This is a genomic window from Rhizorhabdus sp. P4_G6, assembly GCF_056401045.1.
Window position 1 is genome coordinate 227,158 of sequence record NZ_JBFUKC010000001.1, and the last position, 57,671, is coordinate 284,828.

Below are 57,671 nucleotides of genomic sequence, written 5' to 3' on the forward strand. Positions count from 1 at the left end.
TCGCCGCCATGTTGATCGCCACGAACGGTGCCGAACTGCGCGGCCCGAAATCGTGGACCGCGCGGGCCACCAGTTCCTTGCCGGTGCCGGACTCGCCGAGCACGAGGACGGTCAGATCATTGGCGACGACGCGGGCGATCGTCCGATAGACTTCCTGCATCGGCGGCGAACGGCCGATCAGCGGCAGGTCCTCGGCGGCCTCGGTAACGCGCAGCGCGCTGCCGCTGCTCATCCGCGCGGCCAGTGCATCGGCCACCGCACGGGTCAGTTCGCCGAGATCGAACGGCTTCGGCAGATAGTCGAACGCGCCCTGCTCGGTCGCGCGCAACGCGGTGGTAAAGGTGTTCTGCGCAGACAGGACGATGATCGGAAGGCCGGGATTTTTTTCCAGCACCTCCGGAATCACGTCGAGGCCATTGCCGTCGGGAAGGACGACGTCGGTGACGAGCACCTGGGGATTGAAGCTGGCGAACAGGCGGCGCTGTTCGGCGACCGAGGCCGCCGTCTCCACGACATAGCCGGCTCGGCGCAGGGCCTCCCGGACGACGGTGCGGATCGCGGCATCGTCGTCGACGACGAGCACCCTGCCCCCGAGCGTGGTCATGCCGTCACCCGGGCGCGCGGCAGCAACAGACGGAACACCGTCTTGGGCGGCGTGCCTTCGCGCGCATATTCGATGATGCCCCCCTGATCGGACACCAGCTTCTCGACCAGCGCCAGCCCCAGCCCGCTGCCGGTGCGCTTGGTCGTGACGAACGGATCGAACAGGTGGCCCTCGATCTCCTCGGACGCGCCGGGGCCATCGTCGATCACGCAGAGTTCGATGGGCAGCGGCTGGCGCGCGTCGCCATCCGCGCGGCGCATCGACACGCCATGGCGATAGGCGGTGGTCAGGGTGATCGTCCCTTCGCTGTCGGTCATCGCCTCCGCCGCGTTCTTGAGCAGGTTGATGAGGATCTGGACCAGCGAATCGCGGTGGCCGAGCACCGCGGGCAAGGACGGGTCATAGACTTCGCGGATCGTCCGGCCACGCGCAAAGCCCTTGAGCGCGACCTCGCGAGCATGACCGAGGATCGCATGGATGTTCTGCGGAGCCATCTCGATGGGCCGTGTATCGGTGAAACCCTGCATGCGGTCGATGAGCGCGGCGACCCGGTCCACCTCCTCGCGGATCAGCCGGGTGAGCCCGCGCGACTCCTCGTCGCAGGTTGTTTCGAGCAGCTGTGCGGCACCGCGAACGGCGGACAGCGGGTTCTTGACCTCATGCGCGAGCATCGCCGCGGCCGCCACGGCAGTGCGGGTGCCGCCCTCACGATCGATCGATCGGGCGCCGAGTGCGCTGCGGGCATGTCCATGGATCGAGACAGCACGCCAACCAAGCCGGTCTGGCAGCGGCGCAACCATCAGGTCGACCCGCATCCGCCGCCGATCCGGCAGGGTGATGTCGACGTCATAAGCTGCGAATGGGGCATCGCTGGGCATCGTCRTCAGCGGATGGCCGATCGCATCGAAGATCGCGCGGCCGACGATCTGGGTGCGGCTGAGGTTCAGAAGCGACTCGCAGGCGGCGTTGATCTCGATCACCCGGCCCTCGGGATCGATGACCATCACCGCAGTCGCCATCACCGCCATGATCTCTGCGGGAGACGGAGAGTCGGTCGGCCTGTCGGCCGCGGGTCCCCGCCAGGCGAAGCGGATCAGGCTGCCGCCCGGGAGAGCCATGGCGCATAATATTCGCGGAGCATCGCAAGAACCGTCTCGGCCTGCGGCTCTTGGTTCACCTTGTTGCGGAAATCGGCCGATCCGGGCAGGCCTTTCGTGTACCAACCGATATGCTTCCGCGCCATGTTGACGCCAACGTCCTTACCGTACAATTCGAGCATTTCATGATAATGCGCTGTGATTACGTGATATTGCTCTTCAAGCGAAGGATCTGGCCGGACTTCGCCGCTTTGCAGATATTGCATCACCTGCGCCAGCAGCCACGGGCGGCCATAGGCGCCGCGGCCGATCATCAGGCCATCGGCACCCGACTGGTCCAGCGCCGTCACGGCATCGTCGATCGAACAGATGTCGCCGTTCACGATCACCGGGATCGACACTGCATCCTTGACCCGCCGGATGAACGCCCAGTCGGCCGAGCCCTTATACATCTGGCAGCGGGTGCGGCCATGGACGGTGATCATCCGCACGCCGACATCCTCCGCGATGCGGGCCAGTTCAGGCGCGTTGAGGCTGTCATGATCCCAGCCCATCCGCATCTTCAGCGTCACCGGCACGTCGACTGCCTTCACGGTCGCCTTGACGATCTCGACCGCGAGTTCGGGGGTCCGCATCAGCGCCGATCCGGCATCGCCGTTGACGACCTTGCGCACCGGGCAGCCCATGTTGATGTCGATGATCGCGGCGCCGCGATCCTGGCTGAGCCGCGCGGCCTCTCCCATTTCCCTCGGCGTACAGCCGACGAGTTGCATCGACACCGGTTCCTCGGCCGGATCCCACAGCGCCTTCTGCACCGACTGGCGCGTCTCGCGGATCGCGGCCTGGCTGGCGATCATCTCGGTGACGTTCAGGCCTGACCCATAGCGCCGCACGACCTTCCGGAACGGCAGGTCGCTCACCCCGGTCATCGGCGCGAGAATGACGGGCGTATCGATCCGCACGGAACCGATATCGATGGGGCGAAGCCTAGGAGTCATCAGAGCCATATTGCCTAAAAAAGCGGCACCGCCTCTAGCCGCAAAGCGGCTGGCGGGCAAGCACGGCGTCGGCTAAGCCCCGCGGCCATGTCGGGGAGAAATCGCATCGCCGGGCTGATCGTCGCCGCCGGCCAGGGCATGCGCGTCGGCGGAGCCGTGCCGAAGCAATATATCGCCGTCGCGGGCCAGTCAGTGCTGGCACATGCGATCGACGCGCTGGCCGGCCATCCCGCGATCGACAGCGTCCAGGTGGTGATCGGCGAGGATCAGCGCTTCCTTTATGACGAGGCGATCGGCAGCCGCGTTCTTCCGGAGCCCGTCATCGGCGGCGCGCTGCGCCGCGACTCCGTCATCGCCGGGCTCGAGTCGATCGATTCGGATATCGTGCTCATCCATGACGCCGCCCGCCCCTTCCTGCGTGCAATAGTCATCGATCGCCTGCTCGACGCGCTGGACCGTGCCGACGGCGCGGTGCCGGCGCTGCCGGTCGTCGACACCTTGGCTCGGGGGGATGCGATGCTCGGCGACGCCGTCGCGCGCGCCGGGCTCAACCGTATCCAGACCCCCCAGGCCTTCCGCCGGCATGCGATTCTCGCCGCGCACCATGCGTGGGATGCCAGCCGGGAGGCGACCGATGACGCCCAGGTCGCGCGCGCCCACGGTCTCGATGTCGCCCTCGTCGAAGGTGATCCAATGCTCGAAAAACTGACCCTGCCTGCCGACTTCGTGCGCGCCGAACGCGCACGGATGATCAGCCGCACCGGGCTCGGCTTCGACGTTCACGGCTTTGCACCCGGCGACGCGGTGCAACTCGGCGGCATCACGATAGCGCACGACCAGGCCCTTGCAGGCCACAGCGACGCCGATGTGGCGATCCACGCCTTGGTCGACGCGTTGCTCGGAACCATCGCAGCGGGCGACATCGGCAGCCATTTTCCGCCATCCGACCCGCAATGGCGCGGTGCGGCGTCCGAGATTTTCCTGACCCATGCGCGCGACCTGATCGCGGATCGCCACGGAATCATCGATCATGTCGACGTGACGATCATCTGCGAGGCTCCGAAAATCGGGCCGCATCGCGATGCTATGCGCGGTCGAATCGCGGAAATGCTCGGGCTGACGGTCGGCCAGGTCAGCATCAAGGCGACGACCACGGAGCAACTGGGCTTCACCGGCCGGCGCGAGGGCATCGCGGCACAGGCGATTGTCACCGTGCGCGTGCCGCAAATCTAGAGTATCAGGGACATATCGTGCCACAGCATCAAGACACCATCCTGCCCTCCGAGCTCCTCGAGGCTGCCCGTCGCGTGATCGACGCCAATCGCGCCGAGGGCCGAAAGATCGCGCTTGCGGAAAGCTGCACCGGCGGGCTGGTCGCGGCGGCGCTGACCGAGATTCCGGGCTCATCGGACGTGTTGGGCGCGTCGCTGGTCACCTATTCGAACGAGGCCAAGATCTCGATGCTGGGCGTGTCGGTCGAACTGATCGAGACTTTCGGCGCGGTATCGATCGCCGTCGCCTGGGCGATGGCACGGGGAGCGCTCGAGCAGAGCGGCGCCGACATCGCCGTGGCGATCACCGGCGTGGCTGGCCCCGGCGGGGGCAGCGACAAGAAGCCGGTCGGCACGGTCGTATTCGGTCAGGCGCGCAAGGGCGGCGACGCGGAGGATATCGTCGCCGACAAGCGCCACTTCGGCGATCTCGGCCGTGGCGGCGTGCGGCTTCAGGCCGCGCTGTGCGCGCTCGAACTGCTGATGCCGGGGGCGACCCTCGCCGAGGACGCATAGAGCTTGGCGGCGCGATCCTCGAACGCGCCGATCATCATCCTGAGCGTGCGATCGAACACCTGGCCCGCAACCATCTCGAACAGGCGCGACTTGAACTCAAACTCGATCGTGAAATCAACGATCGTGCCGCCATGCCCGTCGCTGGTGAACTTCCAGTCGTTCCGGAGATATTTGAGCGGCCCTTCGACATAATCGACATGGATCGCCGATGGCCTGTGCTTGGTCACCTTCGAGGTGAACTTTTCGCGGAGCGCCTTGAAGCCCACCATCAGATCCGCGACCATCTCGCTCTCGCTGTTCGAGCGAATTCGTACCGCCGAAATCCACGGCAGGAACTCGTCATAGGACGACACGTCGGCAACCAGATCGTACATTTGATCCGGCGTGTAGGGCAGCGTGCGGGTCTCGCTATGACGCGGCATGTCAGGCGACCGGAACAGGTGCCTTGCGCGCCAGTTCGGCGTTGCGTGCATCGCGCAGCTTCGCGAAATCATCGCCGGCGTGATAGCTCGACCGAGTCAGCGGCGTCGCGGCGACCAGCAGGAAGCCCTTCGCTCGCGCAATCGCGGCATAGGCCTCGAACGTCTTGGGCGGGACGAAGTCGATCACCTTGGCGTGCTTGGGGGTCGGCTGGAGATATTGACCCATCGTCAGGAAGTCGATGCCGGCCGAACGCATATCGTCCATCACCTGATGAACTTCGAGCCGCTCCTCGCCGAGACCCACCATGATCCCGGATTTGGTGAAGATCGTCGGATCGAGCCGCTTGACCGTCTCCAGGAGGCGCAGCGACGCATAATAGCGAGCACCGGGGCGAATCGTCGGATACAACCTCGGCACCGTCTCCAGATTGTGGTTGTAGACGTCGGGGCGTGCTGCAACGATGGCTTCGATCGCCGCATCCGCCTTGTTGCGAAAGTCGGGGGTCAGGATCTCGATCGTGGTGGTCGGCGTGGTGCGGCGCAGTGCCTCGATCACCTTGACGAACTGCGATGCCCCGCCATCGGCGAGGTCGTCGCGATCCACCGACGTGACGACGATGTGCTCGAGACCGAGTTCGGCTGCCGCATCTGCGACATGCTGCGGCTCGGACAGGTCGACCGCGCGCGGCATGCCGGTCTTGACGTTGCAGAATGCGCAGGCCCRGGTGCATGTGTCCCCCAGGATCATCACCGTCGCATGCTTCTTGGTCCAGCACTCACCGATATTCGGGCACGCGGCCTCCTCGCATACGGTCGCGAGGTTCAGGCGGCGCATCAGCGCTCTCGTATCGTTGAACGCCTTCCCCATCGGCGCCTTCACGCGAATCCAGTCGGGCTTGCGGGGCCGCAGCGCGGCGGGGTTCTGGAGGGGGTCGCTCATCGCAAGCCAGATAAGCCATGTGCCGACCACTTGCCAGCCCCCGCGACCATGATTAGGGCGCTGCCCATGACCGACTTCGCAGCACTCCTCGATGGTTACCACCGCTTCAAGGAAAATGGCTGGCAGCAGCAGCGCGCGCGCTGGAGCGAGCTTGCCGAGGCGCAGAACCCCAAGCTGATGGTGATCGCCTGCTCGGACAGCCGGGTTGATCCCACGATCATTTTCGACACATCGCCCGGCGAGCTGTTCATGGTTCGCAACGTCGCCAACATGGTGCCGCCCTTCGAAACCACGCCCGGCCGCCACGGCGTGTCCGCGGCGCTTGAGTTCGCAGTGACGCAGCTCGAGATTCCGGAGATCGTCGTGCTGGGCCACCAGAGCTGCGGCGGCTGCGCGGCGGCGCTCACCCAGCGGTTCGAGCATAGCGCACCCGGCGAAGGCGGCTTCATCGCCGAATGGATGTCGATGCTCGACGAGGCTCGCGAGCGCGTCGTGGCGAAGCATGGACAGGGCGAGGAAGCGATCCGCGCGATGGAGTTCGAAGCGGTGAAGGTATCGATCGCGAATCTTCGTACCTTCCCTTGCATCCCTGTCCGGGAACAGGCCGGCAGGCTGCGCATCCACGGCGCCTATTTTGCCGTCGCCACCGGCCAGTTGCACCTGCTCGACGAGGCAAGCGGCAGGTTCTCGCCCGCATAGAGCGGCCACCAATCGGGAACGCGCCCGGACATCGATCGTTATGGCTCCGTGTTTTCAAAGGAGCTTAGCATGTTTGCCCGTTCCATCCTGGCCATCACCGCGCTGATCGCGGTCGCTCCGCTTGCCGCGCAGATGAGCAACAAGAACGACGCGGCCCATCAGGCAGCCGATGCCCGCGAAGTTCCCCAGACCAAGGCGCTGAACAATCAGGTCGGCACCGCGGTGACCCAGGCGCAATCTGCCGTCGCGGCGCAGAATGATGCTAACCAGGCGCAATATGAGGCCGACAAGGCTGCTTATGAGCAGGCGCTGCGCGACCATCATCGCGAGGTTCTCTCGACCGACGCCACCTTCATCCGCCAGCAGGAAGCTTATGCAATGGCGATGCGCGACTGGCGGGCGCAGGTGGCCGAATGCAAGAAGGGCTATAAGAGCGCCTGCGATCTGCCCACGCCCGATCCGATGAAATATATGTAAGCCGGACCGTCATCCCGCCTTGCGGAATGACGGTCCCGACGGAGCTTAGCGGGTCAGCTTCTTGTACGTGCCCGCACTCGCCCGGTCGGCGGCGTCGCCGAGCCGTCGGCGCTTGTCTTCCTCATAGCTCTCGAAATTGCCTTCGAACCATTCGACGTGGCCGTTGCCCTCGAACGCCAGGATGTGCGTCGCGAGCCGATCGAGGAAGAAGCGATCATGGCTGATCACCACCGCACAACCCGCGAAATTTTCGAGGGCGTCTTCAAGCGCGCGCAGGGTCTCGACGTCGAGGTCATTGGTCGGCTCGTCGAGCAGCAGCACATTGCCGCCCTTGCGAAGCATCTTCGCCATATGGACGCGATTGCGTTCGCCACCCGAAAGCTGGCCCACCTTCTTCTGCTGGTCAGGACCCTTGAAATTGAATGCACCCACATAGGCGCGGGTCGACATCTCGAACTTGCCGACGGTCATGATGTCATGTCCCTCGGAGACTTCCTCCCAGACATTCTTCTTGGGATCGAGCGCGTCCCGGCTCTGGTCCACGAAACCGAGCTTCACCGTCGGCCCGATGTCGATCGAGCCCGAATCTGGGGTTTCCTGACCCGTGATCATGCGGAACAGCGTGGTCTTGCCGGCACCGTTAGGACCGATCACGCCGACGATACCGCCGGGCGGGAGGGTGAAATCGAGCCCCTTGATGAGTTCCTTGTCGCCGTAGCTCTTGGTCAGACCCTGGGCCTCGATGACCTTGCCGCCAAGGCGCTCTGGGGTCTGGATGACAATCTGCGACTTGCCGGGCGCGCGGTTGTTCTGCTTTTCGACCAGCTCGTCGAACGCCCGGATACGCGCCTTGGACTTGGTCTGGCGCGCTTTGGGGCTCTGCCGGATCCATTCGAGCTCTTCCTTGATCGCCTTCTGGCGGCCGGCGTCCTCGCGCTCTTCCTGCTCCATCCGCTTCGACTTCGAGTCGAGCCAGGAGGAATAATTGCCTTCATACGGGATGCCGCGGCCGCGATCGAGTTCGAGCACCCAGCCCACGACATTGTCGAGGAAGTAGCGATCGTGGGTGACGAGGATGACGTTGCCGGCATAATCGATCAGATGCTGTTCCAACCACGCCACGCTCTCGGCGTCGAGATGGTTGGTCGGCTCGTCGAGCAGCAGGATATCGGGCTTTTCGAGCAGCAGGCGGCATAGTGCGACGCGGCGCTTCTCGCCGCCCGACAGGTCGGTCACCGGCAGGTCGCCGGGTGGGCAGCGCAGCGCTTCCATCGCGATCTCGAGCTGGTTGTCGAGCGTCCAGCCGTCGGCTGCGTCGATCTTTTCCTGAAGGACGCCCATTTCCTCCATCAGCGCGTCGAAATCGGTATCGTCCTTCGGATCGCCCATCTCGGCGGAGATCGCGTTGAAGCGATCGATCATGTCGGCGACCGGACGGACGCCGTCCATGACGTTCTGCTTGACCGTCTTGGATGCGTCGAGTTGCGGCTCCTGCGCCAGATAGCCCACCGTCAGGCCCTCGGCAGCCCAGGCCTCGCCGACATATTCGGTGTCCATGCCGGCCATGACCTTCATCAAGGTCGACTTGCCGGCGCCGTTGACGCCGATGATCGCAATCTTGGTGCCCGGCAGGAACTGCAGGTGGATATTGTTGAACAGCGGTTTGTTCGCACCGGGGAAGGTCTTGGTGAGACCCTTCATCACGAAACTATATTGCACGGCCATCGGGCGCGGACCTCATGGGATGATCAAGGCTGGAAATGTGCCGCCGCCACTAACCGACGGCTGGACGATTGGCAAATGGCGAGCCGCTGGCAAGCTTCAAGATCATGACGAAATTATCGAAGATCGCGCGTCTCGCTCCGGGCGCCGCCTCCCCACGCTGCTTGCCTCGCCTCTTTCCGCCCAGATTGCGCCTGCGCCCGCAACTGGGCGGTGGAGAGGCTCCAAGGCGCTGGGCTTCTCCAATGTCCGAATCGAAGGATTCGAAGTTCCCTATTGGGAGCGCGGCGAGTCGCGCTTGGGGATTTCCAGGCCACGCTGCACCGCCGGACGAGCCAGGCCGCGTTCAAGCCAGCCCGGCACATATTTCAACCTATCGAACTCAACCAGATCGCGCGCCTCGTAGAAGGTGATGAGGTTGCGAACCCATCCAAGCGTCGAGATGTCGGCAATGCCGTAATCGTCGCCCATGATCCAGCCGCGGCCATCGAGGCGCTTGTCGAGCACGCCGAGCAGGCGCTTCGCCTCGTTGACATAGCGCTCCAGGGGACGCTTGTCCTCGAAGGCCTTACCGGCAAATTTGTGAAAGAATCCGACCTGTCCGAACATCGGCCCGATGCCGGCATTCTGAAAGAACACCCATTGGATCGTCTCATAGCGCAGCACCGGATCGGCCGGAATGAAGCGGCCGGTCTTGTCCGAGAGATAGATCAGGATCGCGCCCGACTCGGACAGCGCCATCGGCTTGCCGCCGGGACCGTCGGGATCGATGATCGCCGGGATCTTGCCATTCGGATTGAGCGAGAGAAATTCGGGAGTGTGGCTCTGGTTGTCGAGAATATCCACCAGATGCGCCTCATAGGGCAGCCCGGTTTCCTCGAGCATGATCGCGACCTTCACCCCATTTGGCGTATTGAGCGAATAGAGCTGTATACGGTCGGGGTGCGCGGCCGGCCAACGCTGCATGATCGGAAATTGGGAAAGGTCGGCCATGTCATGCTCCGCGCGGTTGCTGTCGCGCCCAATTGGGGATCAATGTCCTATCTGGCAATAGCAGCTGCCAAGAGGTCAGCCGCTCCACGCAATTCGGGTCGCTCGGCTGCGTTCGACCGCGGCGAGGCCCTGCGCCTTCAGACCTCGATCAGCAGCAGGCCCCGCCAGGTGGCGGCCAATCGCGGCTCCGCGGATGGGATTCAGTTGAGCTTTGCCATCTGCTCAGGCCCCGCCAACAGGTCGGCCACCGGTTCGCTCGCGCGCGTCTCGATCGCCGGCATCTCCTCGATCTCCTTGCCACCGGTCTCGATGTTGAGGTCGCGGAATTTGCGACCCGTCACCAGCACGCGGCCCTCGAAGCTCGCCACGAATTTGTTGTAGTTCTCGACAGCGCTGTTGAGGCCGCCGCCGACGCGCTTGAGGTGCGTCGCCGCGACCGATAGCCGCTCGAACATTTCCTTGCCGAGTTGGCCGATCTGCCGCGCTTCGTCGGCCATCTTTTCCTGTCGCCAGACGCTCGCCACGGTGCGGGCCAGCGCGACCAGGTTGATCGGCGTCGCGATCAGCACCCGGCGTTCATGCGCCCAGTCCCACAGCCCGGCGTCCTGTTCCATCGCTGCCGACAGGAAATGTTCGCCGGGAATATACATGACGACATAATCGGCCGCATCGCCGAAGCGATCCCAATAGCTTTTCTGGCCCAGCTGGCTGGCGTGCGTCCGCAGGGCCGCCGCATGCGCCTTCAGGAAGGTCAGGCGCAACGCCTCGTCGACCTGCTCGCTGGCATCCATATAGGCGTTGAACGAGCATTTGGCGTCGATGATAAGCTTGCGGCCGCCGGGCAGGCGCACCACCACGTCCGGCCGCAACCGTCCGTCCTCGGTATCGACCGAAACCTCGGTCGCGAAATCGGCATAAGGCGATAGCCCGGCCTGTTCGAGCACGTTGCGCAGCGACTGCTCGCCCCAGCGCCCACGCGCCTTGGGGCTGGCGCGCAGCGCATTGACCAGCTTGGCGGCCTCGTCGCGGACCTGTCCCTGGCCGACCCGGACCTGGTCGACGGCCTCACGCAAGCCTGCATAGCTATCGACCCGCTCCTTCTCGACCCGCTGCAGCCCCTCCTCATAGCGTTTGAGCGTCGATTCGACCGGCGTCAGCAAGGCCTTGAGCTGCGCTTCGCTCTTCTCGCCCGCCTGATGGAATCGCTGGTCGGCGCGTTCGAGAAACTGGCGCTGGGCCACGTCGAGCAGTTTTCCGCCCACTTCGGCGAACTGGGCGGACAATTGCTCCTTCGCCTCCTGGAGACCTCGCAGTTGCGCCTCGAACGCCTCGGCCCGCGCCTGTCGTTCGGCCACAAGCCCGGATCGCTCGATCTCGGAGCGGTTGAGCGCATCGCGCGCCGTTTCGAGCATCCTGCGCAGATCTGCCGCTTCGGCGGTGCCGCCCGCCTGCATTCGCCCGCGCGCGAACCATCCGAGCGCGAGTCCCAGGAGCAGACAGAGCGGAAGTGCGAGCGCGGCGAGCGATGACATCGAGTAAATCCCTGGAACAGATAGCGAACCGTGCCGTGCCTCGGCCGCGAATGCAAGCGCAACTCGGCGCTTCCCATATCCGGCGCAGCCACTAATATCGAGCCGGGGTTGCGTTTAGGGGGATGGGGATGCCGGACAGCGTCGGGGGTGCGTCAATGGCGGCGCGCTGGCACAGATTCTGGCCGGCGCTGCGCAAGCTGCTCAAGCAGATCGGCACGACCCGCCTCGTCGTCACTGCCATGTTCCTGATCCTTGGCCTCGCCTTCGCCCGCTACAGCTGGAACATGATGTTGGCCAAGGACGCCGAGCGCGCACTGTTCGACGTTCGCCTGCTGCTCGCATCGCCGCGCGTCGAGACCGACCCGCGTATCGCGATGGTGACCTTCACCGAGGACACGCTCCGCCTGACCGGACGCCGTTCGCCGCTGGATCGCGCGATGCTGGCCAAGGGCCTGCTCGCGCTCGACAAGATGCAGCCCAAGGCGATTGGCATCGATATTCTCGTCGATCAGCCCACGCCCGAAGACCAGGTACTGATCGACGCCTTCAGGACGATGAAGACGCCGACCTATCTGGGCTTCGCGTCGAACGCGACCAACAAGACTTTCATGACGCTCGACCAGGAAACTTTCCTGCGCGACTTCCTGAAGCAGACGAAGCCCGGCAACGTCCATCCGACCAGCATCCGCCTGCTCGCCGATGATGACGGGGTGATGCGCAGCTGGCCGAACCAGCCCCGCGAGCTGCCGCCGCTGATGGCCAATTCGCTGACCGGCGGCTTCGAGCGGTTTCGCGACTATACCGGATCGATCCGCTACCGGCTGCCGAAGTTCGAGGATCGGCCGGTGTTCGACAAATTCCCGATCGAGGTGATCGCCAACCCCGATCTGATCGAGGCTTTCAAACCCCAGATCGAGGGCCGCTACATCATGATCGGCGGCGACATCCCCGATGTCGACCAGTTCATCACCCCGGCCTCGCGCATCCAGAAGGGCGAGACGACGATCGGCCTGGAGATCCACGCCACGCTGCTCGCGCAGATGCTCGACAATGTCACGCCGAACAAGATCCCGGCGTGGGGCATCTGGCTTATCGCGATCGGGGTCGTGATGCTGGGCGCGCTGACCGCGGTGTCCAACATGAAGATCTGGAAGCTGAGCCTGATGCTGCTGATCCAGGCGGCGGGCGTGGTGGCGGTGCCGTTCATCTGGCAGTTCAACAATGTGGACACCCAGGGGCTGCCGGTGTTTGGCTGGCTGATCGGCTGGATCTTCGCCTATTCGGCGGTCGGCACAGCGGCCCGCGGCATCGGTTCGGAGCAGCGCAACTTCGCACAATCGGCGCTCGGCAAATATCTGCCGCGCGACATCGCCGCGGACATCATGAAGAACCCTGAGCGGCTCCAGCTCCACGGCGAGAAGCGCGAGATATTCGCGCTGTTCAGCGATCTCGAGGGCTTCACAAAGCTCAGCCACCAGATCGAGCCCGAAATGGTCGCCTTCCTGCTCAACAGATATCTCGACGTTCTGTCGGAGACGGTTCTCGAATATGGCGGCACGATCGACAAGTTTGTCGGCGATGCCATCGTCGCCTTCTGGGGCGCGCCGATCAGCCGGCCCGACGATGCCGACCGCGCCGTGAAATGCGCGATCGCGATGTACGAGGCGGGTGAGCAGTTCCGGCGTGATGCGCCCGAAGGGGTACCGCCGATCGGCGTCACCCGCGTCGGTGTCCACCGGGGCGAGGCGATCGTCGGCAATTTCGGCGGTGAGGGGCGCATCCAGTACACTGCGCTAGGCGACTCCATGAATACGGCGTCGCGGCTGGAAGGCGCGAACAAATATCTCAAAACCAAGACGCTGGTGAGCGACACGGTGGTTGAGAAGTCGACAATGGCCTGTTTCAGGCCGATGGGCCGCATCGCTGTGTCGGGTCGATCGACGCCGATGATCATCTTCGAGCCGGTTCCACATTTTTCCGCCGAAGCTGTGCAACAGTTCACAGACACGCTGCGTAGATTCGACGATGGTGATGTCACGGTATTGGCCGAGTTCGAACAAATGGCTGTAACGAATCCTGATGATAAAGCGCTCGCTAATCTGGTAGAGCGACTTCGTGAGGTTGGACCAGGAGGGTATAGTGCTCTGGATAAATAAAAACCGGCCGCGCGCTGCAGTCGCGGCAATGATGGGCCTGATGCTGGCTGGAACCGCCGTCGCGGCGCCGCTGGTCGTGCGATCGGCCGGACCGTCGGCAAAGGCCTACCCCGCGGGCAAGGCGATACCCGACAACGCGAAGATCGTCCTGAAAGCGGGCGACTCTATCGTGCTGCTCGACGGCAAAGGCACGCGCACGCTGAGCGGCCCCGGCACATTCAGCGCAACCGCGACCGCAACCGCGGCTGCCACCACCGGGTCGACGCTCAATGCGCTGGTCTCCGGCGGCGGCGAGCGCCGCGCCCGGATCGGAGCCGTGCGCAGCGTCAGCGGTGCCGACAAGACCGGCGGCCGCAATCCCAACGTCTGGTATGTCGATCTCACGCGCAGTTCGAACATGTGCGTCGCCGACACCTCGACCGTGACGGTATGGCGGCACGATGCCGAGAAGCCGGTGACAGTAACCGTCTCGGGTGCGGGCGCATCGGGCACGATCGATCTCGCCGCCGGCCAGTCGGCAGCGCTGTGGCCGGCAAGCGTCCCGGTTGCCGACGGCGGCCAGTACAAGCTCAGCTGGGAAGGCGCAAAAGCACCGACATCGCTCAAGTTCGTCGTGGTGAAGCCCACCACCGCCGGGCTCGAGGACATGGCCCAGTCGCTGATCAAGGCAGGCTGCAACGCACAGCTGGACCTGCTGATCCAGACCGTCGCCTTGCCGGACGGCAATCCGAAGGGCTGATCGCTCGCCAATCGACCGAAGGGGCTGGCGGAGCGATCCGCCGGCCCCTGTCGTTTCATATCCCCGCCGGCGTGACGAGGTCGCAGCAAAATCCCTCTGGAGCCTCCGCAGTTATCGCCTATGGAAGCGCGCATGACCGACACCGCTCCCGCCGGCTCCCCGCTGATCCTTTTCGACAGCCTGACACGCGCGATGCGCGCGTTCGAGCCGGTCGATCCCGCCATGGTGCGGCTCTACAGCTGCGGCCCGACCGTCTATAACTTCGCGCATCTGGGCAATCTGCGCGCCTATGTGTTCACCGACACCCTGCGCCGCGCGCTCAACTGGAAGGGCTGGCCGGTCAATCATGTCATCAACATCACCGATGTCGGCCACCTGACCTCGGATGCCGACGAGGGTGACGACAAGATGGAGGCCGCCGCCGCGCGCGCTTCCAAGACGATCTGGGAAATTGCAGCCTTTTATACCGATGCATTCAAGGCGGATCTGAAGGCCCTCAACATCATCGCGCCGACGCTGTGGAGCGTGGCTACCGATCATATCCAGGACATGATCGCATTCGCCCGCGACATCGAAGACGCAGGCGCAAGCTACGAACTCGACAGCGGCCTGTACTTCGACACGTCAAAGGTGCCCGATTACGGCCGCCTCGCCGGCGCCCGTCCCGACGAGACGATCGGCCGCATCGTGGAGGTCGAAGGCAAGCGCAATCCGGCCGATTTCGCGCTGTGGCGGCGATCGGCGGCCGCCGAGCAGCGCCAGATGGAATGGCTGTCGCCCTGGGGTCCCGGCGCGCCCGGCTGGCATCTCGAATGCTCGGTGATGAGCATGAAATATCTCGGCACCCAGTTCGATATCCATACCGGCGGCATCGACCACCGGGAGATCCATCATTGCAACGAGATCGCCCAGAACCAGGCATTTACCGGCACCGAGCGGACGGGTGCCAATTTCTGGATGCACAACAACTTCCTGGTGGACCGCGGCGGCAAGATGTCGAAATCCAAGGGCGGCTTCGCGACCCTTGCCGGGGTTGCCGAGAAGGGCGTGCATCCCCTCGCCTATCGGCTGCTCTGCCTGTCCGCGCATTACCGGTCCGAACTGGAATTCTCGGCGGAGGCGCTGGCGGCGGCATTGACCCGGCTGACCCGGCTGATCATCGCGACCGAGCAGGTGCGCAGCCAGGCAGGCACGCCCGACTGGCTGCGCCTGATCGACGAAGCGGGCGCGAGCAAGGGCGCTTCGGCGGCCTATCAGCGCTCCGTCATAGAAGCCGGGCTGGGCGCCCGGGCGCAGGCGCTGCTGGCGCAGTTCGATACGGCGCTCTCGAACGACCTGATGGTGCCACAGGCGCTGCCGCTGCTCGAGCAGGCGCTCGCCGACAAGGCCATCGCGGCGGAAGAGAAACTGCGCCTCGTCGCGAGCATGGACATGGCGCTGGGGTTGGCGCTGCTGACGACCGGCCGAGTCGACCTCCGGCTGCGCCCGGCGGATGCGAAAATCGACGAAGCCACGATCGAAACCCGCATCGCCGCGCGGCAGCAGGCACGTGCTGCGAAGGACTATGCCGCGTCGGACAGCATCCGTGATGAACTCGCGGAATGTGGCGTCGCAGTAATGGATGGAGCAGGTGCGATGCAGTGGGACTGGATTCTCGATCTCTGAAACAATCGTGCGGAATCAATCCGCAACGGATCGTAAAAAACCCTGTTCCCCGTCGCCGAAATGACATAGCAATCGCCGATCTTGCAGAACCGCAACAGGGGCGCGGCGCAAACAGGGGGAGCACAGCATGGCGACCAAAGCATCCGATTTGTTTATCCAGTGCCTTGAGGAAGAAGGCTGCGAATATATCTTCGGCGTTCCAGGCGAAGAAAATCTCGACATGCTCGACAGCCTGTCGCGCTCCAAGAAGATCAAGCTCATCCTTACCCGCCACGAACAGGGCGCCGGCTTCATGGCCGCGACCTATGGCCGCCACACCGGCAAGACCGGTGTCTGCATGGCGACGCTAGGGCCGGGCGCCACGAATTTCGTCACCGCGGCCGCCTATGCATTCCTGGGCGGCATGCCGATCCTGATGGTGACCGGCCAGAAGCCGATCAAGAAATCCAAGCAGGGCCGCTTCCAGATCCTCGACGTCGTCGACATGATGCGCCCGATCACCAAATACACCCATCAGCTGGCCTCGTCGGACAACATCCCGAGCCGCGTGCGCGAAGCCTTCCGCCTCGCCGAGGAAGAGAAGCCGGGTGCGACCCACATCGAGTTCCCCGAGGACATCGCCGACGAGCATACCGATAGCGTCCCGCTGAAGCGCAGCCTGGTTCGCCGCCCGACCGCCGATCCGAAGTCGGTTCGCGCCGCGGTCAAGAAGATCGAAGCCGCGAAGTCGCCGGTCCTCGTGGTCGGCGCAGGCGCCAACCGCACGATGACCAGCCGCATGCTGCTCCAGTTCATCGAGAAGACCGGCATCCCCTTCGTCACCACCCAGCTGGGCAAGGGCACGATCGACGAGACCCATCCGAAGTTCCTCGGCTGCGCCGCGCTGTCGGCCGGTGACTTCGTGCACCGCTCGATCGAGCATGCCGATCTGATCATCAACGTCGGCCATGACGTGATCGAAAAGCCACCCTTCTTCATGAAACAGGGCGGCTGCGAGGTCATCCACGTCAGCACCAACACCGCGTCGGTCGATCCGGTCTATTTCCCGCACATCGAAGTGATCGGCGACATCGCCAATGCGATCTGGCAGATCAAGGAAGACATCGTGCCGTCGGGCGCGTGGAACTTCGACTTCATGATGAAGGCGCGCCAGGCCGAGGTCGACCACACCGCGTCGCTCGACAAGGATGCCCGCTTCCCGATCTTTCCGCCGTTCCTGGTGCGCGAGATCCGCGAGGCGGTGCCGCCGAGCGGAATCATCTGCCTCGACAACGGCGTCTACAAGATCTGGTTCGCGCGCAACTATCCGGCGCGGCAGGCGAACACCGTGCTGCTCGACAACGCGCTCGCGACGATGGGCGCCGGTCTGCCGTCGGCGATGGCGTCGGCCATGGTCTATCCGGACCGCAAGGTCATGGCGATCTGCGGCGATGGCGGCTTCATGATGAACAGCCAGGAGATGGAGACGGCGGTTCGCCTCAAGCTCAACATCACCGTGCTGATCCTCAACGATTCGTCCTACGGCATGATCCGCTGGAAGCAGGCGAACATGGGCTTTGCCGATTGGGGCCTGACCTACGACAACCCCGATTTCGTCAAATATGCCGAAAGCTACGGCGCGATCGGCCATCGGGTGGAAAGCTCCGAGCATCTGACGAAATTGCTCAAGCATTGCCTCGACACGCCTGGCGTTCACCTGATCGACTGCCCCGTCGATTATTCGGAAAACGACCAGATCCTGAACAAGGACATCAAGGATCTCAGCAAGAAGGTTTAGGTCTCTCCTCATCCCCGCGAAGGCGGGGATCCATAACCTCTGGCTTTCGAGCATATGGATCCCCACTTTTGCGGGGACGAACAATTGGACGACCCGACCATGAAACTCCAGGATACCTACCCGCTCTACCTCGCGAATGAGGCACAGCAGCCGAACACTGATCTCAAGGTGACAGACAAGTTCACCGGCGAGGTCGCGACGCTTGTCGCGCTGGCCGATGCCAAGACGATCGAGAAGGGCATCGAATGGGCGGTCAAGGCCGCCGAGCCGATGGCGAAGATGGCGAGCTACGAGCGCCAGGCGGTGCTGCAGCACTGCGTCGATCGCTTCACCGAGCGCAAGGACGAGCTTGCCTATGCGCTGTGCATCGAGGCCGGCAAGCCGATCAATGATTCGCGTGGCGAGGTGGGCCGCCTGATCGATACCTTCCGCATCGCCGCCGAGGAATCGGTGCGGATGACGGGCGAAGTCCAACCGCTCGATATCGCGCCCCGCGCAAAGGGTTATCAGGGGATGTGGAAGCGGGTGCCGATCGGCCCCTGTTCCTTCATCTCGCCGTTCAACTTCCCGCTCAACCTCGCCGCGCACAAGATTGCGCCGGCGATCGCGGTCGGCTGCCCATTCGTGATGAAACCGGCGAGCCGCACGCCGCTCGGCGCGATCATCATGGGCGAGGTACTGGCCGAGACCAACCTGCCGAAGGGCGCCTTCTCGATCCTGCCTGCGGCGCGTGACGGGGCCGACCTGTTCACCACCGACGATCGGCTCAAGCTGCTGTCGTTCACCGGCTCTCCGGACGTGGGCTGGGATCTCAAGGCGCGGGCGGGCAAGAAGAAGGTCGTGCTCGAACTCGGCGGCAATGCCGCGGTGGTGATTGACGCCGATGCCGATCTTGACGACGCCGTGACGCGAACCGTGTTCGGCGCCTTCTACCAGTCGGGCCAGTCGTGCATCGGCGTGCAGCGCATCCTGGTTCACGATGCGGTCTATGACGCCTTCAAGGCCAAACTGGTGGCCAAGACCAGGACGCTGATTGCCGGCAACCCGCATGACGAAAAGACTTTCGTCGGCCCGATGATCGACGTGAAGGAAGCCCAGCGCCTCGACAACTGGATCCAGGAGGCCGTCGGCAAGGGCGCGACCCTGCTGTGCGGCGGCAAGCGCGAGGGCGCGATGCTCGAGGCGACGCTGCTGGAAAATGTCGATCCCGACACCAAGCTCAATCGCGAGGAAGCCTTTGGTCCGGCCGCTTTCCTGATGAGATTCAGCGACTGGCACGAGGCGCTGAAGATCGTCAACGACTCCAAGTTCGGGCTGCAGGCCGGCATTTTCACGCGCGACATCTTCAAGATTCTGGACGCCTGGGACGATCTCGATGTCGGCGGCGTCGTCGTCAATGACGTGCCGAGCTATCGCGTCGACAACATGCCCTATGGCGGCGTGAAGGATTCAGGTCTCGGCCGCGAAGGCATCAAGTTCGCGATGGAAGACATGACCGAGATTCGCAATCTCGTGATTCGTCGTCGAAGCGCTTGATAAGCTTTTGAATGATTGCACTTGCGACGCTAAAGAGGGATATAAACTTCCGGAGCGGTGACGCCGGGGCAAGCGTCCAGTCGCGAATAGGGATCGGCATTTAGGGAGCGCCGAATTGGGGGGAAAAGTCTCGGGCGGGCTGTCCTTTGTCTGCGGCATCGTCGGTGCCGCACTCGTCGGCTGTGCCCTTCTCATCCTTGCTCTGACGAGCACGGCCGACCGCGCAGCCGCGTCGTCGGCTTCTGCTGCGTCCGCCAATGCCCATGTCGGCGTCGCCTCCTGTTCGGGTTCGACCTGCCACGGTCGCAGCGAGCCCACCGGCAAGGTCGTGCGCCAGGATGAGATCCTGCATTGGCAGGACGCCTCCAGCCAGGGCGGTTCGCATAGCCGGGCCTTCGCGGTGCTTGGATCGGCTCGCGGCCAGGCGATCGCCGCCAAGCTCGGCCTGGGTTCCGCTACCTCTGCGGGCGAATGCCTGGGCTGTCACGCCGATCCCGCTTATGCTGGCAAGGGGTCCCGCTGGCATGTCGAAGATGGCGTCGGCTGCGAGGGCTGCCATGGCGGCGCGCAGAAATGGCTGTCGAGCCATTATGCCGTGGGCCAGACGCATGCATCCAACGTCGCGAGGGGGATGTATCCGCTCGATCAGCCCCGCGCACGCGCCGAGAAATGCCTCGATTGCCATTTCGGCAGCGATCGACCCGGGCAGTTCGTCTCGCACCGCATCATGGCCGCCGGCCATCCCCGGGTTTCGTTCGAGCTCGATCTCTTCTCGGCGCTCCAGCAGCACCATGACGAGGACGCCGACTATCTCCAGCGCAAGCGCCGCACCAACAATGTCCAGCTATGGGCGATGGGCCAGGCAACGGCGGTCAGCCGCGCGACAACGCTGTTCGCCAATCCGCGGCTCGGTACCCAAGGCGTATTTCCGGAGATATACTTCTTCGATTGCCAGACCTGCCATCGCCAGATCGTCGACGGCCCCGCTGGTCGCGCCACCTGGGTCGCCAATCCGGGTCGACCCATTCCGTCGGGCATGCCGGCCTTCAACGACGAGAATATCATCATGCTCTCGGCGGCGGCGAAGATAGCCGCACCGGGCATGGCTGCACGGTTCGACGCCGACTCGCGCGCCTTCCACGCCGCACTTGCGAAGGACCGCCCGGCGGCGGTGGCAGCGGCCCGCACGCTGGGCGCGTCGGCCAATGCCCTGGCCGACGCGATCGGCAACAGCGCGTTGGGTCGAGCCGAAACCTTCGCGATCATCGACAGCATCGCCGGCAGCGCCATCTCGCCACGCTTCACCGACTATGAAGGATCGGCGCAGGCCGTGATGGCGATCGATACCCTGGTCAACGCCCTCGTCCACCAGGGCTATGTCAGCGAAGACAGCGCGCGCAACGCACGCGGCGCTATCGATCGGGCTTACAAGGCGGTCGGCAATAGCAATGCCTATCGCCCCGCAGATTTCCGGGCGGCGCTGAGTCAGGCAGCAGCGTCGATAAGGGCTCTCAAATGACTTTTGCTTCGCGTGCTGTAGCGATCCTTACCACTGTCGCCTTCGTACTCACCTCCTGTGGCGGCGGTGGCAGCGGAAGCTCGACCCCTTCCACGCCCTCTACCCCGTCCCAGACCGCCGTATTCGCAGTTCCGCCGCAGGAAGCGCTGACCGCGGCCGACGTGCAGAAGGTGATGGCACAGGCGATCGAGGAGGCAGCCGCACGCAACAAGCCCGCAGTGATCGCGGTGGTGGACCGGGTGGGCAACGTCCTCTCCGTGTTCCAGATGAATGGCGCCCCGACGACGCTTACCATCAAGACCACCCATCGCGCGGTAACGCCGACCGATGTCGAGGGTCTCGTCGTAGCCGGCTCCGCCGCAGCCAACCCGCTCGCCGCTGGCGCCATCGCCAAGGCGATCACCGGCGCCTATCTCTCCTCGTCCGGCAACGCCTTCTCGACCCGAACGGCGAGCTTCATCGTCCAGGAGCATTTCCCGCCGGGCGACAACCAGCTGGCGGGCGGTCCGCTGTTCGGCGTGCAGTTCAGCCAGCTGCCCTGCTCGGATTTCAATCAGCGCTATCTTCAGGCTGGCGGCGCGTCTGCCTTCATCGGGCCGAAGCGCTCGCCATTGGGGCTGGCCGCTGATCCGGGCGGCTTCCCGCTCTACAAGAATGGTGTCGTTGTCGGCGGTATCGGCGTCATGGCTGACGGGCTTTATGGCTATGATCCCAATATCGACGATTTCGACAGCGACGATGACGAATATATCGCGACCGCGGGCACGGTCGGCTTCGACGCGCCGGACGCGATTCGCGCGAACAACATCAATGTCGTCGTCCAACTGCGCTATAACGATGCCGATCCTTCGAAGCTGAAATCGGCGCCGGCCAACGCTCGCGCCTTCTCTGCCCTGAACGGCACGGTGGGGTCGCTCGTCTCGATCCCCGGCTATTACGCGCAGGGATCGACCCCGACCGTCTTGGCGGGCCATGCCTATGGCAGCGAAGCCTCCGGCTATCGGGCCGCCACCGCAGCGGAGCGGAGTTCAGGCAATACGATCGACAATGTCGACGCGTTCATCCTCACGGACGGCTCCGGCGCAAATCGCTATCCCTTGCGCGGCGGCACCGATGGCGCGCGCGTCGGCACGCCATTGAGCCAGGCCGAAGTGAAGGCAGTGCTCGAGGAAGCCTTCAAGATCATGAGCCGCGCGCGCGCGCAGATCCGCAAGCCGCTCGACAGCCCTGCCCAGGTCACGATCTCGCTGGTCGATACCGATGGCAGCATTCTCGGCGTTGCGCGCTCGCCCGATGCGCCGGTGTTCGGAACCGACGTGTCGGTACAGAAGGCCCGAACGGTTGCATTCTTCTCCGGGCCCAGCGCCGCGTCCGATCTGCTGGGCAACAGCAGCGCGGATGTCCAGGGCTTCGTCGGCAAGACCCGCACCTTCTTCAACGATCCCGCAGCGCTGACTGGCAAGACCGCGTTCGCGGACCGTTCGATCGGCAATATCGCCCGGCCCTTCTTCCCCGATGGTGAAACCTCGCGTGCCAATGGCCCGCTCTCGCGTCCCTTCAGCCAGTGGAGCCCCTTCTCGACCGGACTGCAGAGCGCGCTGATCCTCAACAATCTCGCCGAGCATCTCGGCTTCGTGCTCGGCGCTTCGTCGACCGACACGCGCCAGCGCTGCACCTTCAATCCCGATGTGCCCGGCAAGGCCCAGAACCGGCTGCAAAACGGCATCCAGATCTTCCCCGGCGCCTCGCCCATCTATCGCGGCAGCACGCTGGTCGGGGCGATCGGCATCTCGGGCGACGGCATTGACCAGGACGACATGATCTCGTTCCTCGGCCTCTTCAACGGCGGGCAGCGCGTCGGCGGCATCGGCCATGCGCCGACCGCGATTCGGGCCGACCAGCTGGTCGTGAACGTCGGTGCCGGCGTTCGGCTGCGCTATGTGAACTGTCCTTTCGCGCCGTTCCTCGACACCTCCGAACAAGTCGTGTGCGACGGCAAATAATGGCAGCCGCGCTCTCCTCTCTCATCCTGCACGCGGTCGCCTTGGCAGCCGCAGCACCGGATGAAGCTGCGGCACCTGCGCCGGAGCCCGCTACGATTGGCGCAGCCAGCGATCCCAGCGTTCTGACCGTGCCGGCCACCGCTCCCGCCGCAACGGTGGAGGACAGCTCCATCGATGGCCGCCGCCGCCCTGGCTATGTCGAGAAGCTTCCGCCGCCGGTGGTGCAGAATAATGTCGGCGCCGTCTCGGCACCGCCGCCGGAGGCCTTCCCGACCGACGAGTTCCCGATCCCCGATCGCTGGCGGCTGGCCAAGGCGTTGTGCCCCGACAAGAATTTCGTCGGCCTGCAAAATGTCTGCCATTCGCAGTTCGATCCCTATCACCAGAACAGCCTGAAGGCCGACCGGCCGATCCAGCTCGACAAGAAACCGTTCTTCCTGCCGATCACAGGCGACGACTGGTTCTTCGCCCTGAACGCGATCTCGGATACGATCCTGGAGCCGCGCTCCTTCCCGACACCCGTGGCAGACCAGACCAGCGACTATCCGGGAGCGATCGGCCAGTTCGGTCGTCAACGCAGCCTCGTCGCCGCCCAGACCTTCATCCTGGGCGCGGGCCTCACCAAGGGCTCGACCGCCTACAAGCCGCCGGACATCGAGTATAAGATCGCGCTGGCCTACAACATCAACTATGTGAACGTCGAGGAACGCCGCGTCCTCAACGTCCGCTCGTCCAAGCCCAGCCACCGCACCGATGCCTTCCTGGGCGTCCAGGAGTTCTTCGTCGACAAGCATATGGGCAATCGCTCGGATCGCTTTGACTTCGACTCGCTGCGCATCGGCATCCAGCCCTTCCAGGCCGATTTTCGGGGGTTCCTGTTTCAGGACAACCAGTTAGGCATCCGCTGGTTCGGCAATCGCGACAATAATCGCTACCAGTATAATATCGAGTTGATCTGGCGCCTCGACAAGGACACCAATAGCGGGCTGAACGACGTCACCCGCAAGCCGCGCGACGACTATATCTTCCACACCAACGTCTTCGTGCAGGATTTCCCGCTGCCAGGCCTGACGTCCCTCGCCTCCTTCACCGCGAACATCAACCGCGAGAAGGACCGCGATCTCGACCATAACGGCTTCCCGGTGCGCCCGGCGCTGCTCGGCGATCAGCGGCCGCGGGAATATGACGCCTTCTATCTCGGCTACAGCCTCGACGGGCGGATCAAGCGCTTCAACATCTCGTCGAGCGTCTATGGCGTGTTCGGCGAAGACCGGAACAGCTTCTTCACGTCGAAGCCCGCCAAGATCCGCGCCTTTTTCGGGGCAGCCGAACTCAGCTACGATATAGACTGGGTGCGCGTGAAGCTGTCCGGCCTCTACGCCAGTGGCGATCGCAAGGCAAAGGACAACAAGGAAACCGGCTTCGACGCAATCTTCGAAAACCCGATTTTTGCCGGCGCCGACACCAGCTATTATATCCGCCAGGGCGTCCCCTTCGCCGGCGGCGGCGTCAACGTCGCGCTCAGCCAGCGCAATGGCATATTGAACGATCTTCGCACGTCGAAGGAAGAAGGCCAGTCCAACTTCAACAATCCGGGCACGATGCTGCTCGGCGTCGGAGCGGACTTCGACATCCTGCCGCAGCTGCGCCTGTCGACCAACATCAACCATCTCTGGTTTGCAAACACCGCTGTGCTGCGCGAGCTGCGCACCGAGGGCAGCATTCCGAAATCACTGGGCTGGGATTTGTCGAGCGCGCTCATCTGGCGGCCGAGCATGGTGCAAAACGCCATCGTCCGGCTCTCGGGCGCGGTGTTCGATCCCGGCAAGGGCTTTGCCGATCTCGTTACGAATTCTCGCGGTGACGACCGATATTATTCGGTGCTGTTCAACGTGATCTTGACCTACTGAGGATGTCGATGGGGGCTTTGGGATCGATGCGGACGATGCGGTGGGCGGCCCGTGGCGCTATGGCGCTGGCGGCGGCCGTCACCTTCCTCGTCTCGGTGCCCTCGCCTGCCCCCGCGTCCGAAGGGGAGAAGCCCGTTGCGCGCACCTACGTCAAGGTGGCCGATGCGCCACGCACCCAGGAATGGAGCGACGCCGACGGCAAGAGCGTCGGCTGCATCTCCTGTCACACCGCATCCGATCGCAAGACGATGCACGGTACCGAAGCGGTCGTGCTCGGTTGCGTCGATTGCCATGGCGGCGACGCCACGGTCAGCGTCGATGCTGGCCTGAAGGCGACCGACGCCGCCTATGTCCGCACCCGCGACAAGGCGCATGTCCTGCCGAAATATCCCCACGCCTGGAACTGGCCATCGTCGGCCAACCCCAAGCGCAGCTACACCTTGTTGAACAAGGAAGCGCCCGAATATATCCGCTTCGTCAATCCGTCCGACTACCGCGTAGCGCGGCAGGCCTGCGGGGCCTGCCACCTGGAGATCATCCAGGCGTCGGAGCGATCGTTGATGGCCACCGGCGCGATGCTGTGGGGCGGCGGCGCCTATAATAACGGCATCGTTCCCTACAAGAACTATGTGTTCGGCGAAGCCTATACCGCCAAGGGCGAGCCTGCGCAGATCAAGTCGCCTGGCAGCCCTCCCGGCACTGTCACGCCCGAGCAGAAGGCGCGCGGGGCGCTGCCGGTAATGTACCCGCTGCCGACCTGGCACGTGATCCCGCCCGGCGACATCTTCCGCGTGTTCGAGCGCGGCGGACGCACCATCAACAGCGGCTTCGCCGAAATCGGCCTGCCCAACTCGACCGGCAGCATCCAGCGCCTCGAGGAGCCGGGCCGTCCCGACCTGAAACAGTCGAACCGCGGCCCCGGCACCGGCCTGCGCGTCGCGATCCCGGTCCTCAACATCCACAAGACCCGTCTGAACGACCCGTTCACCTGGTTCATGGGCACCAACGACCAGCCCGGCGACTATCGCAATTCGGGCTGCGCATCCTGCCACGTCGTCTATGCGAACGACCGCGAGCCCACCCACAGCCTGATCTACGCCCAATATGGCCGCGACGGGCAGACCGCGACGGTCGATCCGACGATCAAGGACAAGCTGGAGCCAAAGGACGACAGGCATGGCCGCGGCCACGACGACGCCAATGCCCATGCCGACAAGGCCGCACATGGCGCCGAGGGCGTGCCGCAGCATCCGATCGGCGCGATGAAGGAAAAGGGTCACCCGATCCAGCACGCCTTCACCAAGGCGATCCCGACAGCGCAGTGCATGAATTGCCACATGCACCAGCCCAACATTTTCCTGAATTCCTATCTCGGCTACACGATGTGGGACTATGAGTCCGACGCGCCGCTGATGTGGCCCGAGCATCAGAAGAACCCGACGATCGCCGAGCGACATGCCGTCCAGCAGCGCAACCCCGAGGCTGCCGCCGCTATCGGCAAATGGTCCGACCTCGATTTCCTGCGCAACGTCTATGACGACGTAAACCCGAAGGCCAAGGACACGCAGTTCGCCGATTATCACGGCCATGGCTGGAACTTCCGGGCGATCTACAAGCGCGACCGCGAGGGCAACCTGCTCGACGCGGAGGGCAAGATCGTCTCGCCCGACGATGCCGAGAAGTTCCGCAAGAACGGCATGCCTGAGTTCGCTCCCGTCGGCGAGCAGAAGGGCAAGGCGGTCCACATGATGGACATTCACGCCGAAAAGGGCCTGCAGTGCGCCGACTGCCATTTCGCGCAGGACAGCCATGGCAATGGCCTGATCTACGGCGAAGTCGCCAATGCGGTGGAGATCGGGTGCAAGGACTGCCACGGCACCCCCGACGCCTTCCCGACGCTGCGCACGTCCGGGCCGGCCGCTCGTCCCGGCGGCACCGACCTCTCGCTGCTCCGCAATTCGGATGGCCGCCGCCGCTTCGAATGGACGGTCGACGCCAATGGCGAGCGCGCGCTGATCCAGCGCTCGATCGTCGATCCCAGGCTCGAATGGAAGGTTTCGCTGGTCAAGGAATCGGTCGACCGCGACAGCGCCCATTTCAATCCGCTGGCGGCCCGCTCCAAGCTGATGGGCAAGGCCGGCGTCGAAACCGGCAAATTCGACTGGGGACCGGGCGTCGCGCCCGAGGACCGGGCGCATAATGTCGACAAGATGGCCTGCTTCACATGCCACCTGTCGTGGACCACGTCGTGCGGTGGCTGCCATCTGCCGATCGAGGCCAACTGGAAGACCAGCAGCCACAAATATGACGGCATCGAGACCCGCAACTTCGCGACCTATAATCCGCAGGTCGCGCGCGACGAAATGTTCCAGCTCGGCATCCACCAGACCACCAAGGGCAACATCATCGCGCCGGTGCGATCGACGTCGGCGCTGGTGCTGTCGTCGACCAACCTGAACCGCGAGCGCATCTACATCCAGCAGCCGCCGCTATCGTCGGCCGGCTTCTCGAGCCAGGCCTTCGCGCCGCATTTCCCGCACACGGTCCGCAAGACCGAGACCAAGAAGTGCACCGACTGCCACCTGTCGGTGGACGACGACAACAACGCGATCATGGCGCAGCTCAATCTGCTCGGCACCAACTTCGTCAACTTTGTCGGCATGAATGCCTGGACGGGGTTGGAGAAGGGCATCGAGGCGATCCGCGTCACCGAGTGGAGCGAACCGCAGGCCGTGATCGGCTCCTATCTCCACAAATATGCCTATCCGGACTGGTACAAGCAGCATCTGGACCATGGCCGCGAGCTGATCGAATGGGTGCGTGGCACGCGTTTCGGAAAGAACGGATCGGGCGAGCCCGACGCCGTCGAGGAGTTCGCCAACACCCATCATGCCACCGACGGTGCTGCACGCTGCGTGCAGCTGCGCGGCGAATATTTCTTCGTGGCCGAAGGCAAAGGCGGCTTCCGCGTCTATGACGTGGCGTCGATCGCCAACAAGGGCACCTCGCAGCGCATCCTCACCGCGCCCTTTTCGCCGCTGGGCCAGGACGATCATGTCGGCAGCACCAACGCGACCTGCATGGCTTTGCCGACCGACCAGAATATCTCGACCGAGCGCAATGATCACATCATCAAATATTATCCCGAGAACGAAGAGCAGAAGATGGGCGAAATCTATCGCTACGCCTTCGTCACGGACTCGGTCGAAGGCCTGATCGTCGTCAACGTCGAGACGCTGTCCGACGGCGAGCCCCGCAACAACTTCCTCAAGCGCACCGTCACCTGGAATGAGAACAACATCCTCGCCGGCGCGCGCCACATCACGCTGGGCGGCAACTATGCCTATATCACGGCCGATGTCGGCCTGGTGGTGGTCGATATCAGTGACCCCAAGCATCCCAGGCTGGCGGCGACGGTGCCGCTGCGCGATGCCCGCGCCTCGGCGCTGCAGTTCCGCTACCTGTGGGTAACCACCGCCGAGGGACTGCAGCTGCTCGACGTGACCCATCTCGACCGGCCGGTTCTGATTCCTTCGGCGACGGTGCCGATCGCCAATGCCCAGCGCGTCTATGTCGCGCGGACCTACGCCTATGTGGCCGCCAAGCAGGATGGCCTGGTGATCGTCAACGTGACGCGGCCACTGAAGCCGGTGGTTTACCAGAAGGTGACGTTCGACGGCAGGCTCAACGACGCCGAGGACGTGATCGTCGGCACCACCAATGCGTCGCTGTTCGCCTATGTCGCCGACGGCCGCAACGGCCTCAAGGTGATCCAACTCACCTCGCCCGCCAGCCAGCCCAATTTCTACGGCTTCGCGCCCGCGCCCAAGCCCGAGCTGATTGCCTGGGCCCGCACCCCCTCGCCCGCGCTCGCGCTGTCGAAAGGCCTCGACCGCGACCGTGCGGTGGACGAGAGCGGCAACCAGATCGCGATCTTCGGCCGTGTGGGATCACGCCCGTTCAAGCGCAGCGAAATGGAACGCCTGTTCCTCAACTCCCGCGGCGAACCTTGGAAGGTCAGCGACACGGCGACCTTCGCGGACTGGGTACCGGGACGGAAATAGCCTGATATTCTTGGATGGCAGATCACTGCACCCGGCGGAGGCCGGGCCCTGTTCATGCCATGCGAAAGCGACTCAGGCGTCGAGCGCCTTCTCCAGCACCACCATTTCGAGCGGGGGATCCATCTCGATCGGGAAGGGGCGCCGTTCGCCTGTCTTCCGATATCCACGCCGCTCATAATAGGCGATCAGCTCGGAACGCTGGGAGATCACGGTCATCTCCATCAGATGCGCCTCGAACGCCGCAACCGCGGTCGTCTCGGCCGCAGCGATCAGCATCTTGCCCAGTCCGCGCGTCTGCAGCTGCGGATCGACAGTCAGCAGTCCGAGATAGGCGGTGCCATATTCGCGGTCACTGACCTGGACGCAGCCGGCCAGGCGATCGCCATCAACTGCCACCAGCAGCCGCTCATTATCATCGTCGATGGTGGCGGCCAGGATGTCGTGGCTGGTTCGCTGACCCTCCAGGATGATGTCAGCCTCATGCGTCCAGCCAGCCTTGGCCTCATCGCCGCGATAGGCGCGTTCGACCAGCAGGTGGAGCTCCGCCAGATCGGCGTGGCTGGCACGGCGTATCGTCAAGGACAACTTCATCCCTTCAGGCTCTCGGGTGGGCATTGCGATAGACGTCCATCAGGTGCGCGGAATCGACACCGGTGTAGACCTGGGTCGACGACAGGCTGGCATGGCCGAGCAATTCCTGCAGCGATCGCAGGTCGGCGCCGCGTCCCAGCAGGTGGGTGGCGAAACTGTGCCGCAGCGCATGGGGCGTGGTCCGCTCACTCAGGCCGAGCCGCCCCCGCGCCGCCTGCACCGCGCGGCGGATAAGCTCGGGCGCCAGTGGGCCACCGCGTGCACCGCGAAACAATATCTCGCCGCGCGCCGTGCCATAGGGCGATAAGGCCACATAGCGCTCGATCGCGATCCGGACGGGTTCGAGCATCGGCACCACCCGGGTCTTGGCCCGTTTGCCGGTCACCATCAACCTGTCCCCCAGCGGCATTATGTCGCCGGTCAGCGCCATCGCCTCGCCGATCCGCAACCCCGCTCCGTAGAGTAGCAGCAGCACGGCCTCGTCGCGCGCGGCGATCCAAGGGTCGGCGGCCGAATCCGCGGCATCTTCAGTGATTGCGCTGACATCGTCGGGCGAGATCGGGCGCGGTACGCCGCGCTTGATGCGCGGCCCCTTGACCTTGACCGGTTTGGCTGCGCCCTCGCGAACGGCGACATAGTCGAGGAAGGTGCGGACCGCCGACAATTCTCGCGCGGCGGAGACATTGGCCAGTCCCTCCGCGCGCCGCTCGGCGAGATAGCCCCGAAAGTCGCCGCGCTCGAGATGCGCCAGCAGCTTGCCATCCACCGGGACACCGCGATGCCGGCCGATGAAGGCAATCAATCGATGCGCCGTCGCAAGATAGGCTCTTATGGTATGTTCGGAGCGACGCCGGTCGCGGCGCAGATGATCCGCCCAATCCACGGCAAGCGTGCGGGCGGGATGATCATCCAGTGTCAGGGCAGCAACCACCGCCCTATCATGCGCGAAAGCATCGCCCCGAGGAAGCCCAGCAATTCGGAACCCGCACGGGTATCGAAACCCTGCGGCCGGCGCTGGCCCAGCGCGACCACGCCGCCGGGAAGCGGTGGCTCGGACGGGAGGCGTACCAGCGCCTCGGCGCGAATAAGCTCGGAAGCCGGGCCGAACAGCGGATGGCCGCGCTCCACGCCGCGCATCACTACGCCCTGGATGTCCGCGATCGACCGCTCGATGATTCGCCGCTCGACGAACTGCATGCCAGACGCATCCGCTCGCAATCCCTTGTCGCCGACGAACAGCGCGACCGAAACCGCATCCAGCCCGAGCAGATCGGGCCACAGCTGGGTGACGATATGGATCAGGTGATCGAGGCCGTCGGCCTCGGTCGCGGCGAGCACGGCCGAATGGATCGAGGAAACAGCGCCGGAATGGCCGCGGGCAAAAGCGATCAGATCCTGATTCGCCTCCTCGACTTCGGCCATGCGCCGCCTCAGCGAGGCCATCGCACCGCCTTCGAAATCGATCACGCTTCCCATGGACGGCAGTTTAGCGTCCAATGGTTAACGCACAATTCGTTTGTTTGCGCTCAGAGGATGCTTTGCCCGGTCTTGGCCCAGTCGGCCATGAAGCCGGCAATGCCTTTTTCGGTCAGCGGATGATTGAACAGCGAGCGGATCACGGCCGGCGGCGCGGTCATCACATCGGCGCCTATCTTCGCGGACTCGAGGACGTGGATCGGGTGGCGCACGCTGGCGACCAGGATCTCCGTGCCGAAGTCGTAATTGTCATAGATCTGGCGGATGTCGGCAATCAGGCCCATGCCGTCGAAGCCGATATCGTCATGCCGGCCGACGAACGGCGAGATGAACGAAGCGCCCGCCTTGCCGGCGAGCAACGCCTGGTTCGCCGAAAAGCACAGCGTGACGTTGACCATCGTGCCGTCGTCCGACAGCGCCTTGCAGGTCTTGAGGCCGTCGATCGTCAATGGCACCTTGATGCAGACATTGTCCGCGATCTTCCGCAGCAGTTCGGCTTCGCGCATCATCGTAGCATGATCGAGCGCCACGACCTCAGCCGACACGGGGCCGGACACCAGGCCGCAAATCTCGGCGATCACTTCCACGAATTTGCGGCCCGACTTCGCGATCAGCGATGGGTTGGTAGTCACGCCATCGACCAGACCGGTCGCAGCCATATCGGCGATTTCGGCAGTGTCGGCGGTATCGACGAAGAATTTCATGGGGCGCCCCTTGGCTATATCGATCTTTGCGCCCGCCTATAACGGCGGCTGGCGCATCCGCCTAGGGACTGTCCGGCACTCCCGGAACAAAAGCGGCTGCAGGAGTGTTGCGCCCGGGCATATCGAACCTCACGCCGGAGTTCACCCAAGTTAGCAATGGCCTGACAATGGCACCCCAACACCCACAAGCCTCGCTTTCGGCAGAGAAGAATGTGGTGATGTTGTTCCTCGGCGGAGCGCATCAGCTGTTTCACCTGGCGCCCGTCGCCGCCATGTTGAGCCGGATCGCCCCCGGCACTGCTGTCACCTGCATCGCCGCCGACGCTCATGTCGGGCAACTGCTGGCGGACGTCCGCGACCGGTTGAATTCACCTGACATGGCGATCGAGGTGGTCGATCCGCCCCGATGGGGCCACCGCCTGGCCGCGCTGTTCAGGCGCCATAGCCTCGTGAAGCTCGCGCTGCTCTGCAGCCTCGCACGCCGGCTGTCGTCGGCAGCCGCCATCGTAACGCCGGAGCGGACCTCGGCCTGGCTGCGCATCCTGCACGTCACGCGCGCCCGCATGATCCACTTCCGCCACGGCGCTGGGGACCGCGCGCCTTCATCCGAGCGGAGGCTGAAAGCCTTCGACCTGATCGTCGTGCCGGGCGAGAAAGATATCGAACGCGCTATAGAACTGCGGCATGTCGATCCGGCGCGCCTGAAGGCCGGTGGCTATGTGAAGCTCGACTACCTGCGCCACTATGTCCGCTGCGACGCTCGGCTGTTCGACAATGATCGGCTGACCATCGTCTATAATCCCCATTTCGATCGCGCCATATCGTCGATCGACGTGGCGAGAACGGTGGTAGAGACGATCCGGAAAGATGGCCGCTACAATCTCGTCTTAGCACCGCATATCCGTATCGCCGAAAACATGACGTCGGATGATCGCGCCAGTTGGGACGCACTGGGCGAGCCCGGCCGTGTCATCGTCGATCTTGATTCGGATCGGCTGATCGACATGAGCTATATGCGCATGGCCGACATCTATCTGGGCGACATGTCGAGCCAGCTATACGAGTTTCTGGTGGAGCCGCGGCCAGTGGCGTTCGTCAACGCGCATGGCGTCGATTGGGAAGATGATCCCCGCTATGCCGGTTGGCATCTCGGCAAAGTCGCCGTGCGGGCGGAACACCTGATGCGGGCGATCGACAGTGCTGTTGCCGAACATCCCGGCATGATCGAGCGCCAGCAAGCGGCGGTGCGGCGGGCGTTCGGCGAGATCGATGGCGCCTGCGAGCGCGCCGCACATATATTGGCCGAAATGATCGCCGAGCCGGCATCGAAATCGTTCCCGGCGCAGCAGCTGGCGGGCGGAAGAGTTGCAGCCCTGAGGCCCTCCCCCTAAGCACGGTCGCATGGCTCGTGCCCATGTGCTTCTCGTCAATCCTGCCCTTGGCCCGCTCGATTATCGCGTCGATCGGGAGCATATCGTCACGCCCGGCAGCATCGTCCTCGCGCCGCTGGGGCCACGCCAGATGGTAGGCGTCGTCTGGGAGGAAGAGACGCTGCCGTCGGCCGACCAGGTCGGCGACAACCGGCTGCGGCCGCTGCTCGGCGTCTATGACGTGCCGCCGATCGCCGCGCCGCTGCGCCGGCTGATCGAATGGACCGCCGACTATTATCTGGCGCCRCCCGCGGCGGTGTTGCGGATGGCCCTGCCGTCGTCGAGCGCGCTCGACGGCGCGCGCACCATCACCGAATATCGCCTGACCGGCGAGCGGCCCGGCAGGGTGACGCCGCAGCGTGAACAGGCGCTCGACCGGATCGGCCAACGCCAGGGGCTGATCCGCGAACTGGCCACCATCGCCGACGTCTCCGACGCAGTGATCCGCGGCCTGGTCAAATCCGGGGCGATCGAGGCGGTGACGGTATCGATCGACACGCCTTGGCCGTCGCCCGATGCCGACCACGACGTGCCTATTCTGTCGGATGAGCAGCAGCTTGCCGCCGGCCTGCTGGCCGATGCGGTGCGGGCGGCCGACTTTCATCCCTTCCTGCTCGACGGCGTCACGGGATCCGGCAAGACCGAAGTCTATTTCGAGGCGATCGCCGAGGCGCTTCGCCTGGGCCGGCAGACGCTGGTCCTGTTGCCCGAAATCGCGCTGACCGAGCCCTTCCTGAAGCGGTTCGAAGCGCGTTTCGGCCATTTGCCGGTCGCCTGGCACAGCGAACTCCGCCAGTCGCAGCGGCGGCGCGCCTGGCGGGGTATCGCCAATGGCGAGGCGCAGGTGGTGGTCGGGGCGCGCTCCGCGCTATTCCTGCCGTACCGCAATCTTGGCCTGATCGTCGTCGACGAGGCGCATGAAGCCAGCTTCAAGCAGGAGGACGGGGTCCTCTATCATGCCCGCGACGTGGCGGTGATGCGCGCCAAGCTGGAAACAATCCCGATCGTGCTCGCCTCGGCCACCCCGGCGATCGAGACCCGGCAACAGGCGGCGATCGGACGCTATACCGAACTCAAGCTGGCCTCACGCCACGGCGGCGCCGAGATGCCACAGATCGACGCGGTCGATCTGCTCGCCGAGCCACCGCCGCGCGGCCGCTGGCTGGCGCCGTCGCTCGTGCGCGCGATGCAGGACCGGCTGGAAAAGGGCGAGCAGAGCCTGCTCTTCCTCAACCGCCGCGGCTACGCACCGCTGACGCTGTGCCGAACCTGCGGGCATCGCTTCCAATGCCCGAACTGCACCGCATGGATGGTCGAGCATCGCCTGCTCAGCCGGCTGCAATGCCATCATTGCGGGCACAGCATGCCGCCGCCCGCGCAATGCCCCGAATGCAAGGACGAGGATAGCCTGGTGGCGTGCGGCCCCGGCGTCGAGCGGATCGCCGACGAAGTGACGGCTCTGTTCCCCGAAGCGCGGATCGCTATGGCCACGTCCGACACCTTGTCGACGCCAGTGCGCGCCGCCGAGTTCGTCGAGCGGATGGACGCGGGTGATATCGACGTGGTCGTCGGCACCCAGCTCGTCACCAAGGGCTATCATTTTCCCGAGCTGACGCTGGTCGGGGTGATCGACGCCGACCTGGGCCTTTCCGGTGGCGATCTCCGCGCCGCCGAACGCAGCTTCCAGCAGATCTCCCAGGTGGCGGGCCGCGCAGGCCGAGGTGCGAAGCCGGGCCATGTCTATATCCAGACCCACGCCCCCAAGGCGCCGGTGATCCAGGCGTTGCTGTCCGGCGATGCGCAGAGCTTTTACGCAGCTGAGACCGAAGCGCGGAAGATGGCCGAAGCGCCGCCGTTCGGCCGCTATGCCGCGATCATAGTGTCTTCGGAAAAGCTGGATGAAGCCGCTGTCACGGCGCGACTGATCGGCCGCACCTCGCCCGCAGTGGAGGGCATGCACGTCTATGGCCCGGCCCCCGCCCCGCTGGCGATGCTGCGCGGACGGCACCGGCAGAGGCTGCTGGTTCACGCACGGCGCTCGCTCGACGTCCAGCAGGTCATAAGGGACTGGCTCGGCCCGCTGGAGTGGCCGCGCGGCGTGCGCGTGGCGGTGGATGTCGATCCCTACAGCTTCCTTTGACTTTTCATCGTCATCTCAGCGGAAGCTGGGATCTCGCTGCCTTTCTCGTCCGCACAAGGGAACTGAGATTCCAGCTTTCGCCGGAATGACGAAGAGAAGAGGACGAAGCGCTTGAAGTTAACCTGCCCAAGTGCTGAAACCCCATGATGACAGGGGGGCGCCGCATCACCATCCGATCGATTCTGGCTGTCGCAGTACTGCTGTTCACGGCTCTCCTGATCGCCGATCCCGCCATCGCCTCCACCGCAGGGCCGGCGCAGACCGGCGCGCTCGACCGGGCAATGACGACGATCTCGGGGGATGGCCGGCCGCTGTCGCTGTCGTTGCAGATCCTGGTGCTGATGAGCCTGCTGACGGTGCTGCCGTCGCTGGTGCTGATGATGACCAGCTTCACCCGGATCATCATCGTGCTGTCGCTGCTGCGCCAGGCGCTAGGCCTGCAGCAGACGCCGCCGAACCAGGTGCTGGTCGGCCTGGCGTTGTTCCTGTCGCTGTTCATCATGCGGCCGTCGATCGACCAGATCAACGCCAATGCCTTCAAACCCTATGGCGCCGGGCAGATCACGATGGAGGAGGCGATCACCCGCAGCGGCACGGTGTTGCACCGGTTCATGGTCCTCCAGACCCGTCAGACCGACCTGAAGCTGTTCGCTGATCTCGCCAAGGCACCGCGCTTCGCCCGCGCGGCCGACATTCCCTTCTCCATCCTGCTGCCGGCTTATGTCACGAGCGAGTTGAAGACGGCGTTCCAGATCGGCTTCCTGATATTCCTGCCGTTCCTGGTGATCGACCTGGTGGTCGCGTCGACCTTGATGTCGCTCGGCATGATGATGCTGTCTCCGGCGATAATCTCCATGCCATTCAAACTGTTATTGTTCGTTCTTGTCGACGGATGGGCACTAACTATGGGCTCGCTGGCGGGGAGCTTCGCGACGTGAGGGGCGCCTTCTCGCCCGTCATCCCAGCGAAAGCTGGGATCTCTTTGCCTTGTCCATCGCCAGAGAAAAGGGAGATCCCAGCTCTCGCTGGGATGACGAATGGTGGGTCGATGGCGCGCGCGCATGGATAGCGCCGGCTCCCCCGACTATTTCATCGGCATCGCCCAGCAGGCGATGTGGATCCTTGCGCTCGCATCGGCGCCGATCCTGATCCCGGCCCTCGTCGCCGGCATCATCCTGGGCATGATCCAGGCGGCGACCTCGATCAACGAGCAGACGCTGAGCTTCGTGCCCAAGCTGATCGTCGTCGGCATTGCGCTGGCCCTGTTCGGTGGCGCGATCATGATGCTGCTCGCCGATTTCACCCGCGAGATGTTCGCGCGGATTCCGGACATGCTGAGATGATACCCCAAGGCCTGGCCGGGGTGGAAACCCAGCTCTGGCTCTGGATGATCGCGATGATCCGGCCTGGTGCCGCTTTCATCGCCGCCCCGGTGTTTGGCGCGCCGCAGGTTCCGCTGCAGCTTCGTGCGGTCGTGGCGCTGGCGATCGGAGTGCCGGCGCTGGCCAATACACCCTTCGTATTGCCGGTGGGCGGGGTCGTCTCGGTTGCCGGCTTCGTGCTGGTCGCTGGCGAGGTGCTGGCCGGACTGGCGCTGGGTTTTGCCGTCCAGATCGGTTTTTCCGCCGCGATGGTCGCAGGCGAGGTGATCGGCAACGCCATGGGCCTGGGCTTTGCCGCGATAGTCGATCCCGCGAGCGGAGCCCCAAGCCCCGCGGTCAGCCAGTTCCTGTCCTTGATGGCGGTCTTCCTGTTCCTGTCGACCGGCGGCCATCTCCAGCTCGCTGCGATCATCGTCGAAAGCTATCACGCGCTGCCGCCGGGCGAGGCGTGGCTCGGGGCGAAGAGCGTGCAAGGCCTGGTGTTGTTTGGCGGCGACCTGTTCGCCGCCGGGCTCGCTATCGCGCTGCCGGTGGGCTTCGCGATCATTCTCGTCCAGTTGGTGATGGCGATGCTGGCGCGCTCGGCACCGCAGATGAATATCTTCTCGGTCGGATTGCCTGCCACGCTCATGGCCGGGCTGGTGCTGATGGCGATAGCCGCGCCGGTCATGGCCGACGGCATCACCGCCGCGATCCAGCGTGGACTGGCCGAGGCCCGGCTGCTGGCCGCGGGGAAATAGGCGGTGGCCGAGGGTCCCGAGGACGACGAGAAAACCGAAGCGCCGACCGCGAAGCGCCGGCAGGATGCCACCGACAAAGGTGATGTCCTGCAATCCAAGGAGCTTGGCACCGCATTGGTGATGATTGTCGGTGCCGTCTGGATCGCGATGGCCGGCCCCTGGCTGATCGCGGCGCTCAAGCAGATGCTGTCGAACGCACTGTCGTTCGACAGCAGTGCCATCCAGGATTTCGATCCGCTCGGCGCGGTGTTCTCCACCGTCGCCACGATCGCCATGCCGATCATCCTGCTGTTCGCACTGACCATGGCAGCGGCGATCGCGGCGCCCGCGATGCTCGGGTCGCACGGCTTCCGCTGGTCGGCGATCAGCTTCAATCCGGGCAAGCTCAACCCGGCGGCGGGGCTCAAGCGCATCTTCGGCATGCAGGGGCTGATCGAGCTGGGCAAGTCGCTGCTCAAGATCATCGCGCTCGGCGCGGTCGGCTACTGGCTGCTGATGGACCAGGTCGCTGCCATCGTGACCATGGGGCAGCAGGATATGCGCACCGCGCTCAATCATCTCGGATCGACCTTCATCTTCGCGGTCCTGGTAATGACGATGGCGCTGGCGATCGTCGCCGGCGCTGACGTTCCCGCACAGATCTTCCAGCGGGCAAAAAGGCTCCGGATGTCCAAGCAGGAGATCAAGGACGAGAGCAAGCAGACCGAGGGCTCGCCCGAAATGAAAGCGGCGATTCGCCAGAAGCAGATGCAGATGGCAAAGGGCTCGGCGCGCAAGGCCGTGATCGAGGCCACCGTGGTTCTCACCAACCCCACCCATTTCGCCGTCGCCCTGCGCTACAAACCCGGGTATGACGCCGCGCCGATCGTCCTCGCCCGCGGACGCGGCGCCACCGCCGATGCGATCCGCGAGCTTGCCGCAGAACTCGAAGTGCCGTTGCTGCAATATCCGCAGCTCACGCGCGCGATCTATTATACCAGCCGTTCGGGGCAGATGATCCGCGATGACCTGTTCATCGCGGTCGCGGCGATCCTTGCCTTCGTGTTCAATCTCGACCGCGCGATGGCGGAGGGAATCGTCCAGCCCGACATCGAGGTGCCGACCGGCGCGCGGTTCGATGAGGATGGCCAGACCGTCGTCTAATCCTCGGCGCCATGAACAGGGTTAGGTGGTGTGGACAGTTACCTGAGCCATAGGACGATGGCGGCGAGGGTAACGACAGCGCGATAATTCCGGGCGGTTTTCTCGAAGCGGGTGGCGACGCGGCGGAACTGCTTGAGCTTGGAAAAGCAGCATTCGACAAGATGGCGCTGGGCATAGAGTTGCTTGTCCAGACGGTGTTTGAGTGCGCGCGAGGGGTTGTTGGGGATGACGGCGATAGCGCCTTTGTCAGCAATGGCTTTTCGCAGCGCGTCAGCATCATAGGCTGTATCCGCCATAACGACCTCGGCGGGCAGCCCCTCGATCAAGGCTCCGGCTTGGGGCGCATCGCCCTTTTGACCGGCGGTCAGCGTGAACCGAACGGGACAGCCAAGTCCGCGTACCGCCATGTGGATCTTGGTGCTCAGCCCCCCGCGCGAGCGGCCAAGGGCTTGATCTTCAGGCCCCCTTTTTTAGCCCCGGCAGCGTGCTGATGGGCGCGAACTACGGTGCTGTCGATGATCAGATATTCGAAGTCCGGATCATCCGACATCGCCTCGAATATCCGCCACCAGACCCCTTTGGCGCTCCATCGGCTGAAGCGGCGGAATGCGCTGTTCCAGTCTCCGAATACCTCCGGCAAATCTCGCCACGGCGAGCCCGTCCGCACAATCCATAAAACCGCCTCGACGAACATGCGATTATCCCGGCCCGTCGAGCCCTTCTGATCGGGGCGCCCTATAATCAACGGCGCCATGCGGTCCCACCCACTGTCGGTCAGCACCAACCGGTCCATCACACCCATGACTGCCTCCAAAAGACAGCCTTGAATCAGAACTCAGCCCAAAAGGGAATCCTTAGAGTCCACACCGCCTAGCCCACCCGGTAGGGCACCACGTCGCGACGATCCGCATCGACGGTGATCTCACGGCCGGCCGGCGGGAAGGCGCGCTGGTCGCAATGCTGGCGTGGGCAGAGCCGGCAGGAAATGCCGATCGGCATCGCCGCCTCGACATTGGCGATGTCCAGCGCGTCGGCATAGATGAAGTCGCGGGCGTGCTCGACCTCGCAGCCGAGCGCTACGGCGAAGCGACGCGGCGCGCGGGTGAAAGAGCCCGAAGGCTTCACCAGGCCCTTGGCCATCGAGACATAGCGCGCGCCGTCGGGCATCTCCGCCATCTGGACCAGGATCCGATCGGGAATCGCCACCGCCTCATGCACGATCCATAGCGGGCAGGCGCCGCCGAAGCGCGCGAACTGCAGCCGCGTCGCGGAGTGGCGCTTGGTGATGTTGCCGGCCATGTCCACCCGGCAGAAGAAAAAGGGCACGCCGCGCTCGGCCGGGCGCTGCAAGGTCGACAGCCGATGGCAAGCCTGTTCGAAGCTGACTCCGAAGCGCTGGCACAGCCGGTCGATGTCGTGGCGCATCGCCCGCGCGGTTTCGCGGAACCGGCCATAGGGCATCAGCAGCGCGCCGGCCGCATAATTGGCGAGGCCGACCGAGAGCAGCGGGTGCGCCTCGGCCGCGCGCAGCTGCGCCTTGCCGGCCACGACGGCGATCTGCCAGCGGAATTCGAGCAGGGCGAGCTGGTGCGCCATCATGAAGCGCCGGGTCTCGGGCGGCTGGGCGGTACCGATCGTCAGCAGCCCGCGCGCGCGGTCGAACCGGCGCAGCATGCCGCCATCGTCGCTCGCTACGAGAACATCGACGCCGTGGCGCTCCTTCAGCACATGCGCGATCAGGCCCTCGGTCAACGGCTCGGCGTCAAGTTCCTGCGCCAGCGTCTCCGCGGCGCGGTCGATGCTGTCGACATAATTGCCCTCCTCGTGGAACCAGTCGCGCACTTCTTCCCAGGGCAGCCGGTCATCGCCGGGCACGCCGATCGCGATCCGGTCATCGACCATCTGCAACCGGCCCTCGATGCGGCGATAGGCATCATGCAGCCGGACGAAATGGTCGGCGAAAAGCGGCTGCTGCTCCACCGCGCGATGTAGCGCCGGCCCGCCCAGGCCCGCCGCCGCGAACAGCGGATCGGCAAAGGCCTCGCGCAGCGCGGCCAGCCGCCGGTCGGCATCGTCGGCCTGCGCGCCATTCCAGTCGATCGGGAAGGCGCGGGCAAAGGATTCGGTCACCGCCGGCGTGACCGGCCGGTCGTCATTTTCGAGTTGTGAGAGATAGGATACCGACAGCCCGACCCGCTGCGCCATCGCGGCCTGACCGAGCCCGGCACGCTGGCGAAGAGCCTTCAGCTCGTGCCCCGCGAATAATCTGGTTCCGGTGCGCCTCGCCATCTTCAGCTCTCATTTTGCAAAATGCAGATCTTAATCCGCAAATAGCTTGGCACAGCACCGAGGGCTGGTGAAGAGGCCTGCGCCGAGGCTATTTGCAAATCTCCATTTCGCAATTCCGCAATTTCACATTTGCGTTATCCCGCAAAGCTTGGAAAGGGGGCGCGCAGAATCATCCAAGGGAGCAGAGTGCCCAAAATGCTGGCGATCCTGCAGAAGCTCGAAGAAAAACGCACAGCCGCGCGGCTGGGCGGCGGCAGCAAGCGCATCGACGCGCAGCACAAGAAGGGCAAGCTGACCGCGCGCGAGCGCGTCCAGGTGCTGCTCGACGAAGGCTCGTTCGAGGAGCTCGACATGTATGTCGAGCATAATTGCACCGATTTCGGCATGGAGCAGGAGCATATCCCGGGCGACGGCGTCGTCACCGGATCGGGCACGATCAACGGCCGGCTGGTGTTCCTGTTCAGCCAGGACTTCACGGTCTATGGCGGCGCGCTGAGCGAGCGGCATGCCCAGAAGATCTGCAAGGTCATGGACATGGCGATGAAGGTCGGCGCTCCGGTGATCGGCCTCAACGATTCGGGCGGCGCCCGCATCCAAGAGGGCGTCGCCAGCCTTGCCGGCTATGCCGAGGTGTTCCAGCGCAACATCCTCGCCTCCGGGGTGATTCCGCAGATCAGCGTGATCATGGGCCCCTGCGCGGGCGGCGCGGTCTATTCACCGGCGATGACCGACTTCATCTTCATGGTGAAGGACAGCAGCTTCATGTTCGTGACCGGCCCCGACGTGGTCAAGACGGTCACCAACGAGGTGGTGACCCAGGAGGACCTGGGCGGCGCCGTGACCCACACCACCAAGACCTCGGTGGCCGACAACGCCTTCGAGAACGACATCGAGGCGCTGCTCTCGGTTCGCGACTTCGTCGATTTCCTGCCGCTGTCGAACCGCCACGAGCTGCCGGTGCGTCCGACCGACGATCCGTGGGACCGGCTCGACGCCAGCCTCGACACGCTGATCCCCGACAGCGCGGCCAAGCCCTATGACATCAAGGAGCTGATCAACAAGGTCGTCGACGAAGGCGATTTCTTCGAGGTCCAGCCGAATCATGCCGCCAATATCGTGATCGGCTTCGGCCGCATCGAGGGCCGGCCGGTGGGGATCGTCGCCAATCAGCCAATGGTGCTGGCCGGCTGCCTCGACATCAACTCCTCGAAGAAGGCTGCGCGGTTCGTGCGCTTCTGCGACGCCTTCGATATCCCGATCATCACCTTCGTCGACGTGCCCGGCTTCCTGCCCGGCACATCGCAGGAGCATAACGGCATCATCAAGCATGGCGCCAAGCTGCTGTTCGCCTATGGCGAGGCCACCGTCCCGAAGATCACCGTGATCACCCGCAAGGCCTATGGCGGCGCCTATGACGTCATGGCCTCCAAGCATCTGCGCGGCGACCTCAACTATGCCTGGCCGACCGCGGAGATCGCGGTGATGGGCGCCAAGGGCGCGGTCGAGATCATCTTCCGCAAGGATATCGGCGACAAGGACAAGATCGCCGCGCGCACCAAGGAATATGAGGATCGCTTCGCCAATCCGTTCGTCGCCGCCTCGAAGGGATTCATCGACGAAGTGATCATGCCGCATTCGACACGGCGGCGGATCGCCCTGGGCCTTCGCAAGCTCCGCAACAAGAGCCTCGAAAATCCATGGAAGAAGCACGATAATATACCGTTGTGACTTCCGGCCTCTCCCGCTTGCGGGAGAGGCCTGGGAGAGGTTTTTTTAATTTTTACCGCCGCGGACCGGATCGGATGGACAGCCTGGCTAACGCTCGGCTCCTCTCCCCGAACCTCTCCCGCCAGCGGGAGAGGGAGTGAAAATGGAAGAAATCTATATCGTCAGCGGCGTTCGCACCGCGATCGGGGACTTCGGCGGATCGCTCAAGAGCTTCTTCCCGTCGGATCTCGGCACCAAGGTGGTGGCGGAGGCCATCGGCCGCGCCGGCGTCGCGCCGACCGACGTGCAGCACGTCGTCATCGGGCAGGTAATGCCGACCAGCGCCAAGGATGGCATGCTCTCGCGCACCATCGCGCTCAATGCCGGCATCCCCTTCGAGGTGCCCGCCTTCACGCTCAACCGGCTGTGCGGCTCGGGTGTGCAGGCGATCGTATCGGCGGCGCAGATGATGCAGCTTGGCGAAGCATCCATCACCGTCGCGGGCGGCGCGGAGTCGATGTCGAACGTGCCCTATCATGACCATGGCATCCGCTGGGGCACCAAGATGGGCGACAATGTCCTGACCGATGCGCTCGTCCAGGGACTGCAGGACGCCTCGGGCGGCTATCATATGGGCATCACCGCCGAAAATTGCGCCGAGCGCCACCAGATCACCCGCGAAGAGCAGGATGCGCTTGCCCTCGAGGGCCATCAGCGCGCTAGCCGCGCGATCGCGGAGGGCCGCTTCAAGGCGCAGATCCTTCCGATCGAGATCAAGACCCGCAAGGGCGTGACCGTGTTCGATACCGACGAGCATCCGCGCGCCGACACCAACGGCGAAACCCTCGCCAAGATGAAGCCGGCCTTCAAGAAGGATGGCACCGTCACCGCCGCCAATGCCTCGGGCATCAATGACGGCGCGGCCGCGGTCGTACTGGCGACAGGCAGCGAAGTCGAGAAGCGCGGCCTCAAGCCGATGGCGAAAATCATCGCCTGGGGCCATGCCGGCGTCGAGCCCGAATATATGGGCGAAGGCCCGATCAAGGCGGTCCCCGTCGCGCTCAAGCGCGCGGGCCTGAAGCTCGATGACATGGACGTCATCGAGGCGAACGAGGCGTTCGCGGCGCAGGCGCTCGCGGTCGCCAAGACGCTCGGCTTCGATCGCGAGAAGCTCAACCCGAACGGCTCTGGCGTGGCGCTCGGCCACCCGGTCGGCGCGACCGGCGCGATCCTGATGGTCAAGGCCATTTATGAGCTGCAGCGCACCGGCGGCCGCTACGGCCTGATCACGATGTGCATCGGTGGTGGCCAGGGCATCGCGATGGTGGTGGAGCGGGTCTGATGAAGCTGGGCCGCCTCAATCATGTCGGGGTCGCGACGCCCTCGATCGAGGAGAGCATCGCCTTCTATCGCGACGTCATGGGCGCGGAGGTGATCCGCGCGCCATTCGACCTGCCCGCGCAGGGCGTGAAGGTGTGCTTCGTCGACACGCCCAACAGCCAGATCGAACTGATCGAGCCGCTGGGCGAAGCTTCGCCGATCCACGGCTTTCTCGCCAAGAATCCGGCGGGTGGCCAGCATCATCTCTGCTATGAAGTGCCCGACATCCATGCCGCCAAGGCCTGGTTCGAATCCAAGGGGGCGAAAGTGCTGGGCGAGCCCCGCATCGGTGCGCATGGCACGCCGATCTTCTTCGTCCACCCCAAGGACATGGGCGGCGTGCTGACCGAGATCATGGAAACGCCTAAGGCTGGCGCGAATCACTGAGGAAGCTTCGATGAGCGACAAGACGCCGGACCTGGCAAAATGGGAAGCGGCCGCCACCAAGGAGGTCAAGGGCAAGGACCTGACGTGGAACACGCCGGAAGGTATCGCCGTCAAGCCGCTCTACACCGCCGAGGACGTGGCCGACATCAATCCCGGCCTGCCGGGTTTCGCGCCGTTCACCCGCGGCGTGCGCGCATCGATGTACGCCGGGCGTCCCTGGACGATCCGCCAATATGCCGGCTTCTCGACTGCCGAGGCCTCCAACGCCTTCTATCATCGCAACCTCAAGGCCGGCCAGAAGGGCCTGTCGGTCGCCTTCGACCTCGCCACCCACCGCGGCTATGACAGCGATCATCCGCGGGTGACGGGCGATGTCGGCAAGGCCGGCGTCGCGATCGATACGATCGACGACATGAAGATCCTGTTCGACGGCATCCCGCTCGACCAGATGTCGGTGTCGATGACGATGAACGGCGCCGTGATCCCGATCCTGGCCTTCTTCATCGTCGCGAGCGAGGAGCAGGGCGTTTCGCAGGCCCAGCTCGACGGGACCATCCAGAACGACATCCTCAAGGAGTTCATGGTCCGCAACACCTATATCTATCCGCCCGAGCCGAGCATGCGGATCATCTCGGACATCTTCGCCTTCACCTCGCAGAACATGCCCAAGTTCAACTCGATCTCGATCTCGGGCTATCACATGCAGGAAGCCGGGGCGACGCAGGTCCAGGAGCTCGCCTTCACCATCGCCGACGGCATGGAATATGTGAAATATGGCGTAGCCTCGGGGCTCGACATCGACGCCTTCGCGGGCCGGCTGAGCTTCTTCTTCGCGATCGGCATGAACTTCTTCATGGAGATCGCCAAGCTGCGCGCCGCGCGCGTGCTGTGGCATCGGGTGATGACGAAGCTGGGCGCGAAGGACGAGCGCTCGAAGATGCTGCGCACCCATTGCCAGACCTCTGGCGTGTCGCTGACCGAGCAGGATCCGTACAACAACGTCATGCGCACCACGATCGAGGCGATGGCGGCGATGCTGGGCGGCACCCAGTCGCTCCACACCAACGCGCTCGACGAAGCGATCGCGCTGCCGACCGATTTCTCGGCCCGGATCGCGCGCAATACCCAGATCGTCATCCAGGAAGAGACCGGGATGACCAAGGTGGTCGATCCGCTCGGCGGCTCCTATTATGTCGAGGCGCTGACCCAGGAGCTGGTCGACAAGGCCTGGGAGATCATTGAGAAGGTCGAATCCGAGGGCGGCATGGCCAAGGCCGTCGCCGCCGGCTGGCCCAAGGCAATGATCGAGGAGGCCTCGGCCGCCAAGGCGGCGCGGATCGACCGGGTCGATGAAGTCATCGTCGGGGTCAACAAGTACAAGCTCGCGCAGGAAGACCCGATCGACATCCTCGACGTCGACAATGTCGCGGTAAGGGAATCGCAGGTCGCCCGCATCGCCAAGGTCAAGGCCGGCCGCGACGAGGCCAGATGCCAGGCGGCGCTCGCCGCGCTGACCCAAGGCGCCAAAGGCAGCGAGAACCTGCTCGCGCTGGCGGTGGACTGCGCGCGCGCCCGCGCCACGCTGGGCGAGATCTCGTCGGCGATGGAGCAGGTGTTCGGCCGCTACGGCACCAATCCAACCCCCGTGAAGGGGGTTTATGGCGGCGCCTATGGCGACGATGCGCGCTGGACCGGCCTGATCGAGGGCGTGTCCGCGATCGAGCGCCGCAAGGGCCGCAAGCCGCGCATGCTGGTCGCCAAGATGGGTCAGGACGGCCATGACCGCGGCGCGAATCTCGTCTCGTCGGCGTTCGGCGACCTGGGCTTCGAGGTGGTGGCCGGGCCGCTGTTCCAGACTCCGAAGGAAGCCGCCGAGCTCGCGATCAAGGCCGATGTCGACGTGGTCGGCGCGTCGAGCCTGGCCGCCGGGCACAAGACGCTGATCCCCGAGCTGATCGGCCACCTCAAGGAGGCCGGCCGCACCGACATCAAGGTCATCGCCGGGGGCGTGATCCCGGCGCAGGACTACCAGTTCCTGCGCGACGCGGGCGTGCAGGGCATCTTCGGCCCCGGCACCAACCTCGTCGGCGCGGCGACCGAGGTGCTCAGGCTCCTCGGGCACAACCAGCCGCCCGAAGGCTTCGAGGAGGCCGCGGAATGATCCGTCACGACTGGACCCGCAGCGAGATCGCGGCGCTGTTCGAACTGCCGTTCAACGACCTTCTCTGGCAGGCGCAGGCCTCACACCGCGAATATCACGACGCCAACGCCGTCCAGCTGTCGACCCTGCTGTCGATCAAGACCGGCGGCTGTGCGGAGAATTGCGGCTATTGCAGCCAGGCGGCGGGCAACGACACCGACCTCCAGGCGACCAAGCTGATGCAGGTCGAGGAGGTGCTGGCGGCGGCGCGCGAAGCCAAGGCATCGGGCTCCGAGCGCTTCTGCATGGGGGCGGCCTGGCGCTCCCCCAAGGACCGCGACATGGACGCGATCGTCTCGATGGTCGAGGGCGTCAAGGCGATGGGCCTGGAAACCTGCATGACGCTGGGCATGCTCAGCGACGAGCAGACCGAGAAGCTCGCCGAGGCCGGGCTCGACTATTACAACCACAATATCGACAGCTCGCCGGAATATTATGACAAGGTCGTCACCACCCGGACCTTCGACGACCGCCTGAACACGCTGGAGCGCGTCCGCAAGGCGGGGATCAACGTCTGCTCGGGGGGGATCGTCGGAATGGGCGAGGACCGCGCCGACCGCGTCGGCTTCCTCCATGCGCTGGCCACCTTGCCCGAACATCCGGGCAGCGTGCCGATCAATGCGCTGGTGCCGGTCAAGGGCACGCCGCTCGGCGACATGCTGGAGGGCCTGCCCGAGGCGCGGATCGACGATATCGAGTTCGTCCGCACCGTTGCCGTCGCGCGGATCACGATGCCGGGCTCGGTCGTGCGGCTTTCGGCGGGGCGCGAGAGCATGAGCGAGGCCACCCAGGCGCTCTGCTTCCTCGCCGGCGCCAATTCGATCTTCACCGGCGACCGGCTGCTGACCACCGGCAACCAGGGCAGCGATGCCGATTCGCGGCTGTTCGCCAAGCTGGGGCTCAGGGGTTCGATCAATAGCACGCCGGAAGCTCTGGCGGCGGAGTAATCACTTCACCCGTCATGCTGGACTTGTTTCAGCATCCACTTATCCACGGGAGCGCGCTCGGCGGTCCCGGTGGATCCTGAAACAGGTTCAGGGTGACGGCAAAAGACTGACAAAGGGACGAGATGTTCAAGAAGATCCTGATCGCCAATCGCGGCGAAATCGCATGCCGCGTGATCAAGACGGCCCGGCGCATGGGCATAAAGACCGTTGCGGTCTATTCGGACGCCGATGCGCGGGCGCCGCATGTCGAGATGGCGGACGAAGCCGTCCATATCGGGCCGCCGCCCGCGTCGGAATCCTACCTGATCGCCGACAGGATCATCCAGGCGTGCAAGGACACCGGCGCCGAGGCGGTGCATCCCGGCTATGGTTTCCTGTCGGAGCGGACCAGCTTCGCCCAGGCGCTCGAGGATGCCGGCATCGCCTTCATCGGCCCGCCGATCGGCGCGATCGCGGCGATGGGCGACAAGATCGAATCGAAGAAGCTCGCCAAGGCGGCCGGCGTCAACGTCGTGCCCGGCTATGTCGGCGAGATCGACTCGACCGACCATGCCGTCGAGATCGCCAACGGCATCGGCTATCCGGTGATGATGAAGGCGTCGGCCGGCGGCGGCGGCAAGGGCATGCGCCTTGCCTATAGCGAGAAGGACGTCCGCGAGAATTTCGAGAGCGTGAAGCGCGAGGGGCTCAGCAGCTTCGGCGACGACCGCGTCTTCATCGAGAAATTCATCGAGAGCCCGCGCCACATCGAGATCCAGGTGCTCGGCGACAAGCATGGCAACATCCTCTACCTGCACGAGCGCGAATGCTCGATCCAGCGCCGCCATCAGAAGGTGGTCGAGGAGGCCCCGTCGCCCTTCGTCACCCCCAAGATGCGCAAGGCGATGGGCGAGCAGGCCGTCGCGCTGGCGCGCGCGGTGGGCTATTACAGCGCAGGCACCGTCGAGCTGATCGTCAGCGGCGCCGACACCAGCGGCGAGGGCTTCTACTTCCTCGAGATGAACACCCGCCTCCAGGTCGAGCATCCGGTCACCGAGTGCATCACCGGGCTCGATCTGGTCGAGCAGATGATCCGCGTCGCCTATGGCGAGAAGCTCGCCCTCACCCAGGAGCAGGTGAAGCTCCAAGGCTGGGCGGTCGAGAACCGGGTCTATGCCGAGGATCCCTATCGCGGCTTCCTGCCGTCGACCGGCCGCCTGGTGCGCTATCGCCCGCCCGCGCAGGTCGACAATGTCCGGGTCGACGACGGAGTCTATGAAGGCTCCGAGATCTCGATGTTCTACGATCCGATGATCGCCAAGCTGATCAGCTACGGCGCGACCCGCGAGGACGCGATCGACAAGCAGGTCAGCGCGCTCGACCGGTTCGAGATCGAGGGCATCGGCCATAATATCGACTTTCTGTCAGCGCTGATGCAGCACCCGCGCTTCCGCAGCGGCAACATCACCACCGGCTTCATCGCCGAGGAATATCCCGACGGTTTCTCCGGCGCTCCGGCCAGCGAGACGCTGAGCCTGCAGCTTGCCGCGATCGCGGGCGTGCTTGCGAGCGTCGATGCGGCGCGCGGGGCGCAGATCGAAGGCCGGCTGAACGGCCCTGCCGAGCCCTCGAGCCGCTGGGTGGTGACGCTCGACGGCATCGAGCGCCAGATCGAACTCTCCGGGGATTCGGTGCTGGTCGATGGAACCGCCGTGGTCGTCGATGCGCCCTATGTTCCGGGCCAGCGCCTGGTCGAGGCGTTGGTCGATGGCGAGGAACTGTCGCTGCGCGTCGAGCGCAAGCGCACCGGCTGGCGCTTCACGACGCGCGGCGCGAGCCATAACCTGCGCGTGCTGACGCCGCTGGTCGCGACCCTGTCGCACCACATGATCGAGAAGATCCCGCCGGACATGTCGCGCTTCCTGCTCTGCCCGATGCCGGGGCTGGTGACCGCGATCCATGCCACGGAGGGCGCCAAGGTCGAGGCCGGCCAGCCGCTGGCCGTGGTCGAGGCGATGAAGATGGAGAATATCCTGCGCGCCGAGAAGGCCGGCGTGGTCAAGTCGGTTGCGGCCAAGCCGGGCGACAGCCTCGCCGTCGATGCGGTGATTCTCGAGTTCGAATGAGCCGATTCGGCCGGCGCGCCGATGCCGGCCGAATCGATTGCTCCCGCCGCGCCTGCGGCGGGTTGCGGCCCCGGCGCGAGACGCCGCCGGCGTCGTGTCGGCCTTGAAAGTTTATCCTGAATTCAATCAGTTCCGACGCAGTCGCAGCTTGCGGCGGTAAATCGCCCATGCCTCTCCGGCAGGCGACAATGAATTAACCATTTCACGGCTAAGCTCCGCCATCATTTCCAGGTTGAGGTATCTTCCTGGACTGGGAGGAGCGAGCGGTGGGTTCTTTGATGGCGAAATTCGGTATCGGCGGGAAAATGGCCCTGGCCTTCCTGACCATGCTGGGCATGATTGCAGGTCTCGGCAGTGTCGCCGTGCTCAAGATCGGCGAGGTCAACGACCTTTCGAGCAAGATGCGCACGCAATGGCTTCCGGCCACCAAGCTCGTCGGCGATATCCACGCCTATACCTCGCAATATCGCATCAGCCAGGGGCTGGAGGTGATGTCGGAGGATGACGCGGGACGGCGCAAGGCCGCCATCCAGCTCAGAAATGCCGACACGGCGATCAAGGCCATGCTGGCCGACTATGCCGCCTATGCCAAGGACGCCGACCAGCAGGCCGCGTTCGCCGCCCTCAAGTCGAGCTGGCAGGACTATCTGGCCGCCAACCAGCAGATGGTCCAGCTGAGCCAGGCCGGCGATTCGGCCGGTGCCGTCGCGATGTTCCGCGGCGACAGCCTCGATCGATTCTATGCGGTCGAAGACAATATCCTCGCGCTCGTCGACCTGAACGAAAAGGGCGGCCAGCAGGCATCGCACGCCGCCAGCGAGATCTATGCGAAGACCCGCCTCCTCGTCATCCGTTCGATCGGCGCCGCGCTGTTCGTCGCGGTGCTGCTGATGGCGATGCTGCTGCTGGGTATCGCCCGGCCGCTGTCGAGGATGGGCAATGCGGTCAGGGCACTGTCCAACGGCGATCTTTCGGTTGCGATCCCGGCGATGCGCCGCCACGATGAAATCGGCAGCCTCGCCCGGGCGCTCGACGGCTTCAAGGCGCTGTTCGCCGCAGAGCAGGAGCGCGCGCTCGCCGATCAGCAGCGCGCCACCGAAGACCAGGCGCGCAGCCAGGCCACCCAGCGCACGGTCGAAGCGATCGGCGCCGGGCTTGCCGCCGTCGCGCATGGCGACCTGACCGTCCGTGTCCCCGATGATGCCGAAGGGCCGCTCGGCCAGCTCCATCGCGACTTCAACGACGCACTGGATCGCCTGTCCTCGACGATCACCGAGATCGTCGACGGCTTCGGCACGATCCGTTCGGGCACCGGGGAAATCGCCAAGGCAGCGCAGGACCTGTCGCAGCGTACCGAGCGCCAGGCCAATTCGCTGGCCTGCACGGCGTCTGCGCTTGAGCAGTTCATGGGCACCGTCCGGCTGACCGCTGGCAATGCCCGCGAAACCAGCGAAAAGGTCGCGGCTGCGCGGTCATCCGCCGAAGCCATGGGCAGCACCGCCGGCCAGGCGATCGCGGCGATGAAGACCATCGAGACATCGAGCCGGGAGATGGAAGAAATCGTCTCGACGATCGACAATCTCGCCTTCCAGACCAATTTGCTGGCGCTGAACGCCGGGGTCGAGGCGGCACGCGCCGGCCAGGCAGGCGCCGGCTTTGCCGTCGTCGCCACCGAAGTCCGCGTCCTGGCGCAGCGCTGCACCGAAGCCGCGGGCAAGATCCGCGCCCTGATCGCGACGTCGAGCCAACAGGTCGTCACCGGCGTGCAGCTCGTCGAGCGCTCGGGATCGGCGCTGAGCGATATCGTGGCGGAATTTGCGCAGGTCACCGATCTCGTATCCGCCATCGCCGCAGCCAATGAGCAGCAAGCCTCGGGCCTGACCGAAATCAGCGGCGGCGTGAACTCCATGGACAGCGTCACCCAGCAGAATGCGGCGATGGTCGAAGAGACCAATGCCAGCGTGCAAAGCCTGTCGGCCGAGGCACAGCGTCTCGCCGAGCGGGTGTCCGCCTTCCGCACCAGCGCGGACCAGCCGGCCCATGCCGCGGGGCCCGTCGATGCGCCGGCACCGCGTGCCCGCCACGCTGCAGCGCCTGCGGTCCACGGCGCGCTCGCGCTCAAGGCCGACGAGGACGACTGGGCGGAATTCTGAAGCCCGCCCGCCGTTAACCACAGCCGTTATCCGCGTCGAAACCCGAATCATCTATTTCAACGTCCGTAGAAACAAGGAGTAAATCCGTGACGAATCCCCTGCGCAATCTGGTGCTTGGCCTGGCCGCAACGCTGTTGTCCGCGAGCGCATGCTATGCGGCGGCCACGCCAGACTGGACCCTGAAGGTCCGCCAGCTCCTGGCATCAAAGCAGAGCTATCCGGCCGCGGCACAGATGCGCGGCGACGAGGGCACCGCAAAGATCAAGCTCGAGATCACCACCGATGGATCGATCGCCGCGGTTTCCCTGGTCGAACCGTCGGGATCGGCGGTGCTCGATCGCGAGGCGCTGGCCGTCGCCAAGCGGGTCGGCTCTTTCCCGCTTCCCCCGGGCGGCTCCGCGTCGCTGGTCGTGCCGCTGACGTGGAAGCTGAACTAAAGCATTTCCCGGCCAGGCCGAATCGCCTGGCGACTTGGATATCATGCAAGAACCAGTGATGGTTCCACCTTGAGGGCGGTCAGCGCGGCAGTCTTGCCGCTGCGGCCGCCCTTTTCCTTATCTCCGCGACGTCGGGTTCCCCGGCCGGCACGATCCAGCTTCCCCCGACGCACAGCACGGCATCGAGCGCCAGCCACTCGGGCGCCGTCGCTTCGCTGATGCCGCCGGTCGGGCAGAAGCGCGCCTTGTACAGCGGGGCGGCAATCGCCTTGAGCGCCGGGATGCCGCCATTGGCGGCGGCGGGAAAAAATTTGAAATGGGTCAGCCCCATGTCGAGGCCGCGCATGATGTCGCTGGCATTGGCGGTGCCCGGCAGGATCGCAATGCCGGCATCCTGCGCGGCGCGCACCAGCGGTTCGGTCAGCCCCGGCGAGACGATGAAACGGGCGCCGGCATCGACGCTCGCCTTGAGGTCGTCGGAGTTGAGCACCGTGCCCGCGCCAACCACCGCGCCCTCCACCTTCGCCATCTCGCGGATGACGTCGAGTGCGGCCGGGGTGCGCAGCGTCACCTCCAGCGCCGGTAGCCCGCCGGCCGCGAGCGCTTCGGCGATCGGCCGCGCATGGCCTGCGTCATGGACCACCAGCACCGGGATCACCGGCGCGAGGGTCATCACCTGCTCGACATTCATGGGCGTTGTTCCTCCTGAAAAGCGGCAGCGGCGCCCAGCAAACCGGCTTCGGCATGGCAGGCGAGGCGGATCGGGAACTCGGCCATGCGCCGTTCGAAGCGGCCCTTGGCACGAAAGCGGTCGTTGAACAGCGGCCCACGGAGCCGCGCGCCGAAGCGATTGGCGAGACCGCCGATAATGACCACTGCGTTCGCGCCCTGCGCGAGCGCTAGATCGCCCGCCACCGCGCCGAACGTCATGACGAGCCGATCGAGCGCCTGCGCCGCGAGCGGGTCGGTGCCGTCACAGGCTGCCTGCCACAAGCTGGCGTCGTCCATCGGCACGATCGCCTGGTTGCCGATCATCGCCAGCGTCGCCCGGATATCGGCGAGCGCCGGGCCGGACACGACCCGCTCGACCGACACCCGGCGATGGCGCTCGCGCTGCCGGCCGAGCAGCCTTTCCTCGAAAGCGTCGAGCGCCGCAAAATCGATATGTCCGCCTTCGGTGGCGAGGACGATATTCCGGCCATCCCGCCTGAGCAGCTGGGCGACGCCAAGGCCGGTACCGGGACCGATGACGGTCGTCACGCCTTGGTCCGGCAGCGGGCCTTGTGGACCGCCGACATAGGCCAGCTCGGCAGGCTCCAGTACGCCCACCGCCGCCGCCATCGCGGCGAAATCGTTGAGCAGGCTGAGCCGCTCGACACCGAGCTCGCGCGCAAGGGTGGCGGGGTGAATCACCCAGCTGTTGTTGGTGAAGCGGATCAGTTCGCTGTCGACGGGGGCGGCAATGGCAATGCTGGCCACCTGCGGCAGCAACCCGCCCTCGTCGCGTGCGAAGGCGGCCCAGGCCGCGGCAAGACCGGGATGGTCAGCGGTCCGGTATTTGCGCGGCGCGCCGAGCGTGGGCCGGCGGTCCGCATGCAGCTCGGCGATGGCGAAGCGCGCATGAGTGCCGCCGAGATCGACTGCGACGATCCTCATGCGACCGGGCCGGTGGCGCGCGGCCGATATACTCTGCCGTCATGCTGAACTTGTTTCAGCATCCACCCATCATCCTCGCAGCGCTTGCCCGTGACAGGGTGGATCCTGAAACAAGTTCAGGATGACGCGCGAATTTATGGCTCGTCAGTTCCAGCCTCATGGCGCTCACAGTCCCGCCGCCGCCAGCATCGCCGATCCGCCGCGCTCGGCGGTATCGGCGCCATGGCGCATGAAGGCGAACAGCTCACGGCCGGTGCCGACATGGGCGGCTGGCGAGGCGGCCGGCGCGCGGGCCGCCCACTCCGCCGCATCGACCAGCGCATCGATCGTCCCGCTGACGCCGCACAGCCGCACCATGTCGCCATCGCGCAGCTTAGCGATAGCGCCGCCGGCGAGCGCCTCGGGCGTGACGTGAATCGCGGCGGGCACCTTGCCACTCGCGCCCGACATGCGCCCGTCGGTGAGCAGCGCCACCTTGAAGCCGCGATCCTGCAGCACGCCGAGCGCGGGGGTGAGCTTGTGCAGCTCGGGCATGCCGTTCGCCTGCGGGCCCTGGAAGCGGACGACGACGATCACGTCCCGCTCGAGCTCGCCGGCCTTGAACGCGGCGTTGACCTTGTCCTGGTCGTCGAACACCCGCACCGGCGCCTCGATGGTCCAGCGCTCCCTGTCGACGGCGCTGGTCTTCAGCGTACCGCGGCCGAGATTGCCCTGGACGAGGCGCATCCCGCCGTCGGGCTGGAACGGGTTCGAGACCGGCCGCAGCATCGTCTCGTCGAGCGGGGCGGCGGGCGCGTCCTCCCAGACCAGGCCGTCGCCATCGAGCTTGGGATCCTTGGCATATTCGCCCAGGTCGCCGCCCGACACGGTCAGGATATCGCGGTGCAGCAGCCCGCCGTCGAGCAAGGTGGCGATCACATAGGCCATGCCCCCCGCCGCCTGGAAATGGTTCACGTCGCCCGAGCCATTGGGATAGACCCGCGCGATCAGCGGGACGGCGGCGGAGAGCCGGTCGATATCCTCCCAGTCGATGACGATGCCCGCCGCGCGGGCTATCGCGGGCAGGTGGATGACATGATTGGTCGAACCGCCAGTCGCGAGCAGGCCGACCGCGGCGTTGACGATCGCCTTCTCGTCGACGCAGAGGCCGAGCGGCCGATAGTCATTGCCGTCCCAGCCGATCTGCGCGAGCCGATGGACCGCCGCGCGGGTCAGCTCCTGACGCAGCTTGGTGCCGGGATTGACGAACGCCGCGCCCGGAATGTGCAGGCCCATCACCTCCATCATCATCTGGTTCGAATTGGCGGTGCCGTAGAAGGTGCAGGTGCCCGCGCCATGATAGGAGGCGGACTCGGCCTCGAGCAGCTCGGTACGGCCGACCTTGCCCTCGGCATAGAGCTGGCGGACGCGGACCTTTTCCTTGTTGGCGAGGCCCGACGGCATCGGCCCGGCGGGGATCAGGATCGTCGGCAGATGGCCGAAACGCAGCGCGCCGATCAGCAGGCCGGGGACGATCTTGTCGCAGATGCCGAGCAGCGCCGCCGCCTCGAACATGCCATGGCTCAGGCCGACCGCGGTCGACAGCGCGATCGTGTCGCGGCTGAACAGCGACAGCTCCATGCCGCGCTGGCCCTGGGTGACGCCGTCGCACATCGCCGGCACGCCGCCGGCTACCTGCGCGGTGGCGCCGATCTCGCGCGCATAGAGCTTCATCTGCTCGGGGTAGCGGCCATAGGGCTGATGCGCCGACAGCATGTCATTATAGGCGGTGACGATCCCGATGTTCATCGCCTTGCCGTCTCGGATCGCCGACTTGTCCTCACCCGCCGCAGCAAAGCCATGGGCAAGATTGCCGCAGGACAGGGTGGGGCGGTCGACCCCGCTGTCGCGTTCGCGCGCGATCAGCTCGAGATAAGCCCGCCTGCTGGCGTTGGACCGCTCGACGATGCGGGCGGTGACGGCCTCGACGGCATGATCCAAGGCCATTCCCCACTCCTTCGCTTAGGGCCGTACCCAACGCCCGTTCGTCCCGAGCGAAGTCGAGGGGCCCGCCTGAGCGAAGCGAAGGCTCCTCGCTGCCGCTCGGAGGGGTGTCTCGACTTCATCCATGGGATGAAGTTCATACTGAGCGCCTGCCTTGCAGGCAGTCGAAGGGCTCGACACGAACGGAGTTACGGTCGGCACGATCATTCGCTCCAGTGAATATCGATCGCCTGCTCGGCATCCGCCAGCACCCGCCCGACCGGGATCGTCGACGACGCGCCGTCCTTGATCGCGCGTTCGAGCAGCTTGCGCTTCTCGGCACCGGTGAGCACCAGCATCAGCGTGCGCGCCGACAGTATCGCCGCCTTGGTCAGCGTCACGCGCGCGACCGGGGCTTCGGCAGGCAGGGGATCGGGCAGCACGCCGACCGCGCGGCGCACCTTCGGGCCATTGAGCGCCTCATCGAGATCGGGGCCCGGGAAGATCGACGCGGTGTGGCCATCGGCACCGACGCCGAGCCAGACCAGATCGGGCGGCCAGTGCAGTTCCTGCAGACGGGCGTCGGCCGCCTTGCCGGCCATGCGGTGATCGGCGGCCTTGTCGGTGGTGATCGGCAGCACCCGCGCGCCCTTGGGCAGGAACGCCTTCGCGATCAGCGCGGCGTTGGACAATGGATCGGTCATCGCCACCAGCCGGTCGTCGGTCGGGATGATCGTCACCCGCTTCCAGTCGATCTTGGCCTTGGCGAGTTTCTCGAAGATCGGCCCCGGGGTCTTGCCGCCGGGCAGCGCGATCAGCGCCTGGCCGCGCGCGTCGAGCGCCGATTCGATGATGAAGCCGACATCGCCCGCCACCGCATCGGCAAGCTCGGCCGCATCGTCATAGTCCCACCATTCGGCTTCGATCATTCCTGGATCCTCATTGGTTTTCCTCGTCGCTCTAGTCGTGCCATGTGACGCCGTCGCGCTCCGTGAGCGCGATCGCCGCCGATGGCCCCCAGGTACCGGCGGTATAAGGGCGCGGTTTCAGCCCGTTGGCCGCCCAGCCATCGCGAATGGCATCGACCCATTCCCACTGTGCCTCGACCTCGTCGCGCCGCACGAACAGCGTCTGGTCGCCCTCGACCAGATCGAGCAGCAGCCGCTCATAGGCGATGCGGCGGCGGGTGTCGGCGAAGGCGTTGGGCATCGAGATATCCAGCGGCACTTCCCTCAGCCTTATTCCGTCGCGGTCCAGGCCCGGCTCCTTGGACATCAGCAACAGCCGGACATTCTCGTCGGGCTGCAAACGGATGATCAGCTTGTTGGGTTGCAGCACCGCGCCGCGCGGATCGAAGATCGAGTGCGGCACCCCTTTGAACTGGATGAAGATCTCCGACTGACGGCTCGGCAGCCGCTTGCCGGTGCGCAGGTAGAAGGGCACGCCCTTCCAGCGCCAATTGTCGATATTGGCCTTGATCGCGACGAAAGTCTCGGTGTCCGATGGCTTGCCGAGCTCGTCGACATAGCCGGGCACCGCGCCGCCCGCCATCGCGCCGGGGCCATATTGGCCGATCACGCTATGGGTCGCCGCCGTCTTGCGATCGATCGGGCGCAGCGAACGCAACACCTTGACCTTCTCGTCGCGCACCGCGGTCGCGTTGAACTGGGCAGGCGGCTCCATCGCCACCATGGCGACGAGCTGGAGCATGTGATTCTGGACCATGTCCCGGATCGCCCCGGCACCGTCGTAGAAGCCGACCCGGCCTTCCAGCCCGACCGTCTCGGAGACGGTGATCTGGACATGCTCGATGCCGCCTTCCTGCCACAGCGGCTCGAACAGGCTGTTGGCGAAGCGCAGCGCGAGCAGGTTCTGGACGGTTTCCTTGCCGAGATAATGATCGATCCGGAAGATCCGCTCCTCCGGAAAGACCGCGGCGACCGCGTCGTTGATCAGCCGGCTTGACGCCATGTCGTAGCCCAGCGGCTTCTCGAGGCCGATGCGGACGCCGCCACCGGCCAGCCCGGCCTTGGCGAGGCCGTTGATCGTCGCCCCGAACAGCGAGGGCGCGGTCGACAGGAAGATCGACAGGCCCTTCTCGGTCGATCCCACCGCCTGGGCGAGCGCCACGAAGTCCGCCTCGTTCGAGGCGTCCACCGGCACATAGCTGAGCCGGGCGATGAAGCTGGACAGCGTGTCCTC

Annotated in this window: 46 protein-coding genes (2 of these 46 only partly in view); 27 read left to right on the forward strand and 19 right to left on the reverse strand. The window is 65.0% G+C overall.

Annotation, left to right across the window (positions count from 1 at the left end; all coding sequences use genetic code 11):
• The 3 genes in view from ntrC to dusB are tightly spaced (each overlapping or abutting the next) and all read right to left on the reverse strand, a layout consistent with a single transcriptional unit that may run on beyond the window.
• Positions 1-604, reverse strand: partial view of a nitrogen regulation protein NR(I) gene (gene ntrC, locus AC1DPF_RS01080; RefSeq protein WP_477866289.1) — the 5' portion only. The gene continues 854 nt to the left of window position 1, outside the view; 604 of the gene's 1,458 nt are visible here — the first part of the coding sequence; its start codon is at positions 602-604; its stop codon lies off the left edge, out of view.
• Positions 601-1,722 carry a two-component system sensor histidine kinase NtrB gene (locus tag AC1DPF_RS01085; RefSeq protein WP_477959251.1) on the reverse strand — a complete coding sequence of 374 codons (1,122 nt, stop codon included), beginning with the start codon at positions 1,720-1,722 and terminating at the stop codon, positions 601-603. Before AC1DPF_RS01085 ends, ntrC begins: the two co-directional genes overlap by 4 nt.
• Positions 1,698-2,699: a tRNA dihydrouridine synthase DusB gene (dusB, locus tag AC1DPF_RS01090; RefSeq protein ID WP_477959481.1), complete on the reverse strand. Its 1,002-nt coding sequence runs from the start codon at positions 2,697-2,699 to the stop codon at positions 1,698-1,700. The genes AC1DPF_RS01085 and dusB overlap by 25 nt, the downstream gene beginning before the upstream one ends.
• Positions 2,700-2,786: 87 nt before the next feature.
• Between dusB and AC1DPF_RS01095 the strand changes: the two genes are divergently transcribed.
• Together AC1DPF_RS01095 and AC1DPF_RS01100 are read left to right on the forward strand one after the other, a co-directional pair.
• On the forward strand, positions 2,787-3,932 hold the full coding sequence (locus AC1DPF_RS01095) for a bifunctional 2-C-methyl-D-erythritol 4-phosphate cytidylyltransferase/2-C-methyl-D-erythritol 2,4-cyclodiphosphate synthase (RefSeq protein WP_477959253.1): 1,146 nt from the start codon (positions 2,787-2,789) through the stop codon (positions 3,930-3,932).
• 17 nt (positions 3,933-3,949) lie between these two features.
• The gene (locus tag AC1DPF_RS01100; RefSeq protein ID WP_477959255.1) at positions 3,950-4,486 is read left to right on the forward strand and encodes a CinA family protein; all 537 of its coding nucleotides are present in this window, start codon (positions 3,950-3,952) and stop codon (positions 4,484-4,486) included.
• On the opposite strand, the gene AC1DPF_RS01105 is transcribed toward AC1DPF_RS01100, so the two are convergent.
• Positions 4,423-4,908, reverse strand: coding sequence for a type II toxin-antitoxin system RatA family toxin (locus tag AC1DPF_RS01105; protein WP_477866279.1), 486 nt, complete (start codon positions 4,906-4,908; stop codon positions 4,423-4,425). The genes AC1DPF_RS01100 and AC1DPF_RS01105 overlap by 64 nt on opposite strands.
• 1 nt (position 4,909) lies before the next feature.
• Positions 4,910-5,848 carry a lipoyl synthase gene (lipA, locus tag AC1DPF_RS01110; protein ID WP_477959257.1) on the reverse strand — a complete coding sequence of 313 codons (939 nt, stop codon included), beginning with the start codon at positions 5,846-5,848 and terminating at the stop codon, positions 4,910-4,912.
• A 66-nt stretch (positions 5,849-5,914) separates the two neighbouring features.
• Between lipA and AC1DPF_RS01115 the strand changes: the two genes are divergently transcribed.
• Positions 5,915-6,547 carry a carbonic anhydrase gene (locus AC1DPF_RS01115; RefSeq protein ID WP_477866275.1) on the forward strand — a complete coding sequence of 211 codons (633 nt, stop codon included), beginning with the start codon at positions 5,915-5,917 and terminating at the stop codon, positions 6,545-6,547.
• Between the two features lie 69 nt (positions 6,548-6,616).
• Positions 6,617-7,024: a hypothetical protein gene (locus AC1DPF_RS01120; RefSeq protein WP_477959259.1), complete on the forward strand. Its 408-nt coding sequence runs from the start codon at positions 6,617-6,619 to the stop codon at positions 7,022-7,024.
• Between the two features lie 45 nt (positions 7,025-7,069).
• Here the strand turns inward: AC1DPF_RS01120 and ettA are convergent, their stop codons facing one another.
• From ettA to AC1DPF_RS01135, 3 genes are all read right to left on the reverse strand, one after another.
• Positions 7,070-8,749, reverse strand: coding sequence for an energy-dependent translational throttle protein EttA (ettA, locus tag AC1DPF_RS01125; protein WP_477959262.1), 1,680 nt, complete (start codon positions 8,747-8,749; stop codon positions 7,070-7,072).
• A 270-nt stretch (positions 8,750-9,019) separates the two neighbouring features.
• The gene (locus AC1DPF_RS01130; RefSeq protein ID WP_477959264.1) at positions 9,020-9,739 is read right to left on the reverse strand and encodes a glutathione S-transferase family protein; all 720 of its coding nucleotides are present in this window, start codon (positions 9,737-9,739) and stop codon (positions 9,020-9,022) included.
• 200 nt (positions 9,740-9,939) lie between these two features.
• Positions 9,940-11,271: a DNA recombination protein RmuC gene (locus AC1DPF_RS01135; RefSeq protein WP_477959266.1), complete on the reverse strand. Its 1,332-nt coding sequence runs from the start codon at positions 11,269-11,271 to the stop codon at positions 9,940-9,942.
• 128 nt (positions 11,272-11,399) lie between these two features.
• On the opposite strand from AC1DPF_RS01135, the gene AC1DPF_RS01140 reads away from it, so the two are divergent.
• The 9 genes from AC1DPF_RS01140 (at position 11,400) to AC1DPF_RS01180 (ending at position 28,640) form a co-directional block, all read left to right on the forward strand.
• A complete protein-coding gene (locus tag AC1DPF_RS01140) occupies positions 11,400-13,427 on the forward strand; it encodes a CHASE2 domain-containing protein (protein WP_477866265.1) in 2,028 nt (675 codons plus the stop codon).
• 40 nt (positions 13,428-13,467) lie between these two features.
• Complete coding sequence (locus AC1DPF_RS01145) at positions 13,468-14,166, forward strand: hypothetical protein (RefSeq protein ID WP_477866263.1); 699 nt, start codon at positions 13,468-13,470, stop codon at positions 14,164-14,166.
• A gap of 132 nt (positions 14,167-14,298) precedes the next feature.
• A complete protein-coding gene (gene cysS, locus AC1DPF_RS01150; RefSeq protein WP_477959267.1) occupies positions 14,299-15,831 on the forward strand; it encodes a cysteine--tRNA ligase in 1,533 nt (510 codons plus the stop codon).
• 127 nt (positions 15,832-15,958) lie between these two features.
• Positions 15,959-17,608, forward strand: coding sequence for an acetolactate synthase large subunit (locus AC1DPF_RS01155; protein WP_477866259.1), 1,650 nt, complete (start codon positions 15,959-15,961; stop codon positions 17,606-17,608).
• A 99-nt stretch (positions 17,609-17,707) separates the two neighbouring features.
• Positions 17,708-19,144, forward strand: a complete 1,437-nt coding sequence (locus AC1DPF_RS01160; protein WP_477866257.1) for an aldehyde dehydrogenase family protein — start codon at positions 17,708-17,710, stop codon at positions 19,142-19,144.
• Between the two features lie 115 nt (positions 19,145-19,259).
• Positions 19,260-20,663 carry a multiheme c-type cytochrome gene (locus tag AC1DPF_RS01165; protein ID WP_477959268.1) on the forward strand — a complete coding sequence of 468 codons (1,404 nt, stop codon included), beginning with the start codon at positions 19,260-19,262 and terminating at the stop codon, positions 20,661-20,663.
• Positions 20,660-22,666, forward strand: coding sequence for a heme-binding protein (locus tag AC1DPF_RS01170; RefSeq protein WP_477866253.1), 2,007 nt, complete (start codon positions 20,660-20,662; stop codon positions 22,664-22,666). The genes AC1DPF_RS01165 and AC1DPF_RS01170 overlap by 4 nt, the downstream gene beginning before the upstream one ends.
• Positions 22,666-24,576 carry a hypothetical protein gene (locus AC1DPF_RS01175; protein WP_477866251.1) on the forward strand — a complete coding sequence of 637 codons (1,911 nt, stop codon included), beginning with the start codon at positions 22,666-22,668 and terminating at the stop codon, positions 24,574-24,576. The genes AC1DPF_RS01170 and AC1DPF_RS01175 overlap by 1 nt, the downstream gene beginning before the upstream one ends.
• A gap of 35 nt (positions 24,577-24,611) precedes the next feature.
• Positions 24,612-28,640: a multiheme c-type cytochrome gene (locus AC1DPF_RS01180; RefSeq protein ID WP_477959483.1), complete on the forward strand. Its 4,029-nt coding sequence runs from the start codon at positions 24,612-24,614 to the stop codon at positions 28,638-28,640.
• A gap of 72 nt (positions 28,641-28,712) precedes the next feature.
• Here the strand turns inward: AC1DPF_RS01180 and AC1DPF_RS01185 are convergent, their stop codons facing one another.
• The 4 genes from AC1DPF_RS01185 to fsa are packed head-to-tail and all read right to left on the reverse strand — an operon-like array spanning position 28,713 to position 31,411.
• On the reverse strand, positions 28,713-29,231 hold the full coding sequence (locus tag AC1DPF_RS01185) for a GNAT family N-acetyltransferase (protein ID WP_477866249.1): 519 nt from the start codon (positions 29,229-29,231) through the stop codon (positions 28,713-28,715).
• 4 nt (positions 29,232-29,235) lie between these two features.
• Complete coding sequence (locus AC1DPF_RS01190; protein ID WP_477959270.1) at positions 29,236-30,162, reverse strand: tyrosine recombinase XerC; 927 nt, start codon at positions 30,160-30,162, stop codon at positions 29,236-29,238.
• Entirely contained in the window at positions 30,147-30,707 is a 561-nt protein-coding gene (locus AC1DPF_RS01195; RefSeq protein ID WP_340313229.1) for a DUF484 family protein, read from the reverse strand. The genes AC1DPF_RS01190 and AC1DPF_RS01195 overlap by 16 nt, the downstream gene beginning before the upstream one ends.
• A 50-nt stretch (positions 30,708-30,757) precedes the next feature.
• Complete coding sequence (gene fsa, locus AC1DPF_RS01200; RefSeq protein ID WP_477866245.1) at positions 30,758-31,411, reverse strand: fructose-6-phosphate aldolase; 654 nt, start codon at positions 31,409-31,411, stop codon at positions 30,758-30,760.
• 167 nt (positions 31,412-31,578) lie between these two features.
• On the opposite strand from fsa, the gene AC1DPF_RS01205 reads away from it, so the two are divergent.
• The 6 genes from AC1DPF_RS01205 (at position 31,579) to flhB (ending at position 38,246) form a co-directional block, all read left to right on the forward strand.
• The gene (locus AC1DPF_RS01205; RefSeq protein WP_477959272.1) at positions 31,579-32,802 is read left to right on the forward strand and encodes a hypothetical protein; all 1,224 of its coding nucleotides are present in this window, start codon (positions 31,579-31,581) and stop codon (positions 32,800-32,802) included.
• A 10-nt stretch (positions 32,803-32,812) separates the two neighbouring features.
• Positions 32,813-34,981, forward strand: a complete 2,169-nt coding sequence (locus tag AC1DPF_RS01210) for a primosomal protein N' (RefSeq protein ID WP_477959274.1) — start codon at positions 32,813-32,815, stop codon at positions 34,979-34,981.
• Positions 34,982-35,124: 143 nt separating this feature from the next.
• Positions 35,125-35,919, forward strand: a complete 795-nt coding sequence (gene fliP, locus AC1DPF_RS01215) for a flagellar type III secretion system pore protein FliP (RefSeq protein WP_477959276.1) — start codon at positions 35,125-35,127, stop codon at positions 35,917-35,919.
• 123 nt (positions 35,920-36,042) lie between these two features.
• Entirely contained in the window at positions 36,043-36,324 is a 282-nt protein-coding gene (fliQ, locus tag AC1DPF_RS01220; protein WP_477866237.1) for a flagellar biosynthesis protein FliQ, read from the forward strand.
• A complete protein-coding gene (gene fliR / locus AC1DPF_RS01225; protein ID WP_477959278.1) occupies positions 36,321-37,103 on the forward strand; it encodes a flagellar biosynthetic protein FliR in 783 nt (260 codons plus the stop codon). The genes fliQ and fliR overlap by 4 nt, the downstream gene beginning before the upstream one ends.
• A gap of 3 nt (positions 37,104-37,106) precedes the next feature.
• A complete protein-coding gene (flhB, locus tag AC1DPF_RS01230) occupies positions 37,107-38,246 on the forward strand; it encodes a flagellar type III secretion system protein FlhB (RefSeq protein WP_477959280.1) in 1,140 nt (379 codons plus the stop codon).
• Between the two features lie 38 nt (positions 38,247-38,284).
• Here flhB and AC1DPF_RS01235 read toward each other — a convergent pair.
• Both AC1DPF_RS01235 and AC1DPF_RS01240 read right to left on the reverse strand, forming a co-directional pair.
• Positions 38,285-39,048, reverse strand: a protein-coding gene (locus tag AC1DPF_RS01235) for an IS5 family transposase (RefSeq protein ID WP_477959282.1) whose coding sequence is annotated in 2 segments (ribosomal slippage) — positions 38,285-38,704 and positions 38,707-39,048 — 762 coding nt in all. Because the reading frame shifts where the segments join, the coding sequence is not laid out codon by codon here.
• A gap of 68 nt (positions 39,049-39,116) precedes the next feature.
• Positions 39,117-40,535, reverse strand: a complete 1,419-nt coding sequence (locus tag AC1DPF_RS01240; protein WP_477867943.1) for a helix-turn-helix domain-containing protein — start codon at positions 40,533-40,535, stop codon at positions 39,117-39,119.
• Positions 40,536-40,730: 195 nt separating this feature from the next.
• On the opposite strand from AC1DPF_RS01240, the gene AC1DPF_RS01245 reads away from it, so the two are divergent.
• From AC1DPF_RS01245 to AC1DPF_RS01280, 8 genes are all read left to right on the forward strand, one after another.
• Complete coding sequence (locus tag AC1DPF_RS01245; RefSeq protein WP_477869226.1) at positions 40,731-42,263, forward strand: acyl-CoA carboxylase subunit beta; 1,533 nt, start codon at positions 40,731-40,733, stop codon at positions 42,261-42,263.
• Positions 42,264-42,405: 142 nt separating this feature from the next.
• Positions 42,406-43,584 carry a beta-ketothiolase BktB gene (gene bktB / locus AC1DPF_RS01250; RefSeq protein WP_477867941.1) on the forward strand — a complete coding sequence of 393 codons (1,179 nt, stop codon included), beginning with the start codon at positions 42,406-42,408 and terminating at the stop codon, positions 43,582-43,584.
• Positions 43,584-44,009: a methylmalonyl-CoA epimerase gene (mce, locus tag AC1DPF_RS01255; protein WP_477867939.1), complete on the forward strand. Its 426-nt coding sequence runs from the start codon at positions 43,584-43,586 to the stop codon at positions 44,007-44,009. Before bktB ends, mce begins: the two co-directional genes overlap by 1 nt.
• A gap of 10 nt (positions 44,010-44,019) precedes the next feature.
• Entirely contained in the window at positions 44,020-46,170 is a 2,151-nt protein-coding gene (gene scpA / locus AC1DPF_RS01260) for a methylmalonyl-CoA mutase (RefSeq protein WP_477959284.1), read from the forward strand.
• Positions 46,167-47,156 (forward strand): biotin synthase BioB, encoded by a 990-nt coding sequence (gene bioB / locus AC1DPF_RS01265; RefSeq protein ID WP_477867935.1) that lies wholly within the window; start codon positions 46,167-46,169, stop codon positions 47,154-47,156. The genes scpA and bioB overlap by 4 nt, the downstream gene beginning before the upstream one ends.
• A 122-nt stretch (positions 47,157-47,278) precedes the next feature.
• The gene (locus tag AC1DPF_RS01270) at positions 47,279-49,261 is read left to right on the forward strand and encodes an acetyl-CoA carboxylase biotin carboxylase subunit (RefSeq protein ID WP_477867933.1); all 1,983 of its coding nucleotides are present in this window, start codon (positions 47,279-47,281) and stop codon (positions 49,259-49,261) included.
• Positions 49,262-49,527: 266 nt separating this feature from the next.
• A complete protein-coding gene (locus tag AC1DPF_RS01275) occupies positions 49,528-51,414 on the forward strand; it encodes a methyl-accepting chemotaxis protein (RefSeq protein ID WP_477959286.1) in 1,887 nt (628 codons plus the stop codon).
• 86 nt (positions 51,415-51,500) lie between these two features.
• Positions 51,501-51,851 carry an energy transducer TonB family protein gene (locus AC1DPF_RS01280; protein WP_477867929.1) on the forward strand — a complete coding sequence of 117 codons (351 nt, stop codon included), beginning with the start codon at positions 51,501-51,503 and terminating at the stop codon, positions 51,849-51,851.
• 79 nt (positions 51,852-51,930) lie between these two features.
• Here the strand turns inward: AC1DPF_RS01280 and eda are convergent, their stop codons facing one another.
• From eda to zwf, 5 genes are all read right to left on the reverse strand, one after another.
• Positions 51,931-52,542, reverse strand: a complete 612-nt coding sequence (eda, locus tag AC1DPF_RS01285; protein WP_477959288.1) for a bifunctional 4-hydroxy-2-oxoglutarate aldolase/2-dehydro-3-deoxy-phosphogluconate aldolase — start codon at positions 52,540-52,542, stop codon at positions 51,931-51,933.
• Positions 52,539-53,507 (reverse strand): glucokinase, encoded by a 969-nt coding sequence (locus tag AC1DPF_RS01290; protein ID WP_477959290.1) that lies wholly within the window; start codon positions 53,505-53,507, stop codon positions 52,539-52,541. The genes eda and AC1DPF_RS01290 overlap by 4 nt, the downstream gene beginning before the upstream one ends.
• A 165-nt stretch (positions 53,508-53,672) precedes the next feature.
• Positions 53,673-55,493, reverse strand: a complete 1,821-nt coding sequence (gene edd, locus AC1DPF_RS01295) for a phosphogluconate dehydratase (RefSeq protein WP_477959292.1) — start codon at positions 55,491-55,493, stop codon at positions 53,673-53,675.
• Positions 55,494-55,693: 200 nt separating this feature from the next.
• On the reverse strand, positions 55,694-56,398 hold the full coding sequence (gene pgl / locus AC1DPF_RS01300) for a 6-phosphogluconolactonase (RefSeq protein ID WP_477959294.1): 705 nt from the start codon (positions 56,396-56,398) through the stop codon (positions 55,694-55,696).
• 31 nt (positions 56,399-56,429) lie between these two features.
• Positions 56,430-57,671 carry the 3' portion of a glucose-6-phosphate dehydrogenase gene (zwf, locus tag AC1DPF_RS01305; protein WP_477867919.1) on the reverse strand. 216 nt of this gene lie beyond the right edge of the window, so only the last 1,242 of its 1,458 coding nucleotides appear in the window; its start codon lies off the right edge, out of view; the stop codon is at positions 56,430-56,432.

What these genes read in the sequence shown, in the direction of transcription:
- AC1DPF_RS01270 (WP_477867933.1), top strand. Translation starts at nt 47,279, where the DNA reads ATGTTCAAGAAGATCCTGATCGCCAATCGCGGCGAAATCGCATGCCGC.
- AC1DPF_RS01290 (WP_477959290.1), bottom strand. Translation starts at nt 53,507, where the DNA reads ATGAGGATCGTCGCAGTCGATCTCGGCGGCACTCATGCGCGCTTCGCC.
- AC1DPF_RS01095 (WP_477959253.1), top strand. Translation starts at nt 2,787, where the DNA reads ATGTCGGGGAGAAATCGCATCGCCGGGCTGATCGTCGCCGCCGGCCAG.
- AC1DPF_RS01115 (WP_477866275.1), top strand. Translation starts at nt 5,915, where the DNA reads ATGACCGACTTCGCAGCACTCCTCGATGGTTACCACCGCTTCAAGGAA.
- AC1DPF_RS01135 (WP_477959266.1), bottom strand. Translation starts at nt 11,271, where the DNA reads ATGTCATCGCTCGCCGCGCTCGCACTTCCGCTCTGTCTGCTCCTGGGA.
- bktB (WP_477867941.1), top strand. Translation starts at nt 42,406, where the DNA reads ATGGAAGAAATCTATATCGTCAGCGGCGTTCGCACCGCGATCGGGGAC.
- dusB (WP_477959481.1), bottom strand. Translation starts at nt 2,699, where the DNA reads ATGACTCCTAGGCTTCGCCCCATCGATATCGGTTCCGTGCGGATCGAT.
- ettA (WP_477959262.1), bottom strand. Translation starts at nt 8,749, where the DNA reads ATGGCCGTGCAATATAGTTTCGTGATGAAGGGTCTCACCAAGACCTTC.
- cysS (WP_477959267.1), top strand. Translation starts at nt 14,299, where the DNA reads ATGACCGACACCGCTCCCGCCGGCTCCCCGCTGATCCTTTTCGACAGC.
- AC1DPF_RS01105 (WP_477866279.1), bottom strand. Translation starts at nt 4,908, where the DNA reads ATGCCGCGTCATAGCGAGACCCGCACGCTGCCCTACACGCCGGATCAA.
- fliR (WP_477959278.1), top strand. Translation starts at nt 36,321, where the DNA reads ATGATACCCCAAGGCCTGGCCGGGGTGGAAACCCAGCTCTGGCTCTGG.
- pgl (WP_477959294.1), bottom strand. Translation starts at nt 56,398, where the DNA reads ATGATCGAAGCCGAATGGTGGGACTATGACGATGCGGCCGAGCTTGCC.
- AC1DPF_RS01140 (WP_477866265.1), top strand. Translation starts at nt 11,400, where the DNA reads ATGCCGGACAGCGTCGGGGGTGCGTCAATGGCGGCGCGCTGGCACAGA.
- AC1DPF_RS01160 (WP_477866257.1), top strand. Translation starts at nt 17,708, where the DNA reads ATGAAACTCCAGGATACCTACCCGCTCTACCTCGCGAATGAGGCACAG.
- AC1DPF_RS01180 (WP_477959483.1), top strand. Translation starts at nt 24,612, where the DNA reads ATGCGGTGGGCGGCCCGTGGCGCTATGGCGCTGGCGGCGGCCGTCACC.
- AC1DPF_RS01120 (WP_477959259.1), top strand. Translation starts at nt 6,617, where the DNA reads ATGTTTGCCCGTTCCATCCTGGCCATCACCGCGCTGATCGCGGTCGCT.
- bioB (WP_477867935.1), top strand. Translation starts at nt 46,167, where the DNA reads ATGATCCGTCACGACTGGACCCGCAGCGAGATCGCGGCGCTGTTCGAA.
- fliP (WP_477959276.1), top strand. Translation starts at nt 35,125, where the DNA reads ATGATGACAGGGGGGCGCCGCATCACCATCCGATCGATTCTGGCTGTC.
- AC1DPF_RS01185 (WP_477866249.1), bottom strand. Translation starts at nt 29,231, where the DNA reads ATGAAGTTGTCCTTGACGATACGCCGTGCCAGCCACGCCGATCTGGCG.
- AC1DPF_RS01245 (WP_477869226.1), top strand. Translation starts at nt 40,731, where the DNA reads ATGCTGGCGATCCTGCAGAAGCTCGAAGAAAAACGCACAGCCGCGCGG.
- AC1DPF_RS01205 (WP_477959272.1), top strand. Translation starts at nt 31,579, where the DNA reads ATGGCACCCCAACACCCACAAGCCTCGCTTTCGGCAGAGAAGAATGTG.
- eda (WP_477959288.1), bottom strand. Translation starts at nt 52,542, where the DNA reads ATGAATGTCGAGCAGGTGATGACCCTCGCGCCGGTGATCCCGGTGCTG.
- edd (WP_477959292.1), bottom strand. Translation starts at nt 55,493, where the DNA reads ATGGCCTTGGATCATGCCGTCGAGGCCGTCACCGCCCGCATCGTCGAG.
- fsa (WP_477866245.1), bottom strand. Translation starts at nt 31,411, where the DNA reads ATGAAATTCTTCGTCGATACCGCCGACACTGCCGAAATCGCCGATATG.
- AC1DPF_RS01145 (WP_477866263.1), top strand. Translation starts at nt 13,468, where the DNA reads ATGCTGGCTGGAACCGCCGTCGCGGCGCCGCTGGTCGTGCGATCGGCC.
- fliQ (WP_477866237.1), top strand. Translation starts at nt 36,043, where the DNA reads ATGGATAGCGCCGGCTCCCCCGACTATTTCATCGGCATCGCCCAGCAG.
- AC1DPF_RS01155 (WP_477866259.1), top strand. Translation starts at nt 15,959, where the DNA reads ATGGCGACCAAAGCATCCGATTTGTTTATCCAGTGCCTTGAGGAAGAA.
- mce (WP_477867939.1), top strand. Translation starts at nt 43,584, where the DNA reads ATGAAGCTGGGCCGCCTCAATCATGTCGGGGTCGCGACGCCCTCGATC.
- AC1DPF_RS01175 (WP_477866251.1), top strand. Translation starts at nt 22,666, where the DNA reads ATGGCAGCCGCGCTCTCCTCTCTCATCCTGCACGCGGTCGCCTTGGCA.
- AC1DPF_RS01170 (WP_477866253.1), top strand. Translation starts at nt 20,660, where the DNA reads ATGACTTTTGCTTCGCGTGCTGTAGCGATCCTTACCACTGTCGCCTTC.
- AC1DPF_RS01240 (WP_477867943.1), bottom strand. Translation starts at nt 40,535, where the DNA reads ATGGCGAGGCGCACCGGAACCAGATTATTCGCGGGGCACGAGCTGAAG.
- AC1DPF_RS01195 (WP_340313229.1), bottom strand. Translation starts at nt 30,707, where the DNA reads ATGGGAAGCGTGATCGATTTCGAAGGCGGTGCGATGGCCTCGCTGAGG.
- AC1DPF_RS01130 (WP_477959264.1), bottom strand. Translation starts at nt 9,739, where the DNA reads ATGGCCGACCTTTCCCAATTTCCGATCATGCAGCGTTGGCCGGCCGCG.
- scpA (WP_477959284.1), top strand. Translation starts at nt 44,020, where the DNA reads ATGAGCGACAAGACGCCGGACCTGGCAAAATGGGAAGCGGCCGCCACC.